This window comes from Mycobacterium sp. IDUB_5, assembly GCF_055419565.1.
In genome coordinates, this window is the sequence record NZ_JBVAXX010000002.1 from 1 (window position 1) to 55,875 (window position 55,875).

Genomic DNA, 55,875 nt, shown 5'->3' on the forward strand with positions numbered 1-55,875 from the left:
TTTCCGTTCGACTTGCATGTGTTAAGCACGCCGCCAGCGTTCGTCCTGAGCCAGGATCAAACTCTCCAAACAAAAACCCCCCACCACACAGGCAGGAAAGAATCCGAATCAGAAAAATCCGATCACAAACAAAAGACACCAAAACTGGCATCCAAAAAACGTCATGCCCCCAAACGGGAAAATGCGGACACAACAAAAAACAACAAACAAAAACCACCAAACACACTATTGAGTTCTCAAACAACACCGCCGTTTTCAGGCAACCCTGCCACTGTACTGCATGTGACCAGGGCGGTCAAGCTCGTCCTCAGGTCTTTCGACCGAGGCCGTTGCTTATGAATGAAATACTACGTGCTGTCGGCCAGACGCCCAAATGCCCAGCGCAAGAGGCCAAAACGAGCGCCGGACCCTAGCTGACTCGCTCGACCTCCGCGCCCAGACTGACGAGATTTTCCACGAAGTTCGGATACCCGCGGTCGATGTGAAAGACGTCGTGCACTTCGGTGTCACCATCGGCCACGAGTCCGGCCAACACCAAGCCGGCGCCCGCACGGATGTCCGACGACCACACCGGTGCACTCGACAGCTGCGGTATCCCCCGCAAGACGGCGTGATGGCCGTCGGTGCGGGCGTCCGCACCCAACCGGATCATCTCCTCGACGAAACGGAACCGCGCTTCGAACACGTTCTCCGTGATCATCGACGTGCCGTCGGCTATCGAGGCCAGGCCGATGGCCATCGGCTGCAAGTCGGTCGGAAAACCGGGGAACGGCAGCGTCGCCACGTTCACTGCCTTCGGTCGCTCGTACTGCACAACCCGGAAGCCGTCGTCGGACTGCGTCACGGTCGCGCCGGCGTCGTGCAGTTTGTGGAGCACCAACTGCAGATGCGCGGGATCGACCCCGGTCACCGAGATGTCCCCGCGCGTCATCGCCGCGGCGATCCCCCACGTCGCGGCGACGATCCTGTCCCCGATGACCCGATGCTCGGTGGGATAGAGCCGGTCGACACCGGTGATGGTCAGCGTCGAGGATCCCGCGCCGCTGATCTGCGCGCCCATCTGGTTGAGCATCGTGCACAGGTCCACGACATCGGGTTCGCGCGCCGCGTTGTGAATCGTGGTGACGCCCTCGGCGAGTACCGCCGCCATCAGAATGTTCTCGGTGGCACCGACCGACGGGAACTCGAGCTGGATCTCGGCGCCGTGCAGGTGGTCGGCCTCGGCCACCACACACCCGTGCTCGATCGTGCATCGCGCACCGAGTTGGCGCAGACCTGCCTGGTGCATGTCCAGCGGGCGCGACCCGATCGCGTCTCCCCCCGGCAGCGCCACTTTGGCTCGTTTGCACCTGCCGACCAGCGGACCGAGCACGCACACCGACGCACGGAACTGCCGGACCGCGGCGAAGTCGGCGTCGTACTTGGGTTCGTCCGGGGAGGTGATGCGGACGACGTCGCCGTCGAGATCGACGGTCGCGCCCAGGCCGCGAAGCACCTCGGCCATCAGCGGGACGTCGAGGATGTCGGGACAATTGGTGATGGTGCTGGTGCCTTCGGCCAGCAAGGACGCGGCCATCAGTTTCAAGACGCTGTTCTTGGCGCCTCCGACAGCCACTTCGCCTGCCAACCGACTGCCGCCGGTCACCACGAAACGCTCACCCACGCGGTCAGTGTAAACAGCGGGCTGACCCATGTCAGTCTCCGCGAATCACCCCGGACACGTCCCGTACGGTTTGGGCATGGCAGTGCATCTGACGCGGATCTACACCCGGACCGGCGACGACGGGACCACAGGCCTCAGTGATTTCAGCCGGGTGTCCAAGAACGACCCGCGGCTGGTGGCATACGCCGACTGTGACGAGGCGAACGCCGCGATCGGTGTCGCGGTCGCACTGGGGCAACCCGACGAACGCGTGCTCGACGTACTCCGCCGTATCCAGAACGACCTGTTCGATGCGGGCGCCGACCTGTCCACACCCGTGGTCGACAACCCGGAATACCCGCCGCTGCGCATCCAACAGAGCTACATCGACCGCCTCGAGAAGTGGTGCGACGAGTTCAACGAGCCCCTGCCGGAGCTCAACTCGTTCATCTTGCCCGGCGGCACAGCACTGTCGGCACTCCTGCACGTCGCGCGCACGGTGGCGCGGCGGGCTGAACGATCAGCCTGGCTGGCGGTCGACGCCCACGGCGACTCCATCAGCGTGCTGCCCGCGAAGTATCTGAACCGGCTGTCCGACCTGCTGTTCATCCTGTCGCGGGTGGCCAACCCGGACGGCGATGTGTTGTGGCGCCCGGGCGGCACCGCTCAGTAGCTGCGTCGACGGGCCCGGGGCGAGGGTCGCGATTCGACCCATGAGGTGAACGCGGTCAGCGCACCGCGATCCAGGGCGATCTCGTATCCCCGGCCGCGGTCAGGCACGACGTCGCGCAGTTCGAGGACGACGATCTCGTCGGTCATGATGTCGAACTCGTCACCGCGCGGTGGGCGTCGCGACACGACCTCCAAACCCCGCCGGCTGAGCGTCCGATCGGGCCACCACCGAAGGCTGGAGAGTTGGTAGAACTGCGCCTCGCCACCGCGATAACGCACTACACCGTGGCGCCAACCGTGGCCGCCGACGGCGGGCACGTCACGCAGGATCGCTGCCGTGCCGCCCACCTGGCGTAGTTTCCACAATCGGTAGCTCAGTGCGATGACGGCCAGCAGAAGCACACTGACCAGCGCGACCATGAACACCATGGACGCGCTCATCGCCGGTCAGTCCAGCTGGCCGAGGGCGCGGAGCCGCGCCCTGCCCCATGCCGCTGTCCGCTCGTCGTCGGACTCGGAATCCTGCTTCGCGTCGTCGGCGTTGATCTCGTCTTCGAACTGTGCGTTCTCGACCAGGATGCGGACGGTCTCTTCTGTCACCGACAGGAAGCCCCCGTCGACGGCGATCCGCAGATCGTCCTCACCGTCCCGCTCGACCCGCACCATCGCGTCGTCGACGAGCTGAGCGACGAGCGGAATGTGCCGGGGCAGGATGCCGATCTCACCCGCGGTGGTGCGAGTGAAGACGAAAGTCGCTTCACCCGCCCACAATTCACGCTCGACGGCGACGATCTCGACGTTCATCTCCGCCATGTCACACCGCCCTTCCCGATAGCGTCACTGGCGATCACAGCTTGGCGCCGAGGCTTTCGGCCTTCTTCGCCAGGTCGTCGAGACCACCGATCAGGAAGAACGCCTGCTCGGGCAGGTGATCGAAGTCGCCCTTGGTGAGCTTGTCGAACGCCTCGATGGTCTCCTTGAGCGGCACCGTGGAGCCGGGCTGACCGGTGAACTGCTCGGCCGCCATCATGTTCTGGCTCAGGAAGCGCTCGATACGACGCGCACGGTTGACCAGCTGCTTGTCCTCTTCGGCGAGCTCGTCGATACCGAGGATGGCGATGATGTCCTGAAGATCCTTGTAGCGCTGCAGGATTCGGATGACTTCCTGCGCGACGCGGTAGTGCTCGTCACCGACGACGGCCGGGTCGAGGATCGTCGAGCTCGATGCCAGCGGGTCCACGGCCGGGAAGATGCCCTTCGAGAACACCGTACGAGAAAGCTCGGTGGTCGCATCGAGGTGTGCGAACGTGGTGGCGGGCGCCGGGTCGGTGTAGTCGTCGGCGGGCACGTACACGGCCTGCATCGAGGTGATGGACTTGCCGCGGGTCGAGGTGATGCGCTCCTGGAGCTCACCCATCTCGTCAGCGAGCGTGGGCTGGTAACCCACCGCGGACGGCATACGTCCGAGCAGCGTCGACACCTCGGAACCGGCCTGGGTGAACCGGAAAATGTTGTCGATGAACAGCAGCACGTCCTGGCCCTGCTCGTCGCGGAAGTACTCCGCCATGGTCAGCGCCGAGAGCGCGACACGCATACGCGTGCCCGGCGGCTCGTCCATCTGACCGAACACCAGCGCGGTGTCCTTGAGCACGTTGGCGTCCTCGAGCTCGACCCACAGGTCGTTGCCCTCACGGGTGCGCTCACCCACGCCGGCGAACACCGAGGTACCACCGAAGTTGCGGGCGATGCGGTTGATCATCTCCTGGATGAGCACGGTCTTGCCCACGCCCGCGCCGCCGAACAGCGCGATCTTGCCACCGCGCACGTAGGGGGTCAGCAGGTCGACGACCTTGAGGCCCGTCTCGAGCATCTCGGTACGAGGCTCGAGCTCGGAGAAGGCCGGCGGCTTGCGGTGGATCGACCAGTGCTCGAAGTCCTTGCCGTAGCCCGGCTCGTCGAGGCAGTCACCCAGGGCGTTGAACACGTGGCCCTTGACGCCGTCGCCGACGGGCACCGAGATCGAGTTACCGGTGTCGGTGACCTCGACGCCGCGGACGAGACCGTCGGTGGGCTGCATCGAGATGGTCCGCACCAGGTTGTCGCCGAGGTGCTGCGCGACCTCCAGGGTCAGCGTCTTCGACAGCTCCTTGTAGGAGATCTCCGCGTGCAGCGCGTTGAACAGCTCGGGCACGGAACCGCGGGGAAACTCCACGTCCACAACCGGGCCGGTGATACGAACCACGCGACCGGTGGTCTCCTTGGTGCTTTCCTTGGACTTCTCTTCTGCGGGTGCGCTCATTTTCTTCGCTTCCTAACCGATGCTGCTGGAGGTCATTTGGCGTCGGCCAGCGCGTTGGCGCCGCCGACGATCTCGCTGATTTCTTGGGTGATCTGTGCCTGCCGCTCGCGGTTGGCCGCCAGGGTGAGGGACTTGATCAGATCGTCGGCGTTGTCGGTGGCCGACTTCATGGCCCGTCGGCGTGAGGCCGACTCCGAGGCCGCCGCCTCGAGCAACGCGGCGTAGACGCGGGTGGCCACGTAGCGCGGCAGCAGTGCGTCGAACAGCGTTTCCGCGTTGGGCTCGAACGTGAACAGGGTGCGGGGGCCGTCGTCGGGACGGTCGTCTTCGACGTACTCGACGACCATCGGAGCGATGCGGCGCGCCGCCGCGCTCTGCGACAGCATCGACTTGAATTCGGTGAAGACGATATGGAGTTCGTCGACTCCGAGCACGCCGTCGGCGCCGGCGTCGTCACCGTCGTCGTCGGCACCGGCCATGAACGCCGCCACCAGGGTCTCGGCGATCTCCTTGGCGTTCTCGTAATCCGGGCGCTCGGAGAATCCCGTCCAGGATTCGACGACCTCGCGCTGACGGAAGTTGTAGTAGCCCAGCGCTTTACGGCCCACCACGTAGACAACGGGCTCTTTGCCCTCGTCACGCAACAGCGCGAAGAGTTCCTCGGACTGGCGCAGCACGTTGGCGTTGTACGCCCCACACAGGCCTCGGTCCGAGGACACCACCAGCACACCGGCACGCTTGCGGTTCTCCCGCTCGACCAGCAGCGGATGATCCAGCGCGCTGGCGCTGGCCAGCTCGGTCAGCATGTTGGTGATCTCGGTACTGTAGGGCCGAGCCGCCTCGACTCGGGCCTGCGCCTTCGAGATTCGCGAGGTCGCGATCAGCTCCTGGGCCTTGGTGATCTTCTTGATCGACCCGGCGGAACGGATGCGCCCCCGAAGCTCGCGCAGTGTTGCAGCCATCTAGCTCTCCAGACCCTTTCGGTCCAACGTCGTTGTCGGTCTTACTTCTTGGCCGGTTTGCGGACCTTGACGGACTCTTTCTCGACGTCCTCTTCGTCCATCGCCTCGGTCTTGTCGTCGACCGCGACCGAGCTTCCGTCCGTGGCGGAGAAGCCCTTCTTGAACTCGTTGATGATGTCGCTGACCTTGTCCTGCTCTTCTTCCGGGAACTTCTTGCTCTCGCGGATGCTGTCGAGGACTTCGCTGTGGGAACTCTTGATGTGCTCCAGCAGCTCGGATTCAAAGCGCGCGACGTCTTCGACGGGAACCGAATCCAGGTGGCCACCGGTGCCGAGGAAGATCGCGATGACCTGGTCCTCGACCGCGTACGGGGTGTACTGGGGCTGCTTGAGCAGCTCGACCAGACGGGCACCGCGGTCCAGCTGGGCCTTCGACGCTGCGTCCAGATCCGAGGCGAACGCCGCGAACGACTCGAGCTCGCGGTACTGCGAGAGCTCCAGACGCAGCGAGCCCGCCACCTCTTTCATTGCCTTGATCTGGGCGGCACCACCGACGCGCGACACCGACACACCGACGTTGATGGCCGGGCGCACACCCTGGTTGAACAGGTCGGACTCCAGGAAGCACTGGCCGTCGGTGATCGAGATGACGTTCGTGGGGATGAACGCCGAGATGTCGTTGGCCTTGGTCTCGATGATCGGCAGACCGGTCATCGAGCCGCCGCCGAGCTCGTCGGACAGCTTCGCGCAACGTTCGAGTAGCCGCGAGTGCAGGTAGAACACGTCACCGGGGAACGCCTCGCGACCCGGCGGACGGCGCAGCAGCAGCGAGATCGCGCGGTAGGCGTCGGCCTGCTTCGAGAGATCGTCGAACACGATCAGCACGTGCTTGCCGTCGTACATCCAGTGCTGGCCGATGGCCGAACCGGTGTACGGCGCAAGCCATTTGAAGCCGGCGGCGTCGGAGGCAGGCGCGGCGACGATGGTGGTGTACTCCATCGCACCACCCTCTTCGAGGGCCCGCTTCACGGAGGCGATCGTGGTGCCCTTCTGGCCGATCGCGACATACACGCAGCGCACCTGCTTGCTCGGGTCGCCGGTCTCCCATGCCTCGCGCTGGTTGAGGATCGTGTCGACCGCGACCGCCGTCTTACCGGTCTTGCGGTCGCCGATGATCAGCTGGCGCTGGCCACGGCCGATCGGGGTCTGGCTGTCGATGGCCTTGATGCCGGTCTGCAGGGGCTCCGACACACCCTGACGCTGCACCACCGACGGAGCCTGCAGCTCGAGTGCGCGACGGGCGTCGGGCTCGATGTCGCCCTGACCGTCGATGGGCTGGCCGAGCGGGTTGATGACGCGGCCGAGGAAGGCGTCGCCGACCGGCACGGAGAGCACCTCGCCGGTGCGCTTCACCTGCTGACCCTGTTCGATCTTCTCGAACTCGCCGAGGATGACGGCGCCGACCGTGTGCTCGTCGAGGTTCAGCGCGACACCGAGCACGCCACCGGGGAACTCGAGCAGTTCCTGGGTCATGACCGAGGGCAGGCCTTCGACGTGAGCGATGCCGTCGCCCGCATCGATGACCGTGCCGATCTCTTCACGGTCGGAGTCGGCGGCGAAGGAGGAGACGTAGTCCTCGATCGCGCCCTCGATGTCAGAAGCCGAGATTGTCAACTCTGCCATGGGTTCGTCTTCCTGCCTTCGTGTTTCGTTGCTGGGAGTTCTGGGCCGGTCAGTCCGGCAGGCCCGTGCGGGCCGCTGCCAACCGGGAGGAGATGGAGCCGTCGATGACCTCTTCACCGACCGTGATGAGGAGTCCGCCGAGGATGGCCGGATCGACGTCGAGCTGCACCGACACGTCGGTGCCGTAGATGCGGCTGAGGATTTCGGTCAGACGCGTGCGCTGAGCGTCACTGATCTCGGTCGCGGCAGTGACCTCCGCGACCGCTTCACCGCGGCGGGACACCGCCAACTCGGCGAGATCGGCGACGGCTGCGTCGGCGAGCCCGCCGCGCAGCAACCGGACGGTCTGAGCCAGCAGCGCCGCGGTGGTGTCGTTGACTCCCCCGCCGCCCTCGACGACCTTGTTCAGCAGTTCGATCCGCTTGTCGGCGGGCACCGTGGGATCGGACAGCAATCGGTTGAGCCGTGATTCCGCGTCGAGCACCCGGCCCACGCGGAACAGCTGCTCTTCGACCTCTTCACTCTGCTCGTTGCGCTCCGCGCGGACCAGCAGTGCCAGCCGGGCGACGTGCTCGAGAGCATCGACGAGGTTGCCGTCATCCGACCAGCGCTGTGCCACAGCGGTTTTGAGCAGATCGACAGATGTCTCGGCGAGCTTGTCGGCGAACAGCCGCTCGACCAGACGCTCCTTGGCGGCCGGTTCGTCGGTGGGCTCGGCGAGGTGGGTGTTGAGCGCGTGCTCCTCGGTCAGCAGCGTAGCGACCGAGGTGAGCTCGTCGGCAAGCGTCGTGAGGCTGTCCGCGTCGGCACCGTCGGTGACGGACTCGAACTGCTTGACGAGTTCGGCGAGTGCCTCCCGGCTGGCGGCACGCAGGTTGAGCGGGGCGCCGGCCTCGAGAACTGCCGGGGACGGTGCCATGTCGTCGAGCTGATCGAGGAACCGGTCCACCGATGCGGTCTGCGCATCGTTGTCGGCGAGGTGATCACGGATGATCTGCTCGGCCTTGTCCACCGACTCCAACCCCAGCTGCTGACGCAGGCCACGGATGGTCTGCTGACGGAGCAGCGAAACCTGTTGGTCGCCTTGCGCTTTGATGCGCTCGGCTTCGGTTCCGGCCTGCTCACGCAGGTGCTCGGCGATCCGCGACGAGTCGGCGCGAGCCTCCTCGGTCAACTTCTCACCACGGTTCTTGGCTTCTTCGACGGCCTTGGCGTGCTCCGCGTCAGCGTTGGCCAGCTTGTCGGCGGCGGCCTTGCTCTCCATGAGCGCGGCGCGCACCGCTTCCTGCTGGGTGTTCATCAGCTTGCGGACCGGCGGGACCACCCATTTGACGATGATCGCCACGATGAGCACGAATCCGACCAGCTGTCCGATGAAGGTGGACATCAGCGCCTCTCACTCGCGGTGCCGTTGACGTCGACGCCGAGGACGCGGCTGGCCAGGGTGGCCGACAGGCCGTCGACCGACGACTGCAACTCCTCGTTGGTCGACGCCGCGTTGCGCTCCAGCTCGGCGTTGGCCGACTGCAGCTTCTCCGACACCTCGTTACCGGCCTCGGCACGCGCCTCGTCGACCGCTTGGCGGCCCTCTGCGCGGGCCTCGTCGCGGATCGACGCAGCCTCGCTGCGCGCCTTGGCCATGGTCTCTTCGTAGTCCGCCTGGGCAGCCGCCGTCAGCTCGGCGGCTTTCCGGTTGTCGGCAGCGGTCTTGGCGAGCATCGCCTCGCGCTCGGCCAACACCTTGCTCACCGGCGGCACCACCCATTTCCAGATCACGCCGAGCACGATCAGGAAGATGAGCAGGACGAAAAAGAAGGTGCCGTTGGGGACCAGGAAGTTACTGGTCCCCCCGCCTCCTTCTTCGGCTGCCAAGACCCGTGCGGTGGTTTCACCCATGACGACGAGTTAGCCGCCGACCGGGGTGGCGAACACGAACAGCGCCATGAAGGCCAGGTTGATGAAGTAGGCCGCCTCGACCAGACCAACGGTGATGAAGAACGGGGTGAACAGCCGGCCCTGGGCTTCCGGCTGCCGGGCGATGCCCGAGATCAGGGCGTTACCGGCGATGCCGTCACCGATGCCTGCACCGATCGCGCCGCCGGCCATGATCAGACCACCGCCGATGAGCGCACCTGCAGCGATAGTGGGATCCATTGCTTATCCTCCTTGATAACTGGCTGTCGGTTGTCGCCAGGTTCTGTTGGGTCTAACGGGTACTGCGGTCTCAGTGAGCGGTGGCCGCGCCCTGCTTGGCGTGGTCGGATTCGTCATCGTGCTTGGCGTCATCGTGCTTGGCGTCGTGGTCGCCGTGATCGAGCTCCATCGACTGCCCGAAGTACAGGATCGTCAGCAGAGCGAAGATGAACGCCTGGATGAGACCGATGAAGAGGTCGAACGACTTCCAGATGGCGTTCGGCAGCCACAGAATCCAGGCCGGGAACAGCGCGATCAGGCCGACCATGATGCCGCCGGCGAAGATGTTGCCGAAGAGTCGCAGTGACAGCGAGATCGGCTTGGCGATCTCTTCGACGATGTTGATCGGCGCGAGGAACGCGACGTGACCCTTGGCGACCTTGATCGGGTGGCCGATGACGCCCCGGCGCCACACGCCCGCGGCGTGGTAGCAGAGGAAGACGAACAGAGCCAGCGCGAGCACGAAGTTGATGTCCGAGGCCGGCGGTTTGATCAGCTCGGTGGTGACGCCCTCGGAGTCGGTGTACTGCACTGGCAGCACCGACAACCAGTTGGCGAACAGGATGAAGCAGAACAGCGCCACCGCCAGCGGGAGCACGAACGGTGCGATCCGCATCCCGATCGCGCTCTCCACCTGGTTGCGCATCTGGATGGTGATCGCCTCGAAGAACAGCTGGACGCCACCGGGCACGCCGGTCGAGGTCACCTTGGCGCGCAGGAAGAAGGCCAGGGCGATGACGATGATGCCGGCGATCGCGGTCGACAAGACGGTGTCGACGTTGACCGTCAGGCCGAACCACTTCTGTTCGATGTGGTGGCCGACCTCGAGGGCGAGCACACTTTGAGTCATCTACGAATCAGTCCTTGAGCTATCCGTCGGTGGGCGTCGAGGTGTCAGCAGCGGGCGCCGCGGCGTCGGCAGGGGTGTCGGGGCTACCGGCGCGCAGCTTCTTGAGAACGGGCAGGGAGGTGCTCATCACGAGAACCACCTGGAACAGTGCCAGACCGAACAGCACCCCGAGGCCCATCGGCCGGAATACGAACGCGATGGTGAGCGCGACGACGGTGATCGCCAGCAGCCGGGAAGCCGAATTCAGGGCCATCTTCTTCTTCAGCGGGTGGTCGCCGGCGGTGATCGACTCGACTGCGCGGCGAACCAGCAGCGCGTTCGTCAGACCCAGCGCCATGCCGATCGCGAAGAAGGCACCGAAGAGGGGGTATCCCACCAGCGCCGCGGCGACCGTGAGGAGGCCGGAGACGACCGCGCAGATCACGAGCAGGCGGATCGGCCGGAAAGCCACGGACGGGAACACCAACGGCGCGTCCTGCGCTGGCGTCGTCACTGTGTCACCTCAATTCCACGGTCATATCGTGTGAGCGTCGTCTCGTTGATCCTGTGAGCGTCCGTAGCGTATCGGAGGGCGACGGGCGCGCGGGAATCACCCAAGAGGTAGCTCCTGAATCGGTCGATCTGTCGGTCGTGTGTCCGCCCCGATCGACACTCAGGAATCTGAGAACCGATGGTTCGGAGGCCGGCAACCCGCGAGGTTTTTTCGGGTTCTAATTGAACCCTAACACATGGTGAGAGCCACAAAAGGGGGCCTACTACTTTTTGTCGTATACCTCGTGCGCTGGGCCGTCTATGACCTCCTGACCGTCGGTGTCGCGCCGTCTCAGCAACGGAATCAGCGTCACCACCCCGGCCACCACGATGGCACCGGCCATGACCGCGGCGGTGTGCCGCGGATCGAAGAAGATCGTGCTCGCCGCCCCGAGAGCGACGATGCCCACCCACACGTAGATGAGCAGGACGACCCGTCGGTGCGAGTGCCCGATCTCGAGAAGACGGTGGTGCAGGTGCATCTTGTCCGGGCTGAACGGACTCAGGCCCGCGCGGGTTCTGCGAATGATGGCGAGCAGCATGTCCAGCGCCGGCACGAACATCACCGCGACCACGAGCAGGAACGGCGACAGCAGGGCGAACACGTCGCGGGCACCGTAGGCCGTCTGCGAGATGGGTCCGGCCGCGGTGGTCGAGGCGGCCGCGAGCATCAACCCGATGAGCATCGACCCGGAATCCCCCATGAAGATCCGGGCCTTGTGGAAGTTGTGCGGCAAGAAGCCCAGGCATGCCCCGGCCAGCACCACCGAGATCACCGCGGGCGGATAGAACAGCACGTCGCCGCCGTGGTCGTGCAGCAGTCCCACGGAGAAGATGCAGATGGCCGACGCGGTGATCAGGCCGAGGCCGGCCGCCAATCCGTCAAGGCCGTCGACGAAGTTCATCGCGTTGACGATCGCGACGGTCAGCGCGAGGGTGAGCAGGATCGAGGCGACCTGGTCGAGCACGATGGTGCCGACCCCGCCGATCGGGATGTAGAGCACGCTCCAGGCCACGCCCATCGTGACCATCACGCTCGCCGCCGTGATCTGGCCCGCGAACTTGGTCAGCGCGTCGAGGCCCCATCGGTCGTCGATCAGCCCGACGACCATGATCAGACCGCCCGCCACGACGACGGCCGGCAGGCCGGAGGAGTACACGAATCCCCGGGTCAGTGCCGGGAGCTGAGACGCCAGCAGGACAGCGAAGACCACCCCGACGTACATGGCCAGGCCGCCCATCCGCGGCGTGGGCTGCATGTGCACATCGCGTTCGCGGGGATAGGCGACCGCACCCCAGCGAGTGGCCAGCACCCGCACCCACCCGGTGGCGAGGTAGGTGATGATCGCCGCGGTCAGGCCGACGAGTGCCAACTCGCGCAGCGGCACCCCCGCCCCCCGGTCGGTCAGTGCCAGCAACGTGGTCGACATCGTCTGTCCGCCGCGTCAGTCCGTGATCGCCGTCAGTGACGCGGCGTCGACACCGAGCACACCGGCCACCGCGTCGACGGAGACCGGGCCCTGCCGCAGGACGCGGGGATGTGCGCCGGTGAGGTCGACGATGGTCGACGCGGCCTGTTGTTCGGCCGGGCCGCCGTCGAGGTAGACCTCGACGAGATCGCCGAGTTGCTCGCGGGCCTGCTGCGCGCTGACGGAGGCGGGACGGCCCGAGATGTTCGCGCTCGACACCGCCAGGGGGCCGACCTCGCGGAGCAGTTCGATCGCCACGGGGTGCAGGGGCATGCGCAGCATCACGGTGCCGTTGGCGTCGCCGAGATCCCACTGCAGTGACGGCGCCTGCCGGACCACCAGGCTCAACGCGCCGGGCCAGAACGCCCGGATGAGTTCCTTCGCACTCTGGGGCACCGAGTACACGAGGCCGTCGATGGTGTGCCAGGAGCCGACGAGCACCGGCACCGGCATGTCGCGCCCCCGGCCCTTGGCGGCGAGCAACGACGCGACCGCCGCGCTGTCGAACGCATCAGCGCCGATTCCGTAGACAGTGTCGGTGGGCATCACCACCAGGCGGCCGCCCTTGAGCGCGCTGATGGCGGATGCGATCCCGATGTCGCGCTGTTCGGGGTCGTCGCAGTCGAACATCTCGCTCACGTGAGCCAGCCTCTCACTCGTCGCGCACGGCCGTCACGAAGCGTGGCCGCCCGGTGAGGTCGTGTCGAGCCGTCACGTCGGCGAATCGGCCGGTGCGGAGGAACGCGGCGACCGTACGCGGGGAGGTGGTGTCGTCGTGTTCCACGGCGCAGGAACCACCCGGGCGCAACAGGCGCGCGGCGACGTCGGCGATGCGGTCGATCACAGCCATCCCGTCCAGGCCACCGAACAGTGCATGAGCCGGATCATACTGCGCCACTTCAGGTTCCAGCTGTGCGCCGGCCGGGATGTACGGCGGGTTGGCCACCAGCAGATCCACGGTTCCGTCCAGGTCGGCGAGCACACCGGGCGCGGTGACGTCGGCGGACACCACCTCCACCGAGGTGCCTGCCGTGTTGCGGCGGGCGTAGCGCAGGGCGTCGGGCGAGTCATCGACGGCGACGACTCGGGCCCGGGGGCGGCCACTCGCCAGCGCCAGCGCCAGCGCCAGCGCCAGCGCACCCGAACCGGTGCACAGGTCGACGATCACCGGCTCGGGCGGCAGCGGCTGGGCCAGCGCCCACTCCAACAGCGCCTCGGTTTCCGGACGCGGGACGAACACCCCTGGCCCGACATGCACCGACACCGGGCCGAAAGCGGCCGTGCCCGTGAGGTGCTGCAGCGGGACGCGCTGAGCCCGGCGGGCGACCAACGCGGCGAATCGTTGCGCGAAGTCGGCGTCGGGAACAGTGAAGCCGACGAGCATCCGCTCGGTACCCGCGACGTGTGCGGCGAGTAGTTCAGCGTCGACCCTCGGCGATCCGACCCCGGCGGCAGCCAACTGGTCCGCGGCGTCGTCGATCAGACGCCGCATCGTCACGGGGCCGCCGGCCACGCTCACGACGCGCTCTGTAGCTTCGCCTGCCGGTCGGCCGCGGCCAGCGCGTCGAACAGCGGGTCGAGATCGCCGTCGAGGACCTGATCGAGGTTGTGGGCCTTGAAGTTGATCCGGTGATCGGCGATCCGGTTCTCGGGGAAGTTGTAGGTGCGGATGCGCTCACTGCGGTCCACGGTGCGGATCTGGCTGGCCCGGTCGGCAGAGGCATCGGCTTGGGCCTGCTCCTCGGCCAGCGACTGCAGCCGGGCGGCGAGAACTTGCATTGCCCGCGCCTTGTTCTGCAGCTGCGAACGTTCGTTCTGGCAGGTGACGACGATGCCGGTGGGCAAGTGGGTGATGCGCACGGCGGAGTCGGTGGTGTTGACGCCCTGGCCGCCCTTGCCCGAGGACCGGTAGACGTCGATGCGCAGATCGGATTCGTCGATCTGGACCTGCTCGATCTCCTCGGGTTCCGGGTACACGAGCACACCGGCTGCGGAGGTGTGGATGCGGCCCTGGGACTCGGTGACCGGCACCCGCTGCACGCGGTGCACTCCGCCTTCGAACTTCAGACGCGCCCACACACCGTCGGCGGAATCGCCCTTGCTGCGGATCGACAGGGTCGCGTCCTTGTAGCCGCCGAGGTCGGACGCGGTCTCGTCGAGCATCGTGACGGTCCAGCCGTGCCGCTCGGCGTAGCGGATGTACATCCGGGCGAGATCGGCGGCGAACAGCGCGGACTCCTCGCCGCCCTCGCCAGACTTGACCTCGAGCACGATGTCGTCGGCGTCGTGGGGATCGCGCGGGGCCAGCAAATCGGACAATGTGGTCTCGAGCCGCGCGACCGTCTCCGTGAGCTCGTCGACCTCCCCGGCGAACGAGGAGTCGTCGGCGGCGAGCTCCCGGGCCGTCTCAAGATCACCGCGCGCAGCCTCCAGCTTGCGGTAGGTGGCCACGATCGGCGAGATCTGGGAAAACCGGCGCCCCACCTTGCGAGCCATGGCCGGATCGGCGTGCAACTCGGGTTCGGAGAGGCGCTGCTCGAGTTCGGCGTGCTCCGCCATGATGGCGTCGACTGCCGAAGCGGTGTCGCTCACCTCGCCTCCGTTCCGAATCGGTCTACCCCGGTCATGAAACGGCGCCCGGCCTGCGCGGTGTGCAGCAGAGCGGGCGCCGTTCAGTCAGCTACTTGTCGCCGGAAGCCTCGGAAGCCTCGGAAGCCTTGGTGCGCTTGCCGTACCGCTTCTCGAAGCGGGCGACGCGGCCGCCGCTGTCGAGGATCTTCTGCTTGCCGGTGTAGAACGGGTGGCACTGCGAGCAGACCTCGACGGTGATGTTGCCGCTCTTCTTCGTGCTGCGGGTGGTGAAGCTCGCACCGCAACCACACAGCACGGTGGTCTCGACGTAGTCCGGATGGACGCCTGTTTTCATGGTTTCCTCTTCGATCGTGGGCCCCGGGTCGCCCCTCCCGCGTCGGGAGGTATCGGCGTGAACCGGAACCGAGGTGTCGGCACCCGGCCGGAGGGGCCGGAAGGCTGGCCCAATTATGCCAGGTCAACCGCCAACAGCCTAAACGCGCGCCATCGGACCGCTATTCCGTGAGCCCGGCGACCCCGGAGTAGGTCCGCCCGTCCCGTCGCCAGAGCCGCCGCCCCGCCGGATCGGTGCCCATCGCGACCAGCTCGCGCTTGAGTACCTTGTTGGTCGCGGTCGCGGGCAGCGCGTCGGCCACCCAGACGTGGCGCGGCCACGCTTTCGGGGACAGGTCGGGCTGCCCGGCGAGGAAGATCCCGAACTCCTCGGGGGTCAGCGTTGCGCCGTCGGCGAGCACGACCGCGGCCATCACCTGGTCGCCGACCAGTTCGTCGGGGACCGGATAGACCGCGACCTGGCTGATCGCGGGCAGGCGGCCGAGGATTCGTTCGATCGGTGCCGCGGTCATGTTCTCGCCGTCGACCCGCATCCAGTCGGCGGTGCGTCCGGCCAGGTAGATCCAGCCGTCGGCGTCGCGGTAGGCGAGGTCCCCGGACCAGAACATGCCGTGGCGCATCCGCTCCTCGGTGGCGTCCTCGTCGTTGTAGTAGCCGGCGAACATCCCCGGCCCCTCGGTGTTGACCAATTCGCCGATCGCGGCGTCGCCGTTGCGCAGTGCGCCGTGCTCGTCGAACTCCGCGACAGCGCACTCGGTCAGCGCCTCGGGGTCGTAGATGGCCACCCCCGGGAAACCCTTGCCGATCGATCCCGGCGGGCAGCCCTCCTCCCGGGTGACCGTGACCGCGTTCTCGGTCGATCCGAAGCCGTCCCAGACCTGACATCCGAACCGACGGGCGAATTCGGCGATGTCGCGGTCGCTGGCTTCGTTGCCGAAGGCGATGCGCAGCGGATTGTCGCTGTCGTCGGGCCGCTCCGGGCGGGCCAGCAGATAAGCCAGTGGCTTGCCGACATAGTTCATGTAGGTGACGCCGTGGCTGCGGACATCGTCGAGGAAGCGCGACGCGCTGAACTGCGCCGGCGCCATGGCCGCGCCGGAGTTCAGCGCCACAGACCAGCCCGCGAGCACCCCGTTGCTGTGGAACAGCGGCATCGACAGGTAGCACACGTCTGCGGGAGTGATGGCGAAGCGGCCGGCCAGCGCGGCGCCCGCGAGCACGACCATCGCGTGCATCATCTTGACGGCCTTCGGGTCGCCGCTGGTGCCCGAGGTGAAGATCAGCATGAAGGTGTCGGTGGGGCCGACCTCCCGGTGCGGCACCAACGGTGGCGCCTGCGTGGTCGCCTCTTTCCACTGCGCGCTCCCGGTCCGCAGCACCTCCACACCAGCGAGGTCCACCCCGTCGAGCAATTCCGCGTGGGCGTCGTCGGTGAGCAGGATCTGCACATCGGCGCGCCGGATGTCCCGAGCGAGCGCCTCACCGCGGCGGGTGTCGTTGATACCGCACAACACGTAGCCGCCCAGTCCGGCGGCAGCCAGTGCCGTCAGCATCTCGGGGCTGTTGCCGAGCAGCACGCCCACGTGCAGGGGCCTGGTGGGATCGGCCAGACCGATGAGGGCGGCTGCCTGCGTCTCCGCCTCGGCGAGGTGTTGGCGCCACGTCCAATGCTGCCCGTCATGGGTCACTGCGAGTCCGTCGTCATCGCGACGTTCCCGGAGGAGCTGCTGCACGGTATCGGCCATGAGCCCCGCCCTTCGCGATTGTGAACAGTTTCCGGCACTTGTCTACTCGACCGGCCGGCGAAGCGTACCAACGGCCCGGCGACCATTTGCGAAGATAGGGCGGTGAGCGTGGACACCGGGGCAGATCGTGTGACCGACCCGCAGGCGACCCCCGTGGTGCGCGGACGATCGGTTCGGGACCGCCTCATCGACGCGGCTGAGCAGTGCCTGACGGCCAAAGGCATTCGTGCGACCACGGTCTCGGAGGTCGCCGAAGTGGCCGGGGTCAGCCGGGGCTGGCTCTACCGGCACTTCCCGGACAAGGCCGAGCTTCTCGGGGCGGCGATCGTCCGGCTCAACGAGGCATTTTGGACCGAGTCGCAAGCCCGACTCGACGCGGTAGAGGGGCTCGACGAACGTATTGCCGTCGGGGTCGCACTGGCCCGCCGGGAGTCAGAGGCCCCTGGCGCGCTGGTCCTCAAACTGCGCCAGCAGGAGCCGGAGGCCTTCACCGCCTGCGCCGGCCTCGGTGTGCGCGGCCTGGTTCCGGAGATCGCAGCGTTCTGGAAGCCCTACCTGCAGGCCGCGGTCGACAGCGGCGAGATCCATCCCGCGACCGATTGCGACGAAGCCGCCGAGTGGATCGCGCGGATCATCGTGAGCCTGGCGACAGTCCCGGGCGAGCAGTGTGACCTCGACGATCACGCGTCGGTCCTGCGCCATGCCCGGCGCTACATTGTGGCAGGGTTGCGGGCCGAACCGGCGCCCTGACCTACGCGGCCGTGGCCGCCCGGCCGGTCATCTGCATCAGCAGGTCGCGGATCGGGGCGTGGTGTGGGCGCCCCTCCCCCACCTCGAAATCGACATCGGTGGCCACCAGCCGCCGCCCGGCGAGGTGCCGCCGCGCCTGGAACGGAAAGCCCATCTCCCAGACCCGATGCGCTGCTGCGACGGCGGCATCCTCGGGCATCGCGCGATCGATACCCAGGGGCACGCACAGGTCCTGACCGTGCACGAGCAGGTCGATCAGCGGCTCCATCACCGACGTGCCCGGCGGATGGCGCCGCGACTCGGCGTCGGTCCGCAGCGCCTCGGCGATACGCACGGGGGTGCGCTGGTCAGCGCGGGCCATGCGGTCGACCACGGCGTTGAACCGAAAGCCGCCGCGCGCGGCTTCGAAGAGGATGCGCGGCGCGGGCAAGGTCGCGTGGGTGAGATGCACGGCAACGTCACGGACCGACCAGCCGGCACACAACGACGGCGTCGACCAGCACTCGGGCGAGTCGGCGTCGAGCGCCTCGATCAGATCGGCGAGCTCGCGACGCTGGGTGGCGATGTGTCGCCGTGCGGTGTCGTCGTCCACGGAACCTCCCGGTTTAGTCAGGTATCCTGATGAAAATAGTCAGGTCTTCGTACTAAAGTCAACGGCTGTGACCGACAATCCGGGTACGGCGGTGCTGATGTTCATTGCGCATCGCGATGTCGAAACGCGCGTGATGGCAGCCCTGGCCGCGACGGGGGTGACCGATGTGACCGTGGCCCAGTCACGACTCCTGCAGCGCCTGAGCCCGGCCGGGACGCGATTGACCGACCTCGCCGATCAGGCACGCGTCACCAAGCAGACCGCTGGTGCACTCGTCGATCAACTCGAGCGCGCGGGCTACGTCGTCCGCCGACCAGACCCGACCGATGCACGGGCGCGCCTGGTGACCCTCAGCGAGAAGGGCGTTGCGCTGTGCCGCGTGGCCGCCGACGAAGTCGCGCGGACAGAGCGCCAATGGCGCGAGCACCTCGGGGCGCGATCTTTCGACGCACTGCGCGCGGCATTGCTGTCGCTGCGTGAGATCACCGACCCATACCGCTGACGGGCCGCCACACCGTCGGGCCCGAGGTCAGCAGGTCGCCGAGCACCGTGGCAAGCGTCTGCAGCTCTGCGCTCGAGTAGCGGTCGAGGAACTCCCGCAGCGCCTCGGATTTCTCGACGTGCATTCGTCGGTGGACACGGTCGAGCAGCACGCCGTCCTCGGTCAGCGTCAGGCGCACTTCCTTGCGATTTCCGGGCACGGGGCTGCGGTCCACCAGGCCCGCCTCGACCAATCGCTGCACGTACTTGGAGACCGTGCCCTTGAGCTGGCCGGTGCGAGCGGAGAGCCCGACGATGTTGGTCGCGCCCTCTCCTATCGCCGCCAGTACGTGGATTGCGACGGTCGGCATCTGCCGGATGGCGCGTTCGAGCCGGTCCGGGCACGCCGCGACGAGGTAGTCGCGCTCGGCGTCGCGTCCGTCTTCCAGTTCCGCGAGCGCAACCAGCAGGCCTTCGATCCGGGCCACGACGTCCGCCTTGGTTGCCACGGAAACCATAGTGACACCGAACCGCCGTCGAGATATGGTTTCTATGGAAACATTCTTTCTGGAAACCAAGGAGTCGCCATGAAAGCAGCCGTCGTCACCGCGTTCGGAGAGGCGCCGCAGTACGCAGACATCGCTGATCCGCCCGAGGACGCCATGACGGGGACGGTGCTCGCCGCCTCCGTGAAGAACCTGGACAGGAGCCTGGTCAGCGGGCGCCACTACGGGAGCAGCGGCCTGACGCCGCCGTTCGTGCCGGGCGTCGACGGAGTGGTCGCTCTGCCCGACGGCCGCCGGGTCTACAGCTCCTCGGTCGGGACACACGGCATGATGGCCGAGCGCACCGTCGTAGACCCGTCTCGGATGGTCGTGCTGCCCAGCGGAGTCGACGATGCGCTCGCCGCCGCCGTCCCGAACCCCGGTCTGTCAGCCTGGTTCGCCCTCGAATACGCCGCGCAGGTGCAACCCGGCCACTCCGTACTCATTCTGGGCGCGACGGGCGTGACCGGGCGCGTCGCCGCACAATTGGCCAAGCACCGATTCGGAGCGGGGCGAGTCGTGGTCGCCGGCCGCAACGGGGAACGGCTGGCCGAGCTGAGACGCTCGAGCGCCGACGACGCCCTGACCATCGGTGACGACCTCACCGAGCAGGTGGCGTCGCGCCACGCCGAGCAGCCGTTCGACGCGGTCCTCGACTACCTGTGGGGTCCGGTGGCCGAACGCACGCTCGCTGCGCTGGGCAATGCAGGGCTGACAGCGAACTACCACAGCACCCGCTACGTGCAGATCGGTGCCATGGCCGGGGATCCGATCAGCCTGCCCTCGGCAGTCCTGCGCAGCGCTGGCGTGACGCTGGCCGGGGTCGGCTTCGGCAGCGTGCCCGCTGACGCGCAGACCCGCGCGAGCAGCGAATTCCTTCCGGAGCTGTTCGCCATGGCTGCCGCAGGCGACCTCGAGATCGACGTCGTGCGTCGACCTCTGGCCGACGTCGAGACGGTCTGGACGACGCCGGCACCGTCGGGAGCACGCGTTGTGCTGATCCCCTGACGGTCAGTCGTCGCCGTTGCCGCCGGGCGTGTTCTTGGAGACCTGGAGCAGGAACTCGTAGTTGTTCTTGGTCTTTCGCAGCTGGCTCATCAGCAAGTCGATCGCCTGATGCGGGTCCAGCCCCGAGAGCACGCGGCGCAACTTGTGCACGATCGCGAACTCGTCGGGAGAGAGCAGCAGCTCGTCCTTGCGGGTACCCGACGGATTCACGTCCACCGCAGGGAACACTCGGCGCTCAGCGATCTTGCGGTCGAGCTTGAGCTCGGCGTTACCGGTGCCCTTGAACTCCTCGAAGATCACCGTGTCGCCGGTCGACCCGGTCTCGACCATCGCGGTGGCGATGATCGTCAGCGAGCCGCCCTCTTCGATGTTGCGCGCCGCGCCGAGGAACCGCTTCGGCGGATACAGCGCGGTCGAGTCCACACCACCGGAGAGGATGCGTCCCGAAGCGGGTGAGGCGTTGTTGTAGGCGCGACCCAGGCGGGTGATCGAGTCCAGCAGGACGATGACGTCCTTGCCCTGCTCCACGAGGCGCTTGGCGCGCTCGATGGCGAGCTCGGCGGCCTGGGTGTGGTCTGACGGCGGCCGGTCGAAGGTGGAGGCGATGACCTCACCCTTGACCGAGCGCTGCATGTCGGTGACCTCTTCGGGCCGTTCGTCGACGAGCACGACCATGAGGTGGCACTCGGGGTTGTTGCGGGTGATCGCGTTGGCGATGTCCTGCATGATCGTGGTCTTACCGGCCTTGGGCGGGGACACGATCAGCGCGCGCTGGCCCTTGCCGATCGGCATGATCAGGTCGATGACGCGGGTGGTCAGTTTGTCGCCGCTGGTCTCCAGGCGCAGACGCTGGTTCGGGTAGAGCGGCGTGAGCTTGGTGAACTCGGGCCGCTTCCTGGCCTCTTCGACAGGCTTGCCGTTGACGGAGTCCAGCCGCACCAGGGGATTGAACTTCTGCCGGGCGTTCTGTCCCCCGCCATCGCCCTCCTTGGGCACGCGCACGGCGCCGGTGACCGCATCGCCGCGGCGCAGGCCGTTCTTGCGGACCATGTTCATCGACACGTAGACGTCGTTGGGACCCGCGAGGTACCCCGAGGTGCGGACGAACGCATAGTTGTCGAGGACGTCGAGGATGCCGGCGACCGGCTGGACGACATCGTCCTCGCGAAGTTCGGTGTCGCGGTCGAGATTGCCGCCACCACCTTCACCGCCGCGTTCGCGGCGTCGGCGGTCGCGGAACCGGCGGCCGCGCCGGCCCTGCCGGCCGTCACCGTCGTCGTCGTTGTCGCTGTCCTGGTTGCGATTGTCCTGGTTGCGATTGCCCTGGTTGCGATCGTCTTGGTTGCGATTGCCCTGGTTGCGATCGTTCTGTTGGTTCTGGTTGCGGTTGTCGTTCTGACGATTGCCGCCGTCGTTCTGGCGTGCGCCGTCGTTCTGGCGTGCGCCGTCGTTCTGGCGTGCGCCGTCGTTCTGGCTGCGGCCGTCGCGGTCGGACTTCTCCGCCGTCTTTTCCGACGCGTCGCGCGCGCCGTCCTGAGAGTCCTGACGCTCCTGCTCGGGCTTGCGCTCCGGCGCCTCGGTGGCGGTCGGCGCAGCGTCGGCACGCGGAGCGTCCTCGCTCGCGGGCTGCTCAGCGGTCTTGGGTTCGCCGGTCTTGGGCTCGCCCTGCCCGCGGGAGGCAGATCGGCGCTCACGGCGCTGCGGCGGCGCCGCATCGGCCGGCGCGGAGCCCTCGGCAGCGGGTGCAGCTGCGGCGGATTTGCCGTTGCCGTCCCCGCGGCGCTCGCGGATGGCGGCGATCAATTCGCCCTTGCGCATCCCGGAGGCGCCTTCGACGCCGATCTCCTTGGCCAGCGTGCGCAGCTCAGGCAGCACCATGCTGGTGAGAGCGCCACGGCGCGCCGGCGCGGCGGGAGCGTCAGTGGTCACGGCAAGCGGCAGCGCACCATTGTCGGCGCTGGAGTCAGCCGTGATGAGGTCCGTATCGGTCACGGATTTCCTTTCTTCCCCCGCTGATCTTGGTCAACGCGAGGGTTCTGTGCGCTCAGTCCAATTTGCTGAACGCTGAGGTCACACCGCTGCCACAGCAACAGTGATCCACGGGTCCGCCGGGATGGGACACAACCGTCGGTCCACGAGTTGAGCACCTGAAAAGTGTGGGTTGTCCTGAGGTCTCTGCAGTCGACGCAGGAAGAGACGCCTGCGATTGCTGGACGATTGCGAGAATAACCCGCTTCCGGGCGGGAAGCAAGAAACACGGTGATTCATCTGGTGCGTGTGTGATTGACGCGTTTGCGGCGGTCAGGGGCGGGCGGCCACATCTGCGGACCACGTGACACCCTGTCCGACCGGCGTCTTCACCACGGTGAACCCGAGTTCTCGACCCCGCTCGACCGCCTCATGGGGCAGTCCCGCGTGGTGCTCGGCGTGAAGACCGAATGCGAGCACTGCGGGCCCGGCGCCCGACAGCACTGCTGGTATGCCACAACGACGCAGAACATCGAGGTATTCCGCAGACGCCGGCAGCGCCGGCGCGCGCTGCGGCTGGTGCAGCACGTCCTCGGTCGCCGCCATCAGCAGGTCCGGCCGCTCGGTCAGCGCCACCACCAGCAGCGCCGCCCGGCTCACGTTGAAACGGGCGTCGGTGTGGCTGACGCGCTCGGGAAGCAGGATCCGGGTCTCGGCGGTCGAGGAACGCACCGCGGGGATCGCGCTGAACAACACGATGTCTGGATGAAGCCGGATCGGCGCCGCGGCGTAGCGCGGCGATGCCCCCGCCCCTTCGGTCCATGACACGACCGCACCGCCCAGTACCGCGGCCGACGCGTTGTCGGGGTGCCCTTCGAACTCCGAGGACACCTGCACCAGCGTCTCGGTGCACATGGGTCTCGAACCCGCTTGTGCGGCAATGCCGTTCGCAGCCGCAAGGCCGCCGACCACCGCGGCTGCCGACGAACCGAGGCCACGAGAGTGGGGAATGCTGTTGCAGCAGCGCACGATCATCCCCGGCGCCGACACGTTCGTCTCCTGTAATCCTCGCTGGATCGCCCGCACCACGAGGTGGGTCGCGTCGAGAGGAACCTGCCCCTCCCCTTCGCCCTGCACCTCGACGACTAGACCAGAATCCGTTGTCTCGACTGTGATTTCGTCATAGATCCCGAGAGCGATGCCCATGCTGTCGAAGCCGGGGCCGAGGTTGGCGCTCGACGCGGCCACTTTCGCGGTTGCGGTCAAACCCGGGGGCAGGGCGCGGATCGCGGACACGTCGGCTCAGACCAGGCCGAGCTTGGCCACGACGGCGACCGGATCGACGGGAACCGGGATCACGGCCGGCATGCCCTTCAGCGCTGTGTCGGGATCCTTGAGTCCGTTGCCGGTGACGGTGCACACCACGGTGGAACCCTTGGTGACCCAGCCGTCTTCGATGGACTTGAGCAGGCCGGCGATGCTGGCCGCCGACGCGGGCTCGACGAACACACCCTCGGTGCGGGCCACCAGGTGGTAGGCCGCGAGAATCTCTTCGTCGGTGGCTGCGAGGAACTTGCCGTCGGACTGCTGCTGGGCCTCCACCGCCTGCGTCCAGGACGCCGGCGAGCCGATCCGGATCGCGGTCGCGATGGTCTCGGGGTCGCTGACGGGCTCACCGGACACCAGCGGTGCGGCGCCGGCGGCCTGCGTGCCGAGCATGCGGGGCAGGCGCGCAGCGAGGCCGTCGCGGTGGTATTCGGTGTAGCCCTTCCAGTACGCGGTGATGTTTCCGGCGTTGCCGACCGGAAGCGCGTGCACGTCAGGCGCGTCGCCGAGCGCGTCGACGATCTCGAACGCAGCGGTCTTCTGCCCTTCGATACGGAACGGGTTGACCGAGTTGACCAGTGACACGGTCGGGAAGTCAGCGGTCAGCTTGCGGGCGAGCTCGAGGCAGTCGTCGAAGTTGCCGTCGATCTGAATGATCTTGGCGCCGTGCATGACCGCCTGCGCGAGCTTGCCCAGCGCGATCTTGCCCTGCGGCACGAGCACCGCGCAGGTGATGCCGGCCCGCGCGGCGTAGGCGGCTGCCGAGGCCGACGTGTTGCCCGTGGAGGCGCACAGCACCGCCTGCTGACCGCGGGCGACCGCCTCGGTCACGGCCATCGTCATCCCGCGGTCCTTGAACGAACCGGTGGGGTTGAGGCCCTCCACCTTCAGATGCACGGTGCAGCCGGTGTAGTCGGACAGCCGCGGGGCGGGAAGCAGCGGAGTTCCGCCCTCCCGCAACGTGATCGGCGTCCACGAGTCGTCGATGGGCAGCCGCTCGCGATAGGCCTCGATCAGTCCAGGCCAGGGCTGGTGCACGGCGCGGGTGGTGTTCACTCTGCAGTCCCTTCCATCCGCAGCACGCTGTTGATGCTGGATACCACTTCCAGATCAGCAAGCGCGGCAACGGTTTCCGATAGTGCGGCGTCGGTCGCCCGGTGGGTGACCACGACGATGCGGGCGCCGCAACGCGTTCCGCCCTCGTCGACCATGCCTTCCTGACGCACCTCGGCGATGCTGACCTCGCGCTTGGAGAACTCAGCGGCGACGGCCGACAGCACGCCGGGACGGTCGGTGACGTTCATGTTGACGTAGTAGCGGGTCGGGATCAGGCCGATCGGCGCCACGGGCAGCTTCGCGTACTTGGACTCTCTCGGGCCGCGACCGCCTTGCACACGGTTTCGGGCAGCCATCACCACGTCACCCAGCACCGCCGATGCGGTCGGGGCGCCGCCTGCACCCTGCCCGTAGAACATCAGTCGGCCGGCCGCCTCGGCTTCCACGACCACGGCGTTGAATGCCCCGCTGACGGACGCCAGCGGATGGGTCAGCGGCACCAAGGCCGGATAGACCCGGGCCGAAACCCGCTGTTGCCCATCGTCATCGGTGAGCCGCTCGCAGATCGCCAGCAGCTTGATCGTGCATCCGAGCGCGCGCGCGGAGGCGAAGTCGGCGGCGCTGACCTTCGTGATGCCCTCGCGGTACACATCGTCCGCGGTGACCCGGGTGTGGAAGGCGATCGAGGCGAGAATGGCCGCCTTGGCGGCGGCGTCGAATCCCTCGACATCGGCGGTGGGGTCGGCTTCGGCGTAGCCCAGCGCGCTGGCGTCGGCCAGGGCGCTGTCGTAATCGGCGCCCGTGCTGTCCATCGCGGACAGGATGTAGTTGGTGGTGCCATTGACGATGCCGGCCACCCGCAGCACCGTGTCGCCGGCCAGCGACTGGGTCAACGGACGGATCACCGGGATCGCGCCGGCCACGGCGGCCTCGAAATACAGGTCCACGTGGGCGTTCTCGGCCGCCTGGGCGAGCTCGCCTGCCGCGACGGCCATCAGGGCCTTGTTGGCGGTGACGACGGATTTGCCCTGTTCGAGCGCCGACAGGATGGCCTTGCGTGCCGGTTCCACCGGACCCATGAGTTCGACGACGATGTCGATGTCGTCACGGGAGACAAGGCCGTCGATGTCGTCGGTGAGCAGGTCCACCGGCACCCCGCGATCATCGGCGACGCGGCGCACGCCGATGCCTCGGACCTCCAACGGCGCGCCGATGCGCGCGGTCAGGTCGGCCGCGCTGCGCTCGATGATGCGCACCACCTCGCTACCGACGTTGCCGTGGCCCAGAACGGCCACCCCGATCGCGTCACTCACCGCGTTACCTCACTTCCAGACTCAACAAGTCATCGACCGTTTCCCGGCGCAGGACCAGGCGGGTCTGCCCGTCGCGCACGGCCACCACGGCCGGCCGGCCGATCAGGTTGTATCGGCTCGACATCGAATAGCAGTATGCGCCGGTGGCGGCCACACCGAGCAGGTCACCCGGCGTCACGTCGCCGGGCAGCCAGGCGTCGCGCACCACGATGTCGCCACTTTCGCAGTGTTTCCCGACCACACGGGACAGCACGGGAGCCACGTCGGTGGTGCGCGAGAGCAGCCGCACGTCGTATTCGGCCCCGTAGAGCGAGGTGCGGATGTTGTCACTCATCCCGCCGTCGACGCTGACGTAGCGGCGCTGCCGGTCCGCCGCGATCGCCACGTCCTTGACGGTGCCGACTTCGTAGACCGTGATGGTGCCCGGGCCGGCGATCGCGCGTCCCGGTTCGACGACGAGCCGCGGCGCGGGCAGCCCGACGGCCGCTGACTCGTTCTCGACGATCGCCCCGATCTTGGCTGCGAGGTCCTCCATCGGCGGCGGATCGTCGGACGGGAGATAGGAGATGCCGAGCCCCCCGCCGAGGTCGACGATCGACATCTGCGCGGTCTTGGCGACACCGAACTCGGCGACCACATCGCGCAGCAACCCGATCACCCGGTGTGCGGCGAGCTCGAAACCCGCGACGTCGAAGATCTGGGAGCCGATGTGGCTGTGCAGGCCGACCAGCCGCAGGTGATCGGCGTCGAACACCCGGCGCACCGCGGCCATCGCGGCGCCGCTGGCGAGCGACAGCCCGAACTTCTGGTCCTCGTGCGCGGTCGAGATGAACTCGTGGGTGTGGGCTTCCACACCGACGGTGACGCGGATCAGCACGTCCTGCACGACGCCTGCGGCACCGGCGATCGCGTCCAGCCGCTCGATCTCGGTCATCGAGTCGACCACCACATGCTCTATGCCGGCCTGCACGGCTGCCGTCAGCTCGGCAATCGACTTGTTGTTTCCATGCAGCGCAATACGATTCGCAGGAAAACCGGCGTGCAGCGCGACCGCGAGCTCACCACCACTTGCGACGTCGAGGGACAGACCTTCCTCGTCGACCCAGCGGGCGATCTCAGTGCACAGGAACGCCTTCGCGGCATAGCGCACGTGGTCGCCGCCGCCGAAGGCTGCCGCGATCTCCTTACAGCGAGAACGGAAGTCATCCTCGTCGACGACGAACACCGGGGTGCCGTACTCGGCGGCGATGTCGGCCACCGATACCCCACCGATGGTCAGGACACCCGAGTCGTCGCGAATGGCGTTGCGCGGCCACACTTTCGGCGCTAATGCGGCGACGTCCGCCGCGGTCTGGGGCCGGGCCGGTGCGCCCGCGTGGTGAATCTCTTCAGCGTGACGGGGCCCGGCCGGGTGGGCGATCACATCCGCTCCGGCGCGCTGACGCCGAGGATGGTCAGGCCGTTGGCGATCACCTGGCGAGTAGCGGCGCAGAGGGCCAGGCGCGCGGCGTGCAGATCGCCGGGTTCCTCGTCGCCTTGGGGCAGCACCCGGCAGGAGTCGTAGAAGCGGTGGTAGTCGCCGGCGAGGTCCTCGAGGTAGCGCGAGACGCGGTGCGGTTCGCGGAGCGCCGCCGCGGTGGCGAGCACCCGTGGGAACTCGCCGATGTTGCGAATCAGCGTGCCCTCTTTGTCGTGAGTCAGCAGATCCAGGTGGCCGGTGTCGGGCGTGATGCCGAGGTCGGCGGCGTTGCGGGCCAGCGCGGACAGCCGCGCGTGCGCGTATTGCACGTAGTAGACCGGGTTTTCGGCCGACGCGGACGACCAGAGCGCGAGGTCGATATCGATCGGGGTGTCGACCGAGCTGCGGATCAGCGCATAGCGCGCGGCGTCGACGCCGATCGCCTCGACCAGATCGTCGAGGGTGATCACAGTGCCGGCGCGCTTGCTCATCCGGACCGGCTGGCCGTCGCGCACCAGGTTGACCATCTGGCCGATGAGGACCTCGACGCTGTCAGGATCGTCGCCGAGGGCGGCCGCGGCGGCTTTGAGCCGCGCGATGTAGCCGTGATGGTCGGCGCCGAGCATGTAGATGCACAGGTCGAAGCCGCGCTGCCGCTTGTCCAGGAAGTAGGCCAGGTCACCGGCGATGTACGCCGGGTTGCCGTCGCTCTTGATGACGACGCGGTCCTTGTCGTCGCCGTAGTCGGTGGTGCGCAGCCAGGTGGCGCCGTCCTTCTCGTAGATGGCGCCGGTCTCGCGCAGCTTGGCGATCGCCTGGTCGACGCGACCGGAGGTGTGCATCGAGTCTTCGTGGGTGTAGATGTCGAAGTCGGTGCCGAACTCGTGCAGCGAGGCCTTGATGTGGTCGAACATCAGGTTGACGCCGATGGCGCGGAACGTCTCGCGCATCTGCTCGTCGGGCAGGCTCAGCGCGTCGGGCTCCTTGGCGAGAACCTGTGCGGCGATGTCGCCGATGTAGGAGCCTGCGTAGCCGTCCTCGGGGGTCGGCTCCCCCTTGGCGGCGGCGATCAGCGAGTTGGTGAACCGGTCTATCTGCGCACCGTGGTCATTGAAGTAGTACTCGCGTACCACCTCTGCGCCCTGGGTGGTCAGCAGCCGGCCCAGCGCGTCGCCGACGGCGGCCCAGCGCGTGCCCCCGATGTGGATGGGGCCGGTGGGGTTGGCCGAGACGAACTCGAGGTTGACCTTGCGGCCGGCAAGTTGGGCGGACGTTCCGTAGCCGGCGCCGGCGGCCATGACGTCTCCGACCAGCACGTTCTGCGCGGCGGCCTCGATGCGCAAGTTGACGAAGCCGGGCCCGGCGACGTCGGCGGCGGCGATGCCGGGCTGCTCGACGAGTGCGGTGGCCAGCCAGCCGGCCAGCTCGCGGGGGTTGGCGCCGACCTTCTTGCCGAGCTGCAGGGCCAGGTTGGTGGCGTAGTCGCCGTGCTCGGGGTTACGGGGGCGTTCCACGGTGACGGTAGCCGGCAGTGCAGAGGTGTCCAGGCTGTGCGCATCGAGCACCGCGGCAGCGGTGCTGCGGAGCAGTTCGGCCAGATCGGCGGGGGTCACGAGGGACCATCCTATGGTCTGGGGCCCGTCTGCCCCGAATCCGTTTCCCCGCGCGGATGCGCTACGCTAGCCACGCCCGATTCGGCGCAGTGTCATCATGCGCCCCCGTAGCTCAGGGGATAGAGCGTCTGCCTCCGGAGCAGAAGGCCGCAGGTTCGAATCCTGCCGGGGGCACCACGTCATAACCTCCACCCGATGCGCCCGGGATCTGCCCCGGCGCACCGCGACTCAGCCGATGGGCTCGGGCATCGGTTCGGTGCGGTACTGGCACGTCGAGGTGAATCCGGTTGCCGGATCTGACAATTCGACTTTCCACGCGTCGGCGAACTGGTTGACCTCGGGCAGCATGGTGATGGTGCCCGACAGCAGCACGGTGCCGGGACGGAACAGGCCGCGCTCGCGCAGGACGCCCACCCAGTAGTCGGGACCCAGCAGGTCGGCCATCGTGCCGGACTGGATCAGCGTCTCGTCGGCACCCACCCAGGCCTTGAGGGTGATCGCGTCGAGCCGGTCGGCGATGTCACGCAGGCGCCACGCCTTGGTGCCCAGCACGTCGGGGGCGGCGTTCTTGCTCCACGCCACACTGTGGGTTTCCAGGGTGCGGTCGGTGTGGTCACACGCCACCGTCAGGAGGACGTCTTCGTCGTCGGTGATCACCAGCGCCCACTCGGCCTCCCCCGAGGTGTGGTCGTGCTGGGTGTGCACGGTATCGGTCTGCTGTGCCAGGTAGGGCGAGACGGGGTATAGCGCGGGTGTGACAGACGGGGCAGGTACGCCGAGCTCGGCCAGTTCCGCGATGTGCGCGGCCACCTCATCCTGGTTGCGACCTGCATATCCGGCGTTGAGGACCGTGGTGGGCTCCACCGTCACCGTGGATCCTTCGGGCAGTTCGAACGTCAGCATCAGGCCTGCTCCTTCTCGTAAATTTTGCGTTTCACCGCTTGACCGTCATTCGGCATACATGTTGTATACGAAGAGTATGGTACGTCACATGGTCGCCTGACGCGCGGCCCACACACGAAGAGGATTGGTTCGATGACGGCCCAAGCAGCCGATAAAAGGAGCCTGACCAAGGCTTTCGCCGCCAGCCTCACCGGCACAGCGCTCGAGTGGTACGACTTCGCGGTCTACTCCGCCGCCGCCGCGCTGGTGTTCCCGGTGGTGTTCTTCCCCGAGAGTGACCCTCTGACGGGTACGCTCTTGGCGTTCTCCACCTACGCCGTCGGCTACGTCGCACGGCCCATCGGCGGATTCGTGTTCGGCCGTCTCGGCGACATCATCGGCCGCAAACAGCTTCTGGTGATCACCCTGCTGCTGATCGGCGTCACCACCTTCGCCATCGGCCTCATCCCCAGCTACGCCTCGATCGGCATCGCAGCGCCCATCCTGCTGGTGGCCATGCGATTCGCCCAGGGTGTCGCCGTCGGCGGTGAATGGGGCGGTGCGGTGCTGCTCTCCAGTGAGTACGGCGATCCGAGACGACGCGGCTTCTGGGCCTCAGCGGCTCAGGTGGGCCCGCCCGCCGGCAACCTGCTGGCCAACGGCGCCCTGGCCGCGTTGACCCTGGCCTTCTCGGAGGAGCAGTTCGAGGACTGGGGGTGGCGCCTCGCCTTCCTGCTGTCCGCAGTTCTGATCGGCTTCGGGCTGTGGATCCGGCTCAAGTTGGAGGACACTCCGGTGTTCAAGGCGCTCCAGGAGAGCGGAGACCGCCCCGAGGCACCCATCAAGGACGTCTTCACCACCCAGACCCGGCCGCTGATCGCGGCCATTCTGTCGCGCATCGCCCCGGACGTGATGTACGCCTTGTTCACTGTCTTCTCCATCACGTACGGCACGCTGGAGCTCGGCATGGAACGCAGTCAGGTGCTGATCGCCATCCTGATCGGCTCGGCGTTCCAGCTCGGACTCATCCCACTGGCCGGCGCGGTGTCCGACCGGTTCAACCGGCGCATGGTCTACGGCGTGGCCGCCGTCGGCGGGGTGATCTGGACGCTGATCTTCTTCCTGTTGATCGACACCGCCTCGTTCCCGCTGCTGGTGCTCGGCGTGGTGATCGGCTTGGCGTTCCACTCGTTCATGTACGGCCCGCAGGCCGCCTTCGTCACCGAGCAGTTCACGGTGCGGCTGCGCTCGACAGGCGCCTCGCTGGCGTACACGATCGCCGGGGTCTTCGGCGGTGCCATCGCTCCGCTGCTGTTCACCTACCTGTTGGACGCCACGGGCGGCTGGCCCGCGATCTTCGGCTACATCGCGGTGGTGGGCGTGCTCACCGTGATCGGCTTGGCGCTGGGGCGTGACCCCGACAGCTCCGAAGAGGAGCACTACCGGGAGATCGCCGAAACCACTACGCCTGCAACAGAATCTGCAAAGTGACCCGCAGATGCTCGTCGATGGCGCGATGAGCCTGGTGCTCGTCGCCGCCGGCCAGCGCATCGACGATGGTGCGGTGCTCGGAGCAGACGTCGCGCCGGCGCTCGTGCCCGTGCAGCAGCGCGGTCAGTCCGACCCGCAGCTGCCGGGCACGCAGCCCGGCGTAGGTACGCGAGAGCAGGTCGCTGCCTGCGGCGTCGATGAGGATCTGGTGGAACCGGGTGTCCAGTTCGATGAAACGCTGCGCGGCACTGTCGTCGTCGGAGGCGCACAGGTGGGACTGATCGATCAGCGTTGACTCCATCTGTGCCACCGGCGCCCTGTCTGCGCGTAAGCAGGTCGACGCCGCATGGCGCTCCAATGCCCCACGCAGATCCATCAATTCGGTGATCTGGCGGCCGGACATCGCGGGCACGAACACCCCGCGCTTGGGCACCATCTCGACCAGACCCTCGGCCTGCAAGGTCAGCAGAGCTTCCCGGACCGGGGTGCGGGACACACCGATCTGCGTGGCCAGCTGTTGTTCGTTGAGGAACGTTCCCGTTGCGGCCGGCGAACTGAGCACCTGGTCACGCAGATAGGCATACGCGCGATCCCGACCCGACAGGGGTTGCATACTGAATGTATACCTTATCCGTCGGGCGAATCGGCGGCCTCGTCGGCGGCGTGACGTCTTCGGAGGAAGACCACCATGAGCAGTGCCGATCGATTCGACGTGGTGGTGATCGGCGGACATGAGCGGGCGGCAACCGCACCTCGGTCATCGCCGAGCAAGCAGCTCCTCGTACGCCAACCGCCCGCGCGTGAACGTCAACGCATCGCCACCCCGGTCGGGATGGTGACGGGCGGCATAGCGCCGCCAAGCACGGTTCAGGTCAGCCGCGGTGTGGACCTCATCGAGCCCTAGCACCGACAGCGGATCACTCGGTGGCGCAGGCAGTTCCGGCACCTTCATCCGCGGCGGCGCATCGGCTCCCTCGGAGTGCGATGCCGCAAAACCACTGGACGCCTTCTTGCCCGGCACTTTCTTGCCGGGCACCTTTTTCGCAGCCTTCTTACCTGGCGCTTTCTTGCCGGGCGCCTTCTTGGCCGCTTTCTTGCCGGGCGCTTTCTTGCCCGGCGCCTTCTTCGCCCCGGCCTTCTTGCCGGGCGCCTTCTTGGCGGCTTTTTTGCCTGGCGCTTTCTTGCCCGGCGCCTTCTTGGCGGGCATGTTCCCGCCACTCCCAACCAACTCGCTCATCGGCTGCTCCTTCACACGCTGGCTCGGGCAACCGACGCTATCGGTGAGGGCTGAAGTAAACCTGAAGACCGCGCCGTGAGAACCCGACACGAGTACTGAACCGCTTCGACCACGTGTCGCGGAGTCCGGCGAAACCGTCGAGCGGATCGCCATTCTCGAGGTTCTCATCCCCGGGTCGTCGACGAACCCAGCCGTCAGGCCCCCGGGTTCAGCGCTATCGCGCGTATCCCCATGTCGGCGACCACGCGCGCTTCGGCGTCGTCGAGTGGCCCCAAGCCGTTGAACATGCGAAACACCACGGGCCCGAACAAGAAGTCGACAGTAAGGTCCGGATCGAGGTCGGGTCGAAGCTGGCGGTTCCCCTGCCCTTTTCGGATGAGCGCGACGGTAGCGGTCCGCCGTTCCGAGAAATAGGCGTCGCGCAGCGTAGCCGTGCCCTTGTCATGACTCGGGGCGGCGCCGAGCACCTGCGCAACCACCCGGCCCCGCGCGCTGCCGTAGAAGCGGGCCAGCCTGACGACCTGGTCGAAGAGATCGTCTACAGCGTTGCCGGTATCGAGAACGGGCACAGCCCCGGTGACGATGTCACCGTAGGCCGCCGCCGCGAGATCGAAACCGTTCGTCCAGTGCTTGTAGATGGTGGCCTTGCTGACACCGCTACGACGAGCGACTTCATCGATGGTGAAGCCTGCCACTCCACGTTCATCCAACAGGCCGACGGCGGCGTCGAGGACGGCCTGCCGCGATTGGGCGCTCACCGGCCGGCCGCGCTTGCGAGGAGGAAGGGCCGGATCGGCACTGGCTGGCGCCTTCGAAGCTGACATGCGCCCATCGTAAAACTGAACGATGCGTTTGCTTGAGATGCGCCGTGTCTCTCGTGGGTCACCCCGACGTCGGCCTGCTTTCCAGCGCCGAGATGGTCGACCAAGCGCACGATGTGCGCGAGCGGTTGTCAGCGGCGAGCGTGCGCCGGTGCGCGGTGGCCACATTCAACGTGCGCGGATTGCGTCGGCAACCGCGCGCGGCGCCTCGTGCTGGGGGAAGTGGCCGACACCGGGGAGTTCGACCACCTCGGCGCGCGGCAACACGATTCTGGCGTGTTCGAGTACGTGACGACCCGACACCGGATCGTTCAGTCCCCACACGAGTTTCAGCGGGCCGGGCCACTCGGCGAGCGCGGCCTCCCACTGCTGGTGGTGCTTCGCGCGTTCGGCGTTGTATTTGATGTGCGCGTGGGCGAGCTTGTGACCGTCCAGGTAGGACATTCCGACCCAGAGGTCGTCGAATTCGGCATCGATGAGGCCGGTCCCCCGCACGGCGTCCAGTCCCGCGCGTGTCCGGTCCGCCGTGATACGACCGGCGACGAACTTGCCGATGACCGGCATGATGAGCAGCTGCTGCAACCGAGTGGGTCGGTAGGCGCTGTAGACGATGCCGCAGTTCAACACCACGACCGACTCGATCGTGAACCTGAGGCGATGCGCGGAGATGCGTTGCAGGAGTTCTTGACCGACGATTCCCCCGTAGTCGTGAACGACCAGACGCACCGCGCGGACGTCGAGGTGGGCCAGCAGGTCTTCGACAATGTCGGCGGACTCCGTCACCGTGTAGCGGTAGCCCCGGGGTTTGTCCGATACGCCGTATCCGAGAAAGTCCATGGTGATCACGTCGTGGTCGCGCTCCAGGTCCACAGCCACGGCCGCGTAGTCGTAGGACCAGGTCGGAAAGCCGTGCAGCAGAAGCAAAGTCGGCCCTTCACCATGACGGCGGTAGGCGATGCGGTGTCCGCGGCGGCTCGTGAACGTCTCGTTGTCGCCGATCCATTCTCGCGCCGTCGGCACGCTGGGTACGGAGCGTTCGTCGTCGGTCATGCGCCGGCGGTCCTTGTCGAGATGATCGTCATGGCTTCACACTTCCTCGGACCGGCGTGCGTTGATATGCAGCATCTACTTTAGATACATAAACGTATCAGAATGCAGACCTGTCGAATAGATTTCGATCCTGGGATACGCTGATCGGCAGGCCGGACGGAGGGAGCAGGGATCCATGCCCCGCTTGACGCGCGCCGAGCAACGGGCGGTGACGCGCCAGCGCCTCGTCGAGGCCGCGGGCCGTGTGTTTTGCCGGGTGGGTTTCGAAGCCGCGCCAATCGACGTCATCGCAGAAGAGGCGGGCTACTCGCGGGGCGCCTTCTATTCCAACTTCGAGTCGAAAGACGATCTGTTCGTCGAGCTCCTGGGCCACCATCTCGACGTCGAGGTCGCCACCCTGAGCCGCGCCCTCGACCGCATCGAGACTGCCGCCGATCTCGCTCCCGCGATCGAACGGCGCTATCAGGTGCTCGGCAACGACAGCAGCTGGTGTCTGTTGACCACCGAGTTCCAGCTGTACGCGATGCGCGGCGGCCCCAAAGCCGTTCAGTTCTCCGAGATCTACGAAAGCTACCGACAGCGCCTCGCCGAGCTGATCGCCAGCCATTTTGATCGCCTGGGCATCACCTCCGACCTGAGTCCGTACGAGTTCGGCGTCTCGCAGATCGCCCTGTCCCATGGACTGGCGCTCCAACGAGCAGCGAACAGTTCCCTGGATTCGAGCCTTCCCGCCCGCGCACTCGCGATGTTCATCCGGGGGGCTATCGCCCAACCCGCCGACACTCCACACACTCGCTAGGCGCAGCACGCAAGTTCGCTCAGGCCGACGCGAAGTCGGTCGCCGCTGCGCGGGTCCGCTGAGCCTCGACGGTCTCCGCCAGCGACGCCGCTTTCTGCTCGAACAGGGCGACGCTGTCACTGCCGAGCGGCAGCCGAAGCGGCGGATCGTCGGCTACAGCCAGCGCACGGATGGCTGACACCGCTTTGACCGGGTCTCCCGGCTGCTTGCCGTCGAGGCCATTGATGGCGTTCTGCAGTGCGCCCACGGTGTCGGCGTAGGCGTCGGTGGACTTTCCTGGCCGACGCTGGTCGTGGTGCGCCAGGAAATCGGTGCGGAACGATCCGGGTTCGACGACGGAGACCTTCACGCCCAAAGGCGCGAGTTCTGCGCGCAGCGCCTCGCTGATGGCCTCGACAGCGAATTTTGTGGCTCCATAGATTCCGCGCCCCGCTCCGACCGCGATGCCGGCGCTCGAGCCGATGTTGATGATTCTGCCCGACCCCTGCACGCGGAGAGTGGGCAGTACAGCGCGAGTGACGTTCAGCAAGCCAAAAACGTTGGCATCGAATACCGCTCGCACCTCCTGGTCCGAGACCTCCTCCACCGCGCCGAAGATTCCGTAGCCGGCGTTGTTGACCAGAACGTCGATGCGGCCGAATCGCTTCAGCGCGGCGTCGACCGCCGCCACTGCCTGCGACTCGTCACTGACGTCGAGGGCGTGAATCAAGAGTTGATCGCCGGCGTCTGGGAACGCCGCAGCGATGCCCTCCGGCCGGCGCGCAGTCGCGACGACCTGGTCGCCCGCCTCCAGTGCCGCCGCCACCATCAGATGGCCGAAGCCACGAGATGTCCCCGTGATGAACCAGATTGACACAGTCCTTCTCTCCTTCAATTCTTCGATCGACACCGGTTGCATTCGTCGGCGTCAGGACGGCCGTCCTGCGACCGCGTCCGCGACAGCCGCGGCGAACTCGTCCGGCGCCTCCACCGGGGTGAAGTGGCCGCAGTCGACGAGGCGGAAGTCCACCTCGACGAAGTAATCCTCCAGGTGGTCAGCCCATTCGGGCCGTATCAGGGCGTCCGCACCCGGCCACAGCACGATTGTCGGTGCAGTAATGCGGGCGTCGCGTCCGGGTGGCGTCTCGTGCAGCGCCTGACTCACCGCGCCGGCTCCGGCACGGTAGTACTTGACCGAGGCCACCATCGCCCCCGGCTCGGCGTAAAGCATTGTCAGACGCGAGATCTCGGCATCGTCAGGACGATAGTCCGGCCTCGTCCAGTGATTCCAGAAGTAGCTTAGGTACGAGTGCACGGCGTCGGGCCGTGCGTCGCGTGTCTCCTCGATCAACGGGAGTTGATGAAAGTTCTGATACCAGTACTCGCGTTGCACGTCAGGGTCGAGGATGCGGGTGCCGACCCCCGGCAGCGGGGGTGACACTACGAGACGGTCGACTCTGGCGATCTCGGCAGTCTCCTCCACCGTCGAGGCCACCGGCCATTCGGTGATGACGTGTTTGCCGGCGCGAAGGGCGGCGACGATCAGCTCGTGATGGGACGACACGGTGGTGGCCACCGCCACGATGTCCACGGCCCCGTTGCGGATCAGGTCGAGCGGGTCCCCATATGCGGCGGGTGCGTCGAAGGCGGCGGCGGCTGCGTCGGCGGATTCTTGGCGCCTGGTGGCCACTGCGGCCAGTTCCAGGCCTGTCAGCGCCGCGATGGCGGGTACGTGGGCAGCACGTGCCCATCCGCGCTCCGCATTCGCCGCGATCAACCCAACTTTCAGATCTCCGGTCACGAGTGCCTCCCTTGGTTCCATAATTCTAAACGATTCGTTCAGTTTATATCTCTTTGGTCCTTAACAAAACGATCCGTTTAGAAATTTCTCGATGTTGGCCTGCGGACGCAGGTCGGAGCGGCGGGAATAAGCTCCCGACCACCAGGTTTGAAGCAAGAATGCGTGCTGTCGTCTACGACCCGGACCAGCCCTCCAAGCTCCGCGTCGCCGATGTCGACGAGCCCGTCACCGGTCCATCGGAGTCGCTTGTCGACGTCCGATCCTTCGCCCTGAACTTCGGGGAGCTGCACTGGATCGACGGGATGCGTCAGCCAGGGGAGGTACCCGGGTGGGATTCCGCCGGAGTGGTGTCCGTTGCCGCGGCCGACGGTTCCGGGCCTCCCGTCGGCGCTCGGGTGGTCGGTTTCGGCGGCCAGGGCGGGTGGGCGCAACGCCGCGCGATCACCACTGACAACCTCGCACTGATTCCCGATCCGGTCGACTTCGGCACCGCGGCAGCCGTTCCCGTCGCGGGTGTGACGGCCCTGCAGGCCCTGCGCGCGCTGGGATCGGTGGTCGGCAGACGTGTCCTGATCACCGGCGCGTCCGGTGGCGTCGGCAGGTTCGCAGTCCAGTTGGCCGCACGCGCGGGCGCTCACGTCGTCGCGGCGGTCGGCTCGCGGCCGCGTGGTGCGGGGCTCACAGAGCTCGGCGCGGCCGAAGTGGTGGTCGGACTCGACGGTGTGGCTCCGGTGTTCGGGGTCCTCGAGAACGTGGGCGGCTCTCTGCTCACGGAGGCCTTCGGTCTGCTGTCCGACGGTGGATCACTGCAATCGATAGGTATGGCCTCCGGCGCCCCGTCGACGATCGACTTCGAGGCCGCCCGCAGAACGGGTGCGCGAAAGCGTCTGGAAACTTTCATGATGCGTGCACCTCTCGCACCGGATCTGGAGTACCTGCTGGGGTTGATCGCATCGGGCGACATCGATCCTCAGGTGGGGCTGCGCAGGTCGTGGGACGAGGTGTCCGACGCCGCGACAGCACTGCTCGGCCGGCAGGTGGCCGGCAAGGCAGTCCTGGACATCCCCGTCGAGTAGGTTCGCCGCCGAGCACGGGCACACCGCGTGAACCGTGCCCGGCCGGCGCTCCGCGTCTTCGTGTCCGCCGATCGGTGGACACCCTGCTCCCCCGCTACTCCGGCTGATCGGCGGATACGCCCGCGGTCAACATCAGGGCATCGTCATCTGCAGTGCCACAGCAGGTTACGACACGACAGGGAGCCCATGATGACATCGGCGAACAACGGCAGCGGGAGAACGTGGACCGCGATACTCAATTGCTACGCACAGGCTTTCGGCGTCATCCCCGCACCCGCGGACGGCGCCGACGTCCTTCATCCCTCGCCCAGCCCGAGCCGCGTTGCGGCGTCATGTAGATCGACGCGGAACTGATCGAGGCTCGCGAGTGTGTACATACCGTCGATGTGATCGTTGGCCCACAAACTGTGGATCTTCTTCAGGTCGGATTTGCGCCGATGCCAGCCGATGCCATCGATGACCGCGAAGACGTACTGGCGCGGCAACCGCACCTCGGCCATCTCCTCGATCTCACGCACCGCATCGGTGAGCTTGCTGCCCGTCGAGTCGAAGCCTTTCGCCGCCACGACGATCGACGCGTTGTCAGCGTCAGGCACGATCAAATCGGCCGGCGCCGTACGCCCCTGGCGCCCCGTGAACCGCGAGCGCTGCGCGTGCGGCAGACCCAGATCGGCTGCAATCGCTGAGATCTCGTCCTCGATCCGGCGACCCGACGCCTGCCCCCCTGACGCGGTCGCCCGCGGCCCGGCCCGCGCGATCAACACATCAGCCAAGCCATAGGTGCGGTTGCGCTGCATGCGCAGCAGCCGCAGCAGGTCGAATTGCTCGTCGAGCATCGCGACGAGCTCGGCCGGCCGTTTCCGCGCCAGCGTGACGAACCCGGCCGTGCCGAACTCCGTGGTCAGCGCCGCCTTGAGCTTCTCCTGGCCGAGCCCCACGGTCAGACCCAGCACGTGCACCGACTGAGGATTCCGCTGTGTCCACTCGGTCAGCGAGGCCGCGTCGATCTCGGCGAGCTGCTCCAGACTGGCCACCGCCTCGCTGATCGCCTCGGCTTCGGGCGTCGACGCCGTCGGATCCACGATCGCGGTCAGCCGCCCCAGCGACGCCACGTAGTCGTCGAAGGCGACGGCACTGCTCATCAGTCCCGCCCGATGAACAGGTACTCACTCACGTCGCGCCGGGCGGCCGCCACATGCGTGCCGAAGCTGTACTTGTGATCGATCGCGATCACCTCGACCGACGGCTTGACCTTGCCCAGCAGGTCACGGATGCGCGCCGCCCCCGGGATCGCGTTCGACGAGTACGACAGCACGATCGCGCCCGCGTCGGCGAAATGCTCGAACGACCGCAGCAGCGCGTCTTCGATCGTGCGTTTGTAGGCGAACGGCGTGAAGCGCTTCTCCAGCTTCTTGGTCTTGGTGTGCTCCATGATCGTCACATCACGCCAGTACACGGACAGGCCTTCGAGGAAGTGGTAGCGCTTGATGTAGTCGTTGTCGTCGCTGGGCGGGGCGTACGGCGGGTCGAGATACACCAGATCCGGTGTGTTGTCGGGGATTTCGAACACATCACCGCGGCGGGCCCGGCTGCGTGTGCCGTTACTGAACACCGTCGCGTTGTAGTCGAGCGCGCGTTCGCGGAAGTGGTCGCGCAGCGACAGCTTCAGATCGCGGCGCCCGTCGGCGTACTTGGTGCCGTCGGTGAAGGTGAAGACTCCGCGCGGTTGCTTGCGCGCCGCCGACAGCACCAGTGCGGAGATCGCGAGATTGCGCCGATGGCCCGTCAACGTGTCGATGTGCGACCACGCGGAATCCAGGAACTGCCGATCCTCGGGCGTGAAGTACAGACCGTCGAAGGTGCTCTGGATGAAGTCACGGTCATCAGCCGGCGGCCCGCAGATCGCCTCGATCAGATCCTGGTCGAGTTTGACCGAGGAGTTCTGCACCGTGGCCGCTGCGATGACGGCCGGGAAATTCAGGAAGTCGTTCGAAGTGACCGCGAAGCCCTGCACCTTGAGCAGATAGGACACCACTCCGGACCCCGAGAACGCGTCGACGGCGGTGTCCCCGCCGATCTCGGCGAAGACGCGTTCCAGGTGCGGCAGGAGCCGATACTTGGATCCCATGTAGCGCAGCCGGGGGAAGCGCTGCGCCTTGGCGACGACGTCCGAGGACGTCAGATCAGATGCGCGCGCCACGGACACAGATTCCCACACATCGGCCCGCTTTCCCGGCACGCTCACCGCCGCATGTTCGCGAACGCGCTGAGGTCTATCGGTTCATTCATCACAGTGCCGGTCACCCTAGCGGTGACCACCGTCAACCTGTGCTGTCGCTGGAGTCCGTCCCCGCCGAACTCGCATCCGCCGTCGAGTCCGCCGACGCGGTCGCAGCCGTCGTGGGATCCGCGGTCGCGACCGTCGACGTCGACCCCGCCGTGGTCGTCGGTGCGCTCGACGTCGACGGAGCCGCCGTCTCGGTCGCCGACGCCTCGGCCGCCGCGCTCGGTTCCGGCTCGGCACCGGTCGGAGTGGCCGTCTCCGACACCGTGGGAACGGCGCTGGTCGACGTGGCGGTCGTCGGCGGCGAGGACGACGTAGCGGCCGCCGTCGTCGGGGTCGCGAACGTGCCTGGCTGGTCTTCCTCGACGATCGCCTTGATCTCGTCGGTGTAGGCCTCCAGCTGCGGTTGGATGTCGGCGATCTTCACCTGCCCGGCCTCGATCTGCGCCTGGAACGCCGCCACCCTCGACCACACCTCGTCGATCTTCGTCATCGCCGCCGGCGAGAGCGGCTCGTCGATGGTGATGAACAGCTGCTGCGCGAGCCCATAGGTGAGGCAGTTGATGCAGTCGTAGTTCAGTGCGCCCGCCAGGTTCTGCGGGGTGGCGACGTTGTTGTTGGACTCGTCACCGTCGATGACGAACACCACCTGGTACGCCACGGCCACGGCACCGCAATTCCGGCACGACGCATAGGCTTCAGCGTCGTTGATGTTCTCCGCGTACTCCTCGTCGGTCTGCCACACCAACGCGAAGGCCGTGTCATAGACGACGGTGTTGTTCGTCGTGTTGACCGCGAGTGCCTGGTTGTCGTCGGGCCCGGGGGTCAGTGGCTTGTCGACGGGGAAGACCCACCCTTTGTCGGCGACCGTCGTGATCGGAGCCGAGGACCCCGCCGCGCCCCCGGAACGCAGAATCCGCGGGATCAGCACGACCATCAACCGTGGTTGCCCCGCTGTCGGCAGCGGGCTGCGGGTGTCCCACATCGCCCGCATCACGCCGCGCTGACCGGGGCTGATCGTGCGGGTCGCGGCGACCGGCCGGGTGGGCGCAGACCGCTGCGGCGGCGGTGAACCGAGCCGCTCGAGCCCGACCGCGTAGGCGATGTCACCGATGGTGCCGCGTTCGTAGGGCTGGATCGGCCGGTACGTCGATTCCCCCGGCCACCACGCGTACGCCACCCCCGTGGCCATCGCGGTACCGGCAAGCAGCGCGAGCATCCGCATCGCGGGCTTCCCCGTGGTGGCCTTCCACGTGCCGAGCGTGGTCTGCCTCAGGAACCGCACCAGCATGTAGAGCACACCCGCAACCGGGATGACGATCGCAATGATGGCCAGCACGCGGGCGGCCATCTGGATCACGTCGCCGCCATCCCACGCCGCCAACAGCACGTCCTTCTGGGTACCCAGCGCCGACCACGCCGAGCCGAGCAGCCGGGGCAGCGCGAGGACAGCGCCCACCAGCGCGATCAACAGCATCGGTACGACGACCATCACCCAGACCGTCACCAGCATTCGCGCCCAGGGCTTGAGCATGCCGGCGTGCGGGTCGCCCCACCGCCAGGGCAGCAGGCCGAGCAGAGTGGGCTTGATCCGCGAGTACAGATCGGGCACCCCGGTGAGGTCAGCCAGTACGTGGTAGCCGTCGAAGCGGACCATCGGCGCGAGTTGCCGCAGCATCTGCAGGATCTGGGTGGCGACCACGAGCAACAGCGCGTCGTAGCGCAGCCACAGCCACAGACCCGTGATCGCCACGGCGACAATCGCATTGAAATAGAGCCCACCGAGATCGGTACGCACCCGAGCTCGGCGGCCCAGCCGGTAGGTGTCGGTGACGTCGGTGTAGAACGCTGGCCACACAAGGTAAACGCCGAAACCCATGGCCCCCGGTGTCGCACCGCCGTATCGGGCCGCGGCGGCGTGGCCGAACTCGTGAAAGCCCGCCGAGAGTACGGTGACGACGAAAACCAGGATCAGCAGGCCGGGCCGTTGGAATGCGTCATAGGCCGCGTGCGCCAACCCCTTTCGGAGAAAGACCCACCAGCAGACGACGGCGAAGACGACGAGCAGCGGCACGACCATCCACGGCCGGAACAGGAAGCGGAAGGGGTCCGTCAGCCGACGGGTGCGCTCCGGCTCGGTGACGGCGTAGCGAAAGCGCAACCCGAGGAGAGGGTTTCGCTTCTTCGTCGCGGGCTGCGTCCCGTCGGGTAGCACCAGCAGGCCCAGGGGCCGCAGCTGCTTGTCGACCAGATGGCCGATGTTGTCGGCCGAGACATCCCGGCCCGTCTCCTCTGACACCGCGTTCGCCACCTCGTCGGGTGTGCGGGACCCGTCGATCGCCCGCAGTGTCGCGTACAGCAGTGGTGTGAGTTGGATCGTCTGCCCGTCGGCGCGGAGGACCAGGGAGGGCGGGACCTTGTAGCCCGACCCCGCCATCTCCCCGATCAGCTCGACCCCATCGGCGCGCTGCAGTACCTCCTGTGTGGGCACCGACCCCTCGCTCGTCACGGTCACTGTTCGAACCTTTCGCCGTGAGGAGTGTGTGCGCGCCTGATCAGGCGGCCGAACTACTATCGCTCCCTGCAGAACTCGTGCCGGCGCTGGCGCCACTGGAGGTGGCGCTCGAGGCGCTGTCGGCCGTTCCGGGGGTGCTGCCCTGGGCGATGCTCGACGTCTGATCGGAGTCGGCGGTCGCGTGCACGTCGTTCATGGTCTGCGTGATCGTGGCGTCCTGGATGGACACCGCATCGGCCGTGGAGTCCCACGACCCGATGTTCGCGGCGACACCGGCGTTGATGGGCGCGGCCACGTTGGCGTTGGCCGCGACGCCGCCAGCGATCGGTGCGGCGAGATCGGCGTTGAGGTCGACGTTCACATCGACGTTGAGCAGCGCACCGTCGGCGAAGGTGCCGGTTCCGGTGTCGACCGTCGCACCGGTGTCGGCGTCGGTGTCTGTCCCCGTGTCCGCGCCGGTGTCGGTGACCGTGCCGGTCGACGTGTCGCCGGCCTGGTCGATGGCGCTGTCCTGAATCGACGACGCATCGGCTGTGACATCGTCCATCGATTGCATGATCACCACGCCGCCGTCGGCGGAGTGCGTCACCATGGCGTCGGCGCCCGACCCGTAGGTCAGTACATTCGCCCCTGCGCCCGCTTGGATGGGGGCGGCGACATTGAGGTTGGCGGCGGCCGACAGGTCGATCGGCGACGCGGCGTCGATGCCCACGTTGATGTCGGCGTTGACGTCGATGATCGAGACGACTTCCTTGTCGGGAAGCGCGATGCCGACCTCGGCCTGCAGCTCCTCGGGGGTCAATCCGTGATTAGCCATGGTTCCTTCTCCTGCGTTCAGCGCCGTCCCCGCCGCGACGATGCGGGGTCATTCATTCGTGCGCTGAGTGCTCTATTGACAGCGATGTCAAACCGGTTTCGGAGAAAATTCTCAGAAATTAGCAATTCTACAGAATTGCTGTCTACAGGAGTCGATGGATAGAAATACCTGTCAGACAGGTGATTCCGTGTTCAACGAATTAGCAGTTCGTCGAAAAAATTTCTGGGTGCCCCCGCGGTCACGTTCTCACGTCGGGTTAGCTGATCTCGGTCGCGCTCCCGTCCGCGCGACCTCAGCGTGAGCCAGGAGTGGACTTTGCCGCCGAGTGTTCGCTTTACGACGTGACTCGCGAGTGGACAGATCAGAGTGCGTGCACTCGGCGCCCTATCGGGACCCCTATCGCCTCGTCAGTGAGCGCCTACGCCCCAACCAAGTACCCGAGACGTCACCAGCACCAGAGCCAGCGACACCGCCGCCACGACGACGAGTCCGATGACCGCCACGACCAGCGGGCGCCATCCGGCCCGTGCCAGTTCGCGGAAGTTCGTGTTGAGTCCGACGCCGGCGAATGTCAGCAGGAACGCCCACTTCGACACGTTCCCCAGGTTGGTGATCTGCCCCTTGTTGATCAGGTGCGCGGTGGCCAGTGCGGACACCACGAGGAACCCGAGGACGAACTTGGGGAACTTCTCCCACACGAACGCGGCCTTGGCGCGCACCCCCGGAGCGATGTGGTCGGCTTCCCCGCGCGCGGCCCAGTAGAGCGCGAAGCCCAATACGACGAAGCCGATGAGCGCATTGCGCACCGACTTCACCAGCACCGCGATCTTGCCGGCCTCGTCGGAGTAGAGGAACCCCGTCGCCGTGGTCTCAGCCGTGTTGTCGACGGCGAGCCCGGCCCACAGTCCGAACTCGTGATCGGTGAGCCCGATCGCATGGCCGAGAGGCGGCAGCGTGAACAACGCCACCGCGCCGAGTGCGAGGATCGCGGCGATCGCGTAGCTCACCTCGGAGTTGCGCGCGCGGATGGCGCCCTTGGAAGCGATGATCGCCGAGACACCGCAGATCGACGTACCAATGGCCAGCAGTGACCCCAACTTGCCCGACAATCCGAACAGTCGGGCAGCGAGAATGATGATCGAGCCGGCGATCGCCATGTCCAGCACGATCTGCACCAGGGAGACGCCGCCCAACTTGATCACATCACCCAGCACGAAGCGGGCCCCCAGGGCGACGATGCCGAGCTTGAGCCAGAACTCGTAGGTCTGCACCCCGGGTCGGAAAACGCGATGCACGCCAACGGTATTGGCGATCACCAAACCGATGACGATGGCCCACAGGACGTACTCGATGTCGGGCACAGTCCAGTGCTCGTGCTTTGCCAACGCGTTCCACCCCACCTGCGCATACTTGCCCGCCACGCCGACGGCGACGAGCAGCAGCAACCCCGGTAGGTAGGTGAGAGGGTTACGACCGGCTGAGGCGTTCCGCTGGTGACCGGCCTCCTGAACGACATTGCTCATCGGTTCACCACGGAACTTTCGGGAGCACGTCGGCCACCGCCAGGGCGACGATGACGCCTGCCACGATGGTCGCCCACCAGTCGAGGCTCAGACCTGCGAACCTCTGTTCATCTGTTGACTGGGGTGCGTCGGGCGCCCCCTGATCCGTACCGGTCACCAGCAAGGTGTAGCCCCGGCAGTCTCACATCGACCAGGAAAAGACTCGGCGTGATCCGAGAGGACTGGCGCGTCGGAGCTAGGAACCCAGCTGTTGATCCAGCGCGGCCACCTGGTCCTTGCCGTACTGCGTCGCGAGGTCGGCAGGCACCGGATCATTGACCGGACCGTCGAACTCCACGTCGACCGCGGCGTTACCTCGCGTGAACATCAGCACGCCGACGGACTGCGATCCGTTCGGCGACAACCCGGTCGTCCACATCGCGCCAGGAGCGACGTCGACGGGCCCGGGCTGCGGATTGGCGACCACGCCGCCGAGGCCGTCGCGCCAGGCGTTCATCGCATCGGTGGCCGCCTGCGGCGACGCCAGCACCAGGATCTTGGTCGTGATGCCACGAGTGCCGTCCCGGTGGTTGAACACCTGCTCGACGCCCGGTTGACCGCCGGGGTCGAGCACCGGTGGCACGGCCACGTAGGCCGTCGAGTCGGTGGAGGTGTTCGGATTGACGGGCAGCGTGTCGTAATTCGGTGCGGCCGAGGCTGTTCCGAGTCCGATGGTGAGCACGGCCGACGCGGCGGCCAGTCCCCCGAGGGAGATAGCTGGAAGTTTCATCTGTTTCTCCGCAGTGTTCGAGGGTCGTCGGGTCAGCAGGGGTAGCACGCGAAGCCGCGCCAGCCGTCGCGCCACGTCCAGCCGGGGCCGCAGCCCATCCAGCCGGTGGACCCGTAGCAATCGAGCAGCTGCACCGTTGGACGCTCGGGGACGGGCGCGGGAGCCGGCGCGGGAGCGGGGTTGGTGAGCTGTGCCGCGGCGGCGGTAGGCGCCCCCAGTAGTGAGCCGACGATGAAGGCCGAGGCCCCGACTGTTCTCGCGAGTCTGCGCATGTCTAATCCCCTCTTCAGACGAGTTGCGAACACCTGCAGAGGTTACGCGTCCATTTGACGTCGCAAGCAATAAAACGCGCGCAGAAATGACATCGCCAGCACTGCGCGAAGGGGGTGCCAACCAAGTGGTTAGTCTGCAGGGAGTCCACCGATGGAGCAGGAGGCCGCCATGCAGCTGGCACTGACACCCGAGGAAGCCTCGTTCCGCGACGAGCTTCGCACCTTCTACCGGACGGAGATCCCCGCCGAGATCCGGGAACGCAGCCGCGCCGGTACGGAGATCACCAAAGACGACATCGTCACCACTCACAAGATCCTCAATGACCACGGCCTCGCGGTGCCCAGCTGGCCGGTCGAATGGGGCGGCAAGGTCTGGACGCCCACCCAGCACCAGATCTGGTTGGACGAGATGCAGCTGGCGTGCGTGCCGGAGCCGCTGAACTTCAACGCCAAGATGGTCGGTCCGGTGATCGCCGAGTTCGGCTCCCAGGCAGTCAAGGAGCGGTTCCTGCCGCCGACGGCTTCCCTCGACATCTGGTGGTGCCAGGGCTTTTCCGAGCCCGAGGCGGGGTCGGACCTGGCCTCACTGAGGACGACCGCGCTGCGAGACGGCGACAGCTACGTGGTCAACGGACAGAAGACGTGGACGACACTGGGCCAGTACGCCGACTGGATCTTCTGCCTGGTGCGCACCGATCCGAACGCGCCGAAGAAGCAGGCCGGCATCTCGTTCCTGCTGATCGACCTCGACACCCCCGGCATCACGATGCGGCCGATCAAGCTCATCGACGGCAGCGTCGAGGTGAACGAGGTGTTCTTCGAAGACGTCCGGGTGCCCGTCGAGAATCTCGTCGGCGAGGAGAACCAGGGCTGGTCGTATGCGAAGTTCCTGCTCGGCAACGAGCGCACGGGCATCGCCCAGGTCGCCCGGACCAAGGTGCGCCTCGCCGAGGTCAAGGAGCGCGCGAAAGCCAGCGGCCTGCTCGAGGACCCGCTGTTCGCCGCCCGGTTGGCCGAGGCCGAGAACGACGTGCTCGCGCTGGAATTGACGCAGATGCGGGTCGCCTCGGGCTCCAAGGGCGGCAAGCCCAACCCGGCGTCGTCGGTGCTGAAGCTGCGGGGCAGCCAGCTGCAGCAGGTCGCCACCGAACTGCTGATGGAGGTGGCCGGGCCCGACATCCTGCCGTTCCCGACCGACGCCGACATCGCGTCCCCCGAGTGGGCGCAGCACAGTGCACCGCGCTACCTCAACTACCGCAAGACCTCGATCTACGGCGGCAGCAACGAAGTGCAGCGCACCATCATCTCGTCGACCATCCTCGGACTGTAGAGACAAGGCGAACTCATGGACTTCCAGTTCAGCGAAGAACAGACCCTGCTGCGTGACACCACCCGCGAGATGCTCACGCGCGCTTACGATGTCGAGAGCCGCCTCAAGGTCCTCGACACCGACCAGGGCTGGAGCCGCGATGTGTGGGGCCAGCTCGCCGAAACTGGCGTGCTCGGGCTCGGTTTCGACGAAGACGCCGGTGGTCAGCTCGAGATCCACGCCGTGCTCGTCGAAGTCGGCCGCCGGCTGGCTCCCGAGCCTCTCCTGCACGCGGCCCTGGGCCCGGGTGCGGTGATCGCGGAGGTCGGCACTGCCGAGCAGCGCGCGCTGCTCGACGAGGTCGCCGCCGGCGAGCGGCTGCTGGCGTTCGCCCACAGCGAGCCGGGGATGCGCCGGCCCACCGCGACGGTTTCCACCACCGCCGCACGCGCGGGGGACGGCTGGACGGTCAGCGGCACCAAGAATCCTGTGCTGGCCGGTGATTGCGCCGACACCCTGGTGGTGTCGGCCGCACTTCCTGACGGCGGCACCGGGCTGTTCCTGGTCGACGCGGGCGCCGCGTCACGCAAGCCCTACAAGACCTTCGACGGCCAGCGCGGCGCCGAGATCGACCTCGACGGTGCCGCGGCGGAGCCGCTCGGCGATGCGGTCGACGCATCGGCGGCCGTCGAGCGCGCCCTGGTGCGGTTCTCGTCGGGTCTGTGCTCCGAGGCGCTCGGAGCAATGGAAGAGGCGCTGCGGTTGACCACCGAATACCTCACCCAGCGCAAGCAATTCGGCGTCACGCTGAGCAAGTTCCAGACGCTGACCCAGCGCGCGGCGGACATGTACGTCTCGCTCGAACTGGCCCGCAGCATGGCGCTGTACGCGGCCATGTCGATCGCCGACGGTGACACCAGTGCGACGATCGGTGCGCGAGCGAAGGTGCAGATCGGCCGGTCGGGCCGTCACATCGCCCAGGAAGCGATCCAGCTGCACGGCGGCATCGGCGTCACCGCCGAGTATCCGGTGGGCCACTACGCCGCCCGGCTCACCGCCATCGAGCAGACGCTGGGTTCGGCGCAGGATCACCTGCACACGCTGGTCGGCCAGCTCGGCGAGTACGAGGTCGTCACCGTCTAAATCCTGCCGGGCAGCGCCACATTGCGTAGCCTGCTGCAATGGTCGGCCACACCATCGTCAGCGGCGGCGACGCGCTGGCGATGCGCATCGCCGAGGAGTTGCGTGGCGCCGGCGCGACGGTGACGGTGATCGATCGACCCGATCAGCTCACCGCTGCCGGCGTCGCGACCGCCACCGCCGTCGTGTGCGCAGGGCCGGATGACGCGGACAATCTCGAGATCGCGCTGCTGGCACGCCGTTTGAGCCCCACGGTGCGGGTCGTGGCCCGCCTCGCCAACACCGTGCTGCGGGAGGCGATGGCCGCCGGCAACGGTCCAGGTGCAGTGCTCGACGTGGCCGATCTCGCCGCCCCGTCGGTGGTGGAGCGATGCCTCGCCCGCACCACACACTCGATCGCGGCAGGCGATCTGCGCTTCGTGGTCTCCGGCGCGGCGATGCCCCGCGCCGGCACGCTGCGCGAGATCCACGGGGACCTCGCCCCGGTGGCCGTCGTGCACGGCGACCGGAGTCCGACACCGGGAGCGGTGACGACGTGCCCGGGACGCGATGTGCACGTCGACGAGGGCGACTGGGTCGCGATGATCGGCACCGCGGGAGAACTCGACGAACCGGACACCGCTGCCCGGCCCCGCCCCCGGCGTTCCCCGATGACCCGAATGGCAAATGCGGTGAGAGCTTTTCGCGAGGACGTCAACCCCAACTTCTATCGCGCGCTGTCGGTGTCGATGAGTCTGCTTCTCGGGTCGACGATCCTGCTGTGGTTCTCCTACAACAAGCCGGGATGAGCTTCGTCGATGCGCTGTACTTCTCCACCGAGACCATCGCCACCGTCGGGTACGGCGACTTCAGCTTCAGCGATCAACCGACCTGGCTGCGTCTGTTCAGCATCGTGTTGATGTTCGCCGGCATCACCACCACCGCGGTATTGATGGCGTTCGTCGCCGACCTGTTGCTCTCGCGGAGACTGGCGTATTCCGCGGGCCGGCGCAAGGTTCGCGAGCTGCAGAGCCACATGATCGTGGTGGGCCTGGGGTCGTTCGGTATTCGGGTGGCGACCGACCTCAAGGCCGCCGGCCACGACGTCGCGGTGATCGAGCTCAACGACGAGAACCGCTACCTCTCGGCTGCTGCCGACCGCGGCATCCCAGTGATCTTCGGCGACGCCACGCTGCCCTCGACACTGGAAGCGGCGCGCATCGACGAGGCCAGGGCGGTGGCGGTTCTCACCGACGCCGACGTCGTCAACATCGAGACGGCCATCGTCACCCGCGAGCACCTCAAGGACCGCGCCGGGGTACCGGTGGTCCTGCGAGTCTTCGACCGCGCGCTCGGCGCGGCGGTGGCGCACCGATTCGGCTTCGACACCGTGCTGTCGACCGTCGAGTTGGCGGCGCCCTGGTTCATCGGAGCGGCGCTGGGCCTCACCGTCTTCGGGACGTTCTCGGTCGGCCAGGCGTCGTTCATGGTCGGCGGAGTCCGCGTGGACCCCGGAAGTGAGCTCGATGGCATCCGGATGGCGGAGCTCTCGACACAGACCCGGGTGATCGCCATCGTCGGCGGCGACGGCGCCCGTGAGCTACACCCACGACGGGACTCGCAGCTGCAAGCCGGCGACACTGCTTATCTGGTCGGCCCCTACCGCGAACTGCTCGCCACCCTGAGCAAGGGGCGCGGCCGGTCGCCCGCCGGCACGCCGGCGCTCAGCTGAGGTCCGACACCACCTCGGCGACCTGCCGCAGCTGCTCGAGGTCGTCACTGGTGGGGATCAGATGGATCTCGTCGGTTCCGATGTCGGCGAATCGGCGCAGAACAGTGCGCAATTCGTCCTGCGTGCCGGCCCAGCCCGTGGTCGGGGCCATCGCGTCGACGATCTCGGCCGGTATCCAGTTGATGTAGCGCCGCAGGTGCCGGTGCACCTGCTCGCGCGGGGCGGTCCCGTCACCGATCGCGAACCAGAACGAGGTGGCCAGGTGCGGTGCCGGCTTGCCCGCGTCCCGCCACGCGGCGCGTGCGACGTCGAACAACTCGTTCTGGGCGGCCGTGTTCAGATCCAGGCTGGTGCCCGCCAGGCCGGCAGCCCAGCTCGCAGCACTGCGCAGCGTCTTCGGACCCGTTGTGCCGACCAGCAATTCGGGCCCACCCGACTGCACGGGTGGTGGCCCCACCGGCAGCGTCGCACCGGTGACGTTCTCCCCCGCCCAGACCCGCTGCATGACAGCGACCCGGTCGGCGAGCTGTCGCATCGTCTGGGTCGCCGGGTCGGCGCCGACAGAGCGGTAGTCCTCGTGTCGCCCGCCGACACCGATCCCGACCGTCAATCGGCCATCGCACAGCAGATCGCCGGTCGACAGCGCCTTGGCCAGCATGACGGGATCGTGCAACTGCGGGATCACCACCGTCGTCACCAGGCGCACCCGATCCGTCCACGCGGCCAGGGCTCCGAGCAGTGTCAGGGTCTCCGGATTGTCGAACGCGATCCGCTCACCCCAGCACAGCGAGGAGAACGGCCCGTCGTCGACCACCCGCGCCCACGCCCGCAGTGTCGCTCTGTCCAGGTCGGGTTCCATCACCGGCATCGTCATCCCGATACGCACGCCGGAATTCTGACATGCGGGTTGTCACGATCTACGCCGGTTGGCCGTGCAGGTTCTTGGCGGTCGGCGACGTCTCGACGGCCGCGGGGTCCGGACAGGTGCCCAGCACCCGGTCGGCGGTGCCGGCGCTGGTGACGGTGAACCAGTAGTGCTCGTTCTTGAAGTGGTGCTGGCGATGATTGCGCCACACCGCGCGAAACACAGCGGTTTTGGGCTTGTAGTCGGAGTGCACCAGGTAGTGGCACCACTCGTAGCACAGCCCCAGCACGGCCAGGAACGTGAGGAATGTCAGGCCCAGGGTTGTCCGGGGAAATGCCGACAGCGCGACAGCGACTGACACCGGCAACACCCACAGCAGCGCAGGCCACGGGATGAAGATCAGTGCGACGTGCCGCGGATCGACGTGGTGTTCCCGGTGTTTGCGAGCGAGCAGGGAGTCGACGCGTAGACCACCGATGCGGCGGGGCTTCCAGTGCAGGATGCACACGTGGACAACCCATTCGAAGAAGGGGAACACGGCGAGCATCACGGCGGGCACGACGGCGTCGGCCCAACTCCACTCGCCGAGCCACAGGCGCGCGGTGGCCGCGACGACGAGGGTCGTGCCGATCATCCACGGGGACGGGTGCCGTACGAATTCGCGTACGGCGTCCCCGAGGGTGAACTGCCGGCGGGTGGGTCGGACGCGTGCGCTGGTCAAAGCTTCTCCTCCAGATGGGCCAGGGCGGTGAGCAGGGCGGTGGTCGCCGGTTCGAGTAGGCGACGGGCGTGGGTGGTGGCCGCGTTCGCGTCTCCGGCGATCACGGCGTCGGCGAGATCGCGGTAGTCGTCGACGCGCTCGACTTCGGCTGCCATGACGGCAGCCAGGGCGGGCAGAACGGGTTCGTAGGTGGCGCGCAGTGTGTTGAACATCAGCCGGAACGCGATCGAGTCAGCACAGTCGACGATGTGATCCCAGAAGTCGAGCGCATACCGTTGCGCGGCAATGGGATCGGCTTCACCGGATAGCGCGGCCAGAGCCTGATCGAGGGTTTCGCGCGCGTGTGGGCCGCCGCGCTGGGCAGCGAGTTCGGCGACCTTGGGCCCATTGTGCAGCCGTGTCTCCAGGATGCTGCGCACGACATCGAGGTCCAGCTCTCCTCCGCGCATCAGCAGTGTGGGGAGCAGGTCGAGGCCCGCGGTGCGCCGGAAGTTGCGCACGGTGGTGGCGTCGCCCTGGCGCACCTCGACGAGACCTGCGGCGGCCAGACGCTTGAGCGCCTCGCGGATCGCGGGACGCGAGACGCCCAGCACTTCGGCGAGCCGCCGCTCGCTGGGCAGGGCCTCTCCGGGTTGCATCTCGCCGCTGAGCACGTCGGCGACGATCTGGTCGAAGACGTCTTCGGGTACCGAACGACGGTTCACGGGGCGCAGCGCCATGCCCCCACCTTGCCCTGCTGACGGCCAGGCGGTCAAGTGGTCAGACCAGCAGTCTTCGGCTGGCCGGGGGTTATCCCCCGCTGGACTGGCGGGAAAACGCCGTCCCGCCCTCGCGTTGTGATCCCTAGGTTGGTGGACATGACCGCACCAGCTGCCACGATGATCGAGCCGGCACCCGACATCGCGACGCCACCGCCGGCTCCGCGCACTGCCACCGTCGGCGTGGTACCCACCGCCTCGATGATCACCGGCGCCGCGATCGCCACCGTCTGGTTCTGGATTCCGTTGACACTGTTGATCATCGGCGTCTCGTCGATCCCGAGCGTCATCGGCTTCGTCCTCGCCGCCGTGGTGTTCACCTACCTGATGCGCGGTGTCGAGCGAGTCGAACGGGTGCGCAGCGAGGCAGTGTTCGGCATGGGCATCGGCATCCCGCCGCGCCGACTCTCCCCGCACGCCGGCTTCCAGCGCTGGGCGCACCAGATTCTGCTCGACCTGGGCAGCGCCCGCTTCTGGAAGGCCGTGGCCCACCACTACCTGCGCATGACCTACGACATCCTGGCCACCGGCCTCGCGGCCGCGCTGTTGGTGTTCGCGTTCCTCGCACCCGCCGCCGCGATCGCGATCGGCAACAGCGACGCCGACGCCGGTCTGTCGTTCCTGCCCACACCGGTGGCCCTGCTGTTGGCGGTGGTGGCGCTCGCCGCGGCGGGCGTGCTCCTGGTCTACGCCCCTGCCCTCGACGCCACGATCGACCGCTGGCTGCTGACCCCGTCGCCGACCGCGCACCTGCAGTACCAGGTCAGCGCCTTGGCCGATGCGCGGCAGGGCGCGGTCACCTCCGCCCAGACTGAACGCCACCGCATCGAACGCGACCTCCACGACGAGGTGCAACCGCGCCTCGTCTCCCTGGCCATGACGATCGGACTGGCCCAGACGAAACTCGACACCGACCTGCCCGCCGCCAAGGCCCTGATCGCCGAAGCCCATGACGAGGCGAAGAACGCCCTCGTCGAACTGCGCAACGTGGTGCGCGGCATCGCGCCGACGATCCTGGCCGACCGCGGTCTCGACGCGGCACTGTCTGCGGTGGTGCAACGCGCGACGACCTCCGGTGTGCCGACCACGTTGAGTGTGCACCTGCCCCGCCGCCTGCCCGACGAGGTCGAGGCGTGCGCGTACTTCGTCGTCGCCGAGGCCTTGACCAACGTCACCCGGCACGCGGGCGCCAACCAAGCCGCCGTCACGGTCCGCCTGGACGGGGCCGCACAGCAGCTCCACGTCACGGTTTTCGACGACGGGCGCGGCGGTGCGCAGATCACCGGCGACGAGAACGCCACCGGACTACGCGGCCTCGACGAGCGGGTGCGCGCGGCGCGCGGCATGTTCACGGTGTCCAGCCCGGTCACCGGTCCGACGATCATCACCGCGGTGCTGCCATGCGCATCGTGATCGCCGAGGACTCCGCGCTGCTGCGGGCAGGTATCGAGCGCATCCTCACCGACGCCGGTCACGACGTGGTGGCCGGGGTTCCCGACGCGACCAACCTGCTGCGCCTGGTCAACGACACCCGGCCGGATCTCGCGATCCTCGACGTGCGGATGCCGCCCACCTTCACCGACGAAGGCATCCGCGCCGCAGCGCTTCTGCGCAGCCAGAACCCGGAATCCCCGGTGCTGGTGCTCTCGCACTATGTCGAGGAGCGCTATGCCGCCGAGCTGATCGCCTCGGACACCCGCGGCTTCGGCTATCTGCTCAAGGACCGGGTGGCCGACGTCCCGGCCTTCCTCGACGCGGTGGCCGTCGTCGGAGCCGGAGGAACCGTGCTCGATCCGGAAGTGGTGTCGCAGATACTCGTTCGCTCACACCGCCGTAACACCCTGGACGCGCTGACGCCGCGCGAACACGAGGTCCTGCAGCTGATGGCCGAGGGCAAGACGAATTCGGCGATCGCCACGGTGCTGCACATGTCGGTCGGTTCGGCCGAGAAGCACATCGCCTCGATCTTCGCCAAACTCGGCCTGGCCCCCGACGACAGTGGCAACCGGCGCGTTCTCGCCGTCCTGCGATACCTCGAATCCTGAACGCGTGAAAGGACTTTCCATCATGACCACAGTCGCCACCCCGCCCACTCCGCCACCCGTCGTGTCTGCCGGCGGCCGCACGGCCATCCGCTCCCTGCTGATCGTCGCCGCGACGGTCCTGGTCGTCGGAACGGTGGCGTCGCTCGGCGTCACCGCCTGGGGCGTCAGCTCGTTCCGGGTCGTCGCCGACAGCGCTGCCCTGCCCGCCGCTCTGCGCTCGGTGACCGTCGACACCGGTTCCGTTCCCGTCGTCGTGCGCATCAGCACCGATCGGGAGGCTACGACACCGCGCGTCGACATGAGGATGGTCAATTCAGTTCGTGCAGGCTCGGATCCGCTCTCCGTCGCAGCCGACGGCACGTCGGCCCGGGTGACGATCGACGCCGAGCCGTCCGCGCTGCTGAACTGGGGCCGCGCATCGCAGATCACGGTGGTGCTCCCCCCGGAGCAGGCCCGCCGCACCACGGTGACCACCCAGCAGGACACCGGCGTGGTGATGCTCGAGGCCGACATCGACCGACTGGTGGCCCGCACCCGCGACGGCGCGGTGGTTCTCGGGGGCGCCGCGCGCGACGTCGACATCACCGCGCAGAACGGCGACATCGATACGCGCGCCGCGGTGTCGGTGTCGGAGACCTTCAAGGCCACCACCCAGAGCGGCGACATCGACGTCGAATTCTCCGGGGCACCCAAGACGCTGGACGCAAGTACCGAGAACGGCGACGTGACGATTGCTCTGCCGCCGCCCGGACCGTACGTCGTCGACGCGACGACGGGCCAATCCTGGGGTTCCACCGTCGTTCGCGTACCGCAGACCCGGGATCCGAACGGCGCCGCCTCTGTGGTGAGCGTGCGGTCCGAGACCGGTGACGTCACCGTCGATCAGCTGAACTAGCCGCCCGCGAGCTTCTCGATGATCGCGGCGACCGG

55 protein-coding genes, 1 tRNA gene, 1 rRNA gene and 2 pseudogenes (1 of these 59 only partly in view) are annotated in these 55,875 nt (G+C 67.3%); 14 read left to right on the top strand and 45 right to left on the bottom strand.

Going from position 1 to position 55,875, the window contains the following annotated elements; translation table 11 throughout:
* Both ACZY1G_RS05000 and murA read right to left on the bottom strand, forming a co-directional pair.
* Positions 1-72, bottom strand: a 16S ribosomal RNA gene (locus ACZY1G_RS05000); the annotation flags it as partial.
* 337 nt (positions 73-409) lie between these two features.
* Positions 410-1,663, bottom strand: coding sequence for a UDP-N-acetylglucosamine 1-carboxyvinyltransferase (gene murA, locus ACZY1G_RS05005; protein ID WP_463821795.1), 1,254 nt, complete (start codon positions 1,661-1,663; stop codon positions 410-412).
* Positions 1,664-1,739: 76 nt separating this feature from the next.
* Between murA and ACZY1G_RS05010 the strand changes: the two genes are divergently transcribed.
* Positions 1,740-2,315: a cob(I)yrinic acid a,c-diamide adenosyltransferase gene (locus ACZY1G_RS05010; protein WP_463821796.1), complete on the top strand. Its 576-nt coding sequence runs from the start codon at positions 1,740-1,742 to the stop codon at positions 2,313-2,315.
* Here ACZY1G_RS05010 and ACZY1G_RS05015 read toward each other — a convergent pair.
* The 16 genes from ACZY1G_RS05015 to fadD1 all read right to left on the bottom strand — a co-directional run bounded on the left by ACZY1G_RS05015 (position 2,309) and on the right by fadD1 (position 16,970).
* Positions 2,309-2,755: a DUF2550 domain-containing protein gene (locus tag ACZY1G_RS05015; protein ID WP_463815777.1), complete on the bottom strand. Its 447-nt coding sequence runs from the start codon at positions 2,753-2,755 to the stop codon at positions 2,309-2,311. The two genes, ACZY1G_RS05010 and ACZY1G_RS05015, sit on opposite strands and share 7 nt — an antisense overlap.
* Positions 2,756-2,761: 6 nt before the next feature.
* On the bottom strand, positions 2,762-3,127 hold the full coding sequence (locus ACZY1G_RS05020; protein WP_463815776.1) for a F0F1 ATP synthase subunit epsilon: 366 nt from the start codon (positions 3,125-3,127) through the stop codon (positions 2,762-2,764).
* A gap of 34 nt (positions 3,128-3,161) precedes the next feature.
* Positions 3,162-4,613: a F0F1 ATP synthase subunit beta gene (atpD, locus tag ACZY1G_RS05025; RefSeq protein ID WP_048422046.1), complete on the bottom strand. Its 1,452-nt coding sequence runs from the start codon at positions 4,611-4,613 to the stop codon at positions 3,162-3,164.
* A gap of 32 nt (positions 4,614-4,645) precedes the next feature.
* Complete coding sequence (locus ACZY1G_RS05030; protein ID WP_463815775.1) at positions 4,646-5,575, bottom strand: F0F1 ATP synthase subunit gamma; 930 nt, start codon at positions 5,573-5,575, stop codon at positions 4,646-4,648.
* 41 nt (positions 5,576-5,616) lie between these two features.
* Positions 5,617-7,257 carry a F0F1 ATP synthase subunit alpha gene (gene atpA, locus ACZY1G_RS05035; protein ID WP_463815774.1) on the bottom strand — a complete coding sequence of 547 codons (1,641 nt, stop codon included), beginning with the start codon at positions 7,255-7,257 and terminating at the stop codon, positions 5,617-5,619.
* Positions 7,258-7,306: 49 nt separating this feature from the next.
* Entirely contained in the window at positions 7,307-8,644 is a 1,338-nt protein-coding gene (locus ACZY1G_RS05040) for a F0F1 ATP synthase subunit B/delta (RefSeq protein WP_463821797.1), read from the bottom strand.
* Positions 8,644-9,153 carry a F0F1 ATP synthase subunit B gene (locus ACZY1G_RS05045; protein WP_463815772.1) on the bottom strand — a complete coding sequence of 170 codons (510 nt, stop codon included), beginning with the start codon at positions 9,151-9,153 and terminating at the stop codon, positions 8,644-8,646. Before ACZY1G_RS05045 ends, ACZY1G_RS05040 begins: the two co-directional genes overlap by 1 nt.
* A gap of 9 nt (positions 9,154-9,162) precedes the next feature.
* A complete protein-coding gene (locus tag ACZY1G_RS05050; RefSeq protein WP_046361386.1) occupies positions 9,163-9,411 on the bottom strand; it encodes a F0F1 ATP synthase subunit C in 249 nt (82 codons plus the stop codon).
* Between the two features lie 70 nt (positions 9,412-9,481).
* The gene (atpB, locus tag ACZY1G_RS05055) at positions 9,482-10,300 is read right to left on the bottom strand and encodes a F0F1 ATP synthase subunit A (RefSeq protein ID WP_463821798.1); all 819 of its coding nucleotides are present in this window, start codon (positions 10,298-10,300) and stop codon (positions 9,482-9,484) included.
* 19 nt (positions 10,301-10,319) lie between these two features.
* Entirely contained in the window at positions 10,320-10,793 is a 474-nt protein-coding gene (locus ACZY1G_RS05060) for an ATP synthase subunit I (protein WP_463815770.1), read from the bottom strand.
* Positions 10,794-11,055: 262 nt separating this feature from the next.
* Complete coding sequence (locus ACZY1G_RS05065) at positions 11,056-12,261, bottom strand: glycosyltransferase family 4 protein (RefSeq protein ID WP_463821799.1); 1,206 nt, start codon at positions 12,259-12,261, stop codon at positions 11,056-11,058.
* A gap of 15 nt (positions 12,262-12,276) precedes the next feature.
* Positions 12,277-12,939 carry an L-threonylcarbamoyladenylate synthase gene (locus tag ACZY1G_RS05070; RefSeq protein ID WP_463821800.1) on the bottom strand — a complete coding sequence of 221 codons (663 nt, stop codon included), beginning with the start codon at positions 12,937-12,939 and terminating at the stop codon, positions 12,277-12,279.
* 13 nt (positions 12,940-12,952) lie between these two features.
* Positions 12,953-13,792, bottom strand: coding sequence for a peptide chain release factor N(5)-glutamine methyltransferase (gene prmC / locus ACZY1G_RS05075; protein ID WP_463822201.1), 840 nt, complete (start codon positions 13,790-13,792; stop codon positions 12,953-12,955).
* Between the two features lie 23 nt (positions 13,793-13,815).
* Complete coding sequence (gene prfA, locus ACZY1G_RS05080; RefSeq protein WP_463815845.1) at positions 13,816-14,859, bottom strand: peptide chain release factor 1; 1,044 nt, start codon at positions 14,857-14,859, stop codon at positions 13,816-13,818.
* Between the two features lie 121 nt (positions 14,860-14,980).
* On the bottom strand, positions 14,981-15,226 hold the full coding sequence (rpmE, locus tag ACZY1G_RS05085; protein ID WP_463815767.1) for a 50S ribosomal protein L31: 246 nt from the start codon (positions 15,224-15,226) through the stop codon (positions 14,981-14,983).
* 160 nt (positions 15,227-15,386) lie between these two features.
* The gene (gene fadD1, locus ACZY1G_RS05090) at positions 15,387-16,970 is read right to left on the bottom strand and encodes a fatty-acid--CoA ligase FadD1 (protein ID WP_463821801.1); all 1,584 of its coding nucleotides are present in this window, start codon (positions 16,968-16,970) and stop codon (positions 15,387-15,389) included.
* 129 nt (positions 16,971-17,099) lie between these two features.
* On the opposite strand from fadD1, the gene ACZY1G_RS05095 reads away from it, so the two are divergent.
* The gene (locus ACZY1G_RS05095) at positions 17,100-17,720 is read left to right on the top strand and encodes a TetR/AcrR family transcriptional regulator (RefSeq protein ID WP_463815765.1); all 621 of its coding nucleotides are present in this window, start codon (positions 17,100-17,102) and stop codon (positions 17,718-17,720) included.
* A gap of 1 nt (position 17,721) precedes the next feature.
* Here ACZY1G_RS05095 and ACZY1G_RS05100 read toward each other — a convergent pair whose 3' ends face one another.
* Positions 17,722-18,312: a maleylpyruvate isomerase family mycothiol-dependent enzyme gene (locus ACZY1G_RS05100; RefSeq protein ID WP_463821802.1), complete on the bottom strand. Its 591-nt coding sequence runs from the start codon at positions 18,310-18,312 to the stop codon at positions 17,722-17,724.
* 97 nt (positions 18,313-18,409) lie between these two features.
* Between ACZY1G_RS05100 and ACZY1G_RS05105 the strand changes: the two genes are divergently transcribed.
* Complete coding sequence (locus ACZY1G_RS05105) at positions 18,410-18,814, top strand: MarR family winged helix-turn-helix transcriptional regulator (RefSeq protein ID WP_463822202.1); 405 nt, start codon at positions 18,410-18,412, stop codon at positions 18,812-18,814.
* Here the strand turns inward: ACZY1G_RS05105 and ACZY1G_RS05110 are convergent.
* Positions 18,795-19,301: a MarR family transcriptional regulator gene (locus ACZY1G_RS05110; protein WP_463815763.1), complete on the bottom strand. Its 507-nt coding sequence runs from the start codon at positions 19,299-19,301 to the stop codon at positions 18,795-18,797. The two genes, ACZY1G_RS05105 and ACZY1G_RS05110, sit on opposite strands and share 20 nt — an antisense overlap.
* A 78-nt stretch (positions 19,302-19,379) precedes the next feature.
* Here ACZY1G_RS05110 and ACZY1G_RS05115 point away from each other — a divergent pair, with 78 nt between their 5' ends.
* A complete protein-coding gene (locus ACZY1G_RS05115; protein ID WP_463821803.1) occupies positions 19,380-20,345 on the top strand; it encodes a quinone oxidoreductase family protein in 966 nt (321 codons plus the stop codon).
* A 3-nt stretch (positions 20,346-20,348) separates the two neighbouring features.
* Here ACZY1G_RS05115 and rho read toward each other — a convergent pair whose 3' ends face one another.
* The 6 genes from rho to argS form a co-directional block, all read right to left on the bottom strand.
* Positions 20,349-22,337, bottom strand: coding sequence for a transcription termination factor Rho (gene rho / locus ACZY1G_RS05120; protein ID WP_463821804.1), 1,989 nt, complete (start codon positions 22,335-22,337; stop codon positions 20,349-20,351).
* A 309-nt stretch (positions 22,338-22,646) separates the two neighbouring features.
* A complete protein-coding gene (gene thrB / locus ACZY1G_RS05125; RefSeq protein ID WP_463822203.1) occupies positions 22,647-23,600 on the bottom strand; it encodes a homoserine kinase in 954 nt (317 codons plus the stop codon).
* 15 nt (positions 23,601-23,615) lie between these two features.
* Positions 23,616-24,695, bottom strand: a complete 1,080-nt coding sequence (thrC, locus tag ACZY1G_RS05130; protein ID WP_463815760.1) for a threonine synthase — start codon at positions 24,693-24,695, stop codon at positions 23,616-23,618.
* A complete protein-coding gene (locus ACZY1G_RS05135) occupies positions 24,692-26,008 on the bottom strand; it encodes a homoserine dehydrogenase (protein ID WP_463815759.1) in 1,317 nt (438 codons plus the stop codon). The genes thrC and ACZY1G_RS05135 overlap by 4 nt, the downstream gene beginning before the upstream one ends.
* A gap of 4 nt (positions 26,009-26,012) precedes the next feature.
* Positions 26,013-27,392 carry a diaminopimelate decarboxylase gene (gene lysA / locus ACZY1G_RS05140; protein WP_463822204.1) on the bottom strand — a complete coding sequence of 460 codons (1,380 nt, stop codon included), beginning with the start codon at positions 27,390-27,392 and terminating at the stop codon, positions 26,013-26,015.
* Between the two features lie 35 nt (positions 27,393-27,427).
* Positions 27,428-29,080, bottom strand: coding sequence for an arginine--tRNA ligase (gene argS / locus ACZY1G_RS05145; RefSeq protein WP_463821805.1), 1,653 nt, complete (start codon positions 29,078-29,080; stop codon positions 27,428-27,430).
* A gap of 101 nt (positions 29,081-29,181) precedes the next feature.
* Here argS and ACZY1G_RS05150 point away from each other — a divergent pair.
* Positions 29,182-29,257 (top strand) — tRNA-Arg (locus ACZY1G_RS05150).
* 51 nt (positions 29,258-29,308) lie between these two features.
* On the opposite strand, the gene ACZY1G_RS05155 is transcribed toward ACZY1G_RS05150, so the two are convergent.
* Positions 29,309-29,983: a DUF2848 domain-containing protein gene (locus tag ACZY1G_RS05155; RefSeq protein WP_463821806.1), complete on the bottom strand. Its 675-nt coding sequence runs from the start codon at positions 29,981-29,983 to the stop codon at positions 29,309-29,311.
* A 132-nt stretch (positions 29,984-30,115) separates the two neighbouring features.
* Here ACZY1G_RS05155 and ACZY1G_RS05160 point away from each other — a divergent pair, with 132 nt between their 5' ends.
* Positions 30,116-31,453 (top strand): MFS transporter, encoded by a 1,338-nt coding sequence (locus tag ACZY1G_RS05160; RefSeq protein WP_463821807.1) that lies wholly within the window; start codon positions 30,116-30,118, stop codon positions 31,451-31,453.
* Here ACZY1G_RS05160 and ACZY1G_RS05165 read toward each other — a convergent pair.
* The 4 genes from ACZY1G_RS05165 to ACZY1G_RS05180 form a co-directional block, all read right to left on the bottom strand.
* Positions 31,425-32,066 (bottom strand): GntR family transcriptional regulator, encoded by a 642-nt coding sequence (locus ACZY1G_RS05165; RefSeq protein ID WP_463821808.1) that lies wholly within the window; start codon positions 32,064-32,066, stop codon positions 31,425-31,427. The two genes, ACZY1G_RS05160 and ACZY1G_RS05165, sit on opposite strands and share 29 nt — an antisense overlap.
* 144 nt (positions 32,067-32,210) lie before the next feature.
* Positions 32,211-32,690, bottom strand: coding sequence for a J domain-containing protein (locus ACZY1G_RS05170; protein WP_463821809.1), 480 nt, complete (start codon positions 32,688-32,690; stop codon positions 32,211-32,213).
* Between the two features lie 194 nt (positions 32,691-32,884).
* Entirely contained in the window at positions 32,885-33,514 is a 630-nt protein-coding gene (locus tag ACZY1G_RS05175) for a TetR/AcrR family transcriptional regulator (RefSeq protein WP_463815697.1), read from the bottom strand.
* 165 nt (positions 33,515-33,679) lie between these two features.
* A complete protein-coding gene (locus tag ACZY1G_RS05180; RefSeq protein WP_463815696.1) occupies positions 33,680-34,561 on the bottom strand; it encodes an alpha/beta fold hydrolase in 882 nt (293 codons plus the stop codon).
* Positions 34,562-34,736: 175 nt separating this feature from the next.
* Between ACZY1G_RS05180 and ACZY1G_RS05185 the strand changes: the two genes are divergently transcribed.
* Positions 34,737-35,360, top strand: coding sequence for a TetR/AcrR family transcriptional regulator (locus ACZY1G_RS05185; RefSeq protein ID WP_463815695.1), 624 nt, complete (start codon positions 34,737-34,739; stop codon positions 35,358-35,360).
* Between the two features lie 19 nt (positions 35,361-35,379).
* Here the strand turns inward: ACZY1G_RS05185 and ACZY1G_RS05190 are convergent, their stop codons facing one another.
* Positions 35,380-36,216 (bottom strand): SDR family NAD(P)-dependent oxidoreductase, encoded by an 837-nt coding sequence (locus tag ACZY1G_RS05190; protein ID WP_463815694.1) that lies wholly within the window; start codon positions 36,214-36,216, stop codon positions 35,380-35,382.
* 51 nt (positions 36,217-36,267) lie between these two features.
* Positions 36,268-37,140: a Gfo/Idh/MocA family oxidoreductase gene (locus ACZY1G_RS05195; protein ID WP_463821810.1), complete on the bottom strand. Its 873-nt coding sequence runs from the start codon at positions 37,138-37,140 to the stop codon at positions 36,268-36,270.
* A 158-nt stretch (positions 37,141-37,298) separates the two neighbouring features.
* On the opposite strand from ACZY1G_RS05195, the gene ACZY1G_RS05200 reads away from it, so the two are divergent.
* Positions 37,299-38,216 carry a zinc-binding dehydrogenase gene (locus ACZY1G_RS05200; RefSeq protein ID WP_463821811.1) on the top strand — a complete coding sequence of 306 codons (918 nt, stop codon included), beginning with the start codon at positions 37,299-37,301 and terminating at the stop codon, positions 38,214-38,216.
* A 296-nt stretch (positions 38,217-38,512) separates the two neighbouring features.
* On the opposite strand, the gene ACZY1G_RS05205 is transcribed toward ACZY1G_RS05200, so the two are convergent.
* The 8 genes and pseudogenes from ACZY1G_RS05205 to ACZY1G_RS05240 form a co-directional block, all read right to left on the bottom strand.
* On the bottom strand, positions 38,513-39,358 hold the full coding sequence (locus ACZY1G_RS05205; RefSeq protein WP_463815691.1) for a hypothetical protein: 846 nt from the start codon (positions 39,356-39,358) through the stop codon (positions 38,513-38,515).
* Positions 39,358-40,434, bottom strand: coding sequence for a DNA adenine methylase (locus ACZY1G_RS05210; RefSeq protein ID WP_463815840.1), 1,077 nt, complete (start codon positions 40,432-40,434; stop codon positions 39,358-39,360). Before ACZY1G_RS05210 ends, ACZY1G_RS05205 begins: the two co-directional genes overlap by 1 nt.
* 103 nt (positions 40,435-40,537) lie before the next feature.
* Positions 40,538-43,015 (bottom strand): zinc metalloprotease, encoded by a 2,478-nt coding sequence (locus tag ACZY1G_RS05215; RefSeq protein ID WP_463821812.1) that lies wholly within the window; start codon positions 43,013-43,015, stop codon positions 40,538-40,540.
* A 40-nt stretch (positions 43,016-43,055) separates the two neighbouring features.
* Positions 43,056-43,832 carry a peptidoglycan-binding protein gene (locus ACZY1G_RS05220; protein WP_463821813.1) on the bottom strand — a complete coding sequence of 259 codons (777 nt, stop codon included), beginning with the start codon at positions 43,830-43,832 and terminating at the stop codon, positions 43,056-43,058.
* Between the two features lie 407 nt (positions 43,833-44,239).
* Positions 44,240-45,298: pseudogene (locus ACZY1G_RS05225) on the bottom strand (YeiH family protein); the annotation flags it as partial.
* Between the two features lie 61 nt (positions 45,299-45,359).
* Entirely contained in the window at positions 45,360-45,512 is a 153-nt protein-coding gene (locus tag ACZY1G_RS05230) for a hypothetical protein (protein WP_463815688.1), read from the bottom strand.
* 78 nt (positions 45,513-45,590) lie between these two features.
* Positions 45,591-46,124, bottom strand: coding sequence for a hypothetical protein (locus tag ACZY1G_RS05235; protein ID WP_463821814.1), 534 nt, complete (start codon positions 46,122-46,124; stop codon positions 45,591-45,593).
* Between the two features lie 32 nt (positions 46,125-46,156).
* Positions 46,157-46,396, bottom strand: a complete 240-nt coding sequence (locus tag ACZY1G_RS05240) for a hypothetical protein (RefSeq protein ID WP_463821815.1) — start codon at positions 46,394-46,396, stop codon at positions 46,157-46,159.
* 169 nt (positions 46,397-46,565) lie between these two features.
* Here ACZY1G_RS05240 and ACZY1G_RS05245 point away from each other — a divergent pair, with 169 nt between their 5' ends.
* From ACZY1G_RS05245 to ACZY1G_RS05255, 3 genes and pseudogenes are all read left to right on the top strand, one after another.
* Positions 46,566-47,726, top strand: a complete 1,161-nt coding sequence (locus ACZY1G_RS05245; protein ID WP_463822205.1) for an acyl-CoA dehydrogenase family protein — start codon at positions 46,566-46,568, stop codon at positions 47,724-47,726.
* A 15-nt stretch (positions 47,727-47,741) separates the two neighbouring features.
* Positions 47,742-48,848: an acyl-CoA dehydrogenase family protein gene (locus ACZY1G_RS05250; RefSeq protein ID WP_463821816.1), complete on the top strand. Its 1,107-nt coding sequence runs from the start codon at positions 47,742-47,744 to the stop codon at positions 48,846-48,848.
* A gap of 38 nt (positions 48,849-48,886) precedes the next feature.
* Positions 48,887-50,556: pseudogene (locus ACZY1G_RS05255) on the top strand (NAD-binding protein).
* Here the strand turns inward: ACZY1G_RS05255 and ACZY1G_RS05260 are convergent.
* Genes ACZY1G_RS05260 through ACZY1G_RS05270 form a run of 3 tightly spaced genes read right to left on the bottom strand, consistent with a single transcriptional unit; the run spans position 50,549 to position 52,861 of the window.
* Positions 50,549-51,430: an LLM class flavin-dependent oxidoreductase gene (locus ACZY1G_RS05260; protein ID WP_463815838.1), complete on the bottom strand. Its 882-nt coding sequence runs from the start codon at positions 51,428-51,430 to the stop codon at positions 50,549-50,551. The pseudogene ACZY1G_RS05255 and the gene ACZY1G_RS05260 sit on opposite strands and share 8 nt — an antisense overlap.
* Before the next feature lie 43 nt (positions 51,431-51,473).
* Positions 51,474-52,142, bottom strand: coding sequence for a sterol desaturase family protein (locus tag ACZY1G_RS05265; RefSeq protein ID WP_463815683.1), 669 nt, complete (start codon positions 52,140-52,142; stop codon positions 51,474-51,476).
* Positions 52,139-52,861, bottom strand: a complete 723-nt coding sequence (locus ACZY1G_RS05270; RefSeq protein WP_463815682.1) for a FadR/GntR family transcriptional regulator — start codon at positions 52,859-52,861, stop codon at positions 52,139-52,141. The genes ACZY1G_RS05265 and ACZY1G_RS05270 overlap by 4 nt, the downstream gene beginning before the upstream one ends.
* Positions 52,862-53,020: 159 nt before the next feature.
* On the opposite strand from ACZY1G_RS05270, the gene ACZY1G_RS05275 reads away from it, so the two are divergent.
* Genes ACZY1G_RS05275 through ACZY1G_RS05285 form a run of 3 tightly spaced genes read left to right on the top strand, consistent with a single transcriptional unit; the run spans position 53,021 to position 55,840 of the window.
* A complete protein-coding gene (locus ACZY1G_RS05275; protein WP_463815837.1) occupies positions 53,021-54,313 on the top strand; it encodes a sensor histidine kinase in 1,293 nt (430 codons plus the stop codon).
* Positions 54,301-54,945: a response regulator transcription factor gene (locus tag ACZY1G_RS05280; RefSeq protein WP_463815681.1), complete on the top strand. Its 645-nt coding sequence runs from the start codon at positions 54,301-54,303 to the stop codon at positions 54,943-54,945. Before ACZY1G_RS05275 ends, ACZY1G_RS05280 begins: the two co-directional genes overlap by 13 nt.
* A 22-nt stretch (positions 54,946-54,967) precedes the next feature.
* Complete coding sequence (locus tag ACZY1G_RS05285) at positions 54,968-55,840, top strand: DUF4097 family beta strand repeat-containing protein (RefSeq protein ID WP_463815680.1); 873 nt, start codon at positions 54,968-54,970, stop codon at positions 55,838-55,840.
* Here ACZY1G_RS05285 and ACZY1G_RS05290 read toward each other — a convergent pair.
* A protein-coding gene (locus ACZY1G_RS05290; RefSeq protein ID WP_463821817.1) for a nitronate monooxygenase crosses the window boundary here: on the bottom strand, positions 55,837-55,875 show its 3' end. Its footprint extends 981 nt past the window's final position; 39 of the gene's 1,020 nt are visible here — the last part of the coding sequence; its start codon lies beyond the right edge, outside the window; the stop codon is at positions 55,837-55,839. The two genes, ACZY1G_RS05285 and ACZY1G_RS05290, sit on opposite strands and share 4 nt — an antisense overlap.

What these genes read in the sequence shown, in the direction of transcription:
- ACZY1G_RS05010 (WP_463821796.1), top strand. Translation starts at nt 1,740, where the DNA reads ATGGCAGTGCATCTGACGCGGATCTACACCCGGACCGGCGACGACGGG.
- ACZY1G_RS05015 (WP_463815777.1), bottom strand. Translation starts at nt 2,755, where the DNA reads ATGAGCGCGTCCATGGTGTTCATGGTCGCGCTGGTCAGTGTGCTTCTG.
- ACZY1G_RS05020 (WP_463815776.1), bottom strand. Translation starts at nt 3,127, where the DNA reads ATGGCGGAGATGAACGTCGAGATCGTCGCCGTCGAGCGTGAATTGTGG.
- atpD (WP_048422046.1), bottom strand. Translation starts at nt 4,613, where the DNA reads ATGAGCGCACCCGCAGAAGAGAAGTCCAAGGAAAGCACCAAGGAGACC.
- ACZY1G_RS05030 (WP_463815775.1), bottom strand. Translation starts at nt 5,575, where the DNA reads ATGGCTGCAACACTGCGCGAGCTTCGGGGGCGCATCCGTTCCGCCGGG.
- atpA (WP_463815774.1), bottom strand. Translation starts at nt 7,257, where the DNA reads ATGGCAGAGTTGACAATCTCGGCTTCTGACATCGAGGGCGCGATCGAG.
- ACZY1G_RS05040 (WP_463821797.1), bottom strand. Translation starts at nt 8,644, where the DNA reads ATGTCCACCTTCATCGGACAGCTGGTCGGATTCGTGCTCATCGTGGCG.
- ACZY1G_RS05045 (WP_463815772.1), bottom strand. Translation starts at nt 9,153, where the DNA reads ATGGGTGAAACCACCGCACGGGTCTTGGCAGCCGAAGAAGGAGGCGGG.
- ACZY1G_RS05050 (WP_046361386.1), bottom strand. Translation starts at nt 9,411, where the DNA reads ATGGATCCCACTATCGCTGCAGGTGCGCTCATCGGCGGTGGTCTGATC.
- atpB (WP_463821798.1), bottom strand. Translation starts at nt 10,300, where the DNA reads ATGACTCAAAGTGTGCTCGCCCTCGAGGTCGGCCACCACATCGAACAG.
- ACZY1G_RS05065 (WP_463821799.1), bottom strand. Translation starts at nt 12,261, where the DNA reads ATGTCGACCACGTTGCTGGCACTGACCGACCGGGGGGCGGGGGTGCCG.
- prmC (WP_463822201.1), bottom strand. Translation starts at nt 13,792, where the DNA reads ATGCGGCGTCTGATCGACGACGCCGCGGACCAGTTGGCTGCCGCCGGG.
- prfA (WP_463815845.1), bottom strand. Translation starts at nt 14,859, where the DNA reads ATGGCGGAGCACGCCGAACTCGAGCAGCGCCTCTCCGAACCCGAGTTG.
- rpmE (WP_463815767.1), bottom strand. Translation starts at nt 15,226, where the DNA reads ATGAAAACAGGCGTCCATCCGGACTACGTCGAGACCACCGTGCTGTGT.
- fadD1 (WP_463821801.1), bottom strand. Translation starts at nt 16,970, where the DNA reads ATGGCCGATACCGTGCAGCAGCTCCTCCGGGAACGTCGCGATGACGAC.
- ACZY1G_RS05105 (WP_463822202.1), top strand. Translation starts at nt 18,410, where the DNA reads ATGTTCATTGCGCATCGCGATGTCGAAACGCGCGTGATGGCAGCCCTG.
- ACZY1G_RS05115 (WP_463821803.1), top strand. Translation starts at nt 19,380, where the DNA reads ATGAAAGCAGCCGTCGTCACCGCGTTCGGAGAGGCGCCGCAGTACGCA.
- ACZY1G_RS05155 (WP_463821806.1), bottom strand. Translation starts at nt 29,983, where the DNA reads ATGCTGACGTTCGAACTGCCCGAAGGATCCACGGTGACGGTGGAGCCC.
- ACZY1G_RS05160 (WP_463821807.1), top strand. Translation starts at nt 30,116, where the DNA reads ATGACGGCCCAAGCAGCCGATAAAAGGAGCCTGACCAAGGCTTTCGCC.
- ACZY1G_RS05165 (WP_463821808.1), bottom strand. Translation starts at nt 32,066, where the DNA reads ATGCAACCCCTGTCGGGTCGGGATCGCGCGTATGCCTATCTGCGTGAC.
- ACZY1G_RS05170 (WP_463821809.1), bottom strand. Translation starts at nt 32,690, where the DNA reads ATGAGCGAGTTGGTTGGGAGTGGCGGGAACATGCCCGCCAAGAAGGCG.
- ACZY1G_RS05175 (WP_463815697.1), bottom strand. Translation starts at nt 33,514, where the DNA reads ATGTCAGCTTCGAAGGCGCCAGCCAGTGCCGATCCGGCCCTTCCTCCT.
- ACZY1G_RS05180 (WP_463815696.1), bottom strand. Translation starts at nt 34,561, where the DNA reads ATGACCGACGACGAACGCTCCGTACCCAGCGTGCCGACGGCGCGAGAA.
- ACZY1G_RS05185 (WP_463815695.1), top strand. Translation starts at nt 34,737, where the DNA reads ATGCCCCGCTTGACGCGCGCCGAGCAACGGGCGGTGACGCGCCAGCGC.
- ACZY1G_RS05200 (WP_463821811.1), top strand. Translation starts at nt 37,299, where the DNA reads ATGCGTGCTGTCGTCTACGACCCGGACCAGCCCTCCAAGCTCCGCGTC.
- ACZY1G_RS05205 (WP_463815691.1), bottom strand. Translation starts at nt 39,358, where the DNA reads ATGAGCAGTGCCGTCGCCTTCGACGACTACGTGGCGTCGCTGGGGCGG.
- ACZY1G_RS05220 (WP_463821813.1), bottom strand. Translation starts at nt 43,832, where the DNA reads ATGGCTAATCACGGATTGACCCCCGAGGAGCTGCAGGCCGAGGTCGGC.
- ACZY1G_RS05235 (WP_463821814.1), bottom strand. Translation starts at nt 46,124, where the DNA reads ATGAAACTTCCAGCTATCTCCCTCGGGGGACTGGCCGCCGCGTCGGCC.
- ACZY1G_RS05240 (WP_463821815.1), bottom strand. Translation starts at nt 46,396, where the DNA reads ATGCGCAGACTCGCGAGAACAGTCGGGGCCTCGGCCTTCATCGTCGGC.
- ACZY1G_RS05245 (WP_463822205.1), top strand. Translation starts at nt 46,566, where the DNA reads ATGCAGCTGGCACTGACACCCGAGGAAGCCTCGTTCCGCGACGAGCTT.
- ACZY1G_RS05250 (WP_463821816.1), top strand. Translation starts at nt 47,742, where the DNA reads ATGGACTTCCAGTTCAGCGAAGAACAGACCCTGCTGCGTGACACCACC.
- ACZY1G_RS05260 (WP_463815838.1), bottom strand. Translation starts at nt 51,430, where the DNA reads ATGACGATGCCGGTGATGGAACCCGACCTGGACAGAGCGACACTGCGG.
- ACZY1G_RS05270 (WP_463815682.1), bottom strand. Translation starts at nt 52,861, where the DNA reads ATGGCGCTGCGCCCCGTGAACCGTCGTTCGGTACCCGAAGACGTCTTC.
- ACZY1G_RS05275 (WP_463815837.1), top strand. Translation starts at nt 53,021, where the DNA reads ATGATCGAGCCGGCACCCGACATCGCGACGCCACCGCCGGCTCCGCGC.
- ACZY1G_RS05280 (WP_463815681.1), top strand. Translation starts at nt 54,301, where the DNA reads ATGCGCATCGTGATCGCCGAGGACTCCGCGCTGCTGCGGGCAGGTATC.
- ACZY1G_RS05285 (WP_463815680.1), top strand. Translation starts at nt 54,968, where the DNA reads ATGACCACAGTCGCCACCCCGCCCACTCCGCCACCCGTCGTGTCTGCC.